This is a genomic window from Streptomyces sp. NPDC054834 (assembly GCF_053611185.1).
In genome coordinates, this window is record NZ_JBSGZV010000046.1 from 1 (window position 1) to 56,646 (window position 56,646).

At 70.0% G+C, this 56,646-nt stretch carries 49 protein-coding genes and 2 pseudogenes (1 of these 51 only partly in view); 34 read left to right on the forward strand and 17 right to left on the reverse strand.

What is annotated here, in order from left to right; all coding sequences use genetic code 11:
• Positions 1–488 precede the first annotated feature (488 nt).
• The 6 genes from ACWGJM_RS39215 (at position 489) to ACWGJM_RS39240 (ending at position 6,973) form a co-directional block, all read left to right on the forward strand.
• On the forward strand, positions 489–2,147 hold the full coding sequence (locus tag ACWGJM_RS39215; RefSeq protein WP_453416525.1) for a peptide ABC transporter substrate-binding protein: 1,659 nt from the start codon (positions 489–491) through the stop codon (positions 2,145–2,147).
• Positions 2,148–2,346: 199 nt separating this feature from the next.
• A complete protein-coding gene (locus ACWGJM_RS39220; protein WP_453416526.1) occupies positions 2,347–3,273 on the forward strand; it encodes an ABC transporter permease in 927 nt (308 codons plus the stop codon).
• Between the two features lie 33 nt (positions 3,274–3,306).
• Positions 3,307–4,230: an ABC transporter permease gene (locus tag ACWGJM_RS39225; protein ID WP_453416527.1), complete on the forward strand. Its 924-nt coding sequence runs from the start codon at positions 3,307–3,309 to the stop codon at positions 4,228–4,230.
• A gap of 48 nt (positions 4,231–4,278) precedes the next feature.
• Complete coding sequence (locus ACWGJM_RS39230) at positions 4,279–5,325, forward strand: ABC transporter ATP-binding protein (protein WP_453416528.1); 1,047 nt, start codon at positions 4,279–4,281, stop codon at positions 5,323–5,325.
• On the forward strand, positions 5,318–6,463 hold the full coding sequence (locus tag ACWGJM_RS39235; protein ID WP_453416529.1) for an ABC transporter ATP-binding protein: 1,146 nt from the start codon (positions 5,318–5,320) through the stop codon (positions 6,461–6,463). Before ACWGJM_RS39230 ends, ACWGJM_RS39235 begins: the two co-directional genes overlap by 8 nt.
• Positions 6,464–6,550: 87 nt before the next feature.
• Positions 6,551–6,973 carry a VOC family protein gene (locus tag ACWGJM_RS39240; protein WP_453416530.1) on the forward strand — a complete coding sequence of 141 codons (423 nt, stop codon included), beginning with the start codon at positions 6,551–6,553 and terminating at the stop codon, positions 6,971–6,973.
• Between the two features lie 384 nt (positions 6,974–7,357).
• Here ACWGJM_RS39240 and ACWGJM_RS39245 read toward each other — a convergent pair whose 3' ends face one another.
• From ACWGJM_RS39245 to ACWGJM_RS39265, 5 genes are read right to left on the reverse strand one after another with little or no spacing between them, the layout of a single operon-like run.
• The gene (locus tag ACWGJM_RS39245; protein WP_453416531.1) at positions 7,358–8,353 is read right to left on the reverse strand and encodes an ABC transporter ATP-binding protein; all 996 of its coding nucleotides are present in this window, start codon (positions 8,351–8,353) and stop codon (positions 7,358–7,360) included.
• Complete coding sequence (locus ACWGJM_RS39250; RefSeq protein ID WP_453416532.1) at positions 8,350–9,318, reverse strand: ABC transporter ATP-binding protein; 969 nt, start codon at positions 9,316–9,318, stop codon at positions 8,350–8,352. Before ACWGJM_RS39250 ends, ACWGJM_RS39245 begins: the two co-directional genes overlap by 4 nt.
• Positions 9,315–10,238 carry an ABC transporter permease gene (locus tag ACWGJM_RS39255; protein ID WP_453416533.1) on the reverse strand — a complete coding sequence of 308 codons (924 nt, stop codon included), beginning with the start codon at positions 10,236–10,238 and terminating at the stop codon, positions 9,315–9,317. The genes ACWGJM_RS39250 and ACWGJM_RS39255 overlap by 4 nt, the downstream gene beginning before the upstream one ends.
• Positions 10,235–11,227: an ABC transporter permease gene (locus ACWGJM_RS39260; RefSeq protein WP_453416534.1), complete on the reverse strand. Its 993-nt coding sequence runs from the start codon at positions 11,225–11,227 to the stop codon at positions 10,235–10,237. The genes ACWGJM_RS39255 and ACWGJM_RS39260 overlap by 4 nt, the downstream gene beginning before the upstream one ends.
• Positions 11,228–11,239: 12 nt before the next feature.
• Positions 11,240–13,114, reverse strand: coding sequence for an ABC transporter substrate-binding protein (locus ACWGJM_RS39265; protein WP_453416535.1), 1,875 nt, complete (start codon positions 13,112–13,114; stop codon positions 11,240–11,242).
• Between the two features lie 628 nt (positions 13,115–13,742).
• Between ACWGJM_RS39265 and ACWGJM_RS39270 the strand changes: the two genes are divergently transcribed.
• The 5 genes from ACWGJM_RS39270 (at position 13,743) to ACWGJM_RS39290 (ending at position 19,453) form a co-directional block, all read left to right on the forward strand.
• On the forward strand, positions 13,743–15,368 hold the full coding sequence (locus ACWGJM_RS39270) for a peptide ABC transporter substrate-binding protein (RefSeq protein ID WP_453416536.1): 1,626 nt from the start codon (positions 13,743–13,745) through the stop codon (positions 15,366–15,368).
• Between the two features lie 6 nt (positions 15,369–15,374).
• Complete coding sequence (locus ACWGJM_RS39275; RefSeq protein WP_453416537.1) at positions 15,375–16,298, forward strand: ABC transporter permease; 924 nt, start codon at positions 15,375–15,377, stop codon at positions 16,296–16,298.
• The gene (locus tag ACWGJM_RS39280) at positions 16,291–17,271 is read left to right on the forward strand and encodes an ABC transporter permease (RefSeq protein ID WP_453416538.1); all 981 of its coding nucleotides are present in this window, start codon (positions 16,291–16,293) and stop codon (positions 17,269–17,271) included. The genes ACWGJM_RS39275 and ACWGJM_RS39280 overlap by 8 nt, the downstream gene beginning before the upstream one ends.
• Positions 17,272–17,421: 150 nt before the next feature.
• Positions 17,422–18,408 carry an ABC transporter ATP-binding protein gene (locus ACWGJM_RS39285; protein WP_453416539.1) on the forward strand — a complete coding sequence of 329 codons (987 nt, stop codon included), beginning with the start codon at positions 17,422–17,424 and terminating at the stop codon, positions 18,406–18,408.
• Positions 18,389–19,453 carry an ABC transporter ATP-binding protein gene (locus ACWGJM_RS39290; RefSeq protein WP_453416540.1) on the forward strand — a complete coding sequence of 355 codons (1,065 nt, stop codon included), beginning with the start codon at positions 18,389–18,391 and terminating at the stop codon, positions 19,451–19,453. The genes ACWGJM_RS39285 and ACWGJM_RS39290 overlap by 20 nt, the downstream gene beginning before the upstream one ends.
• 128 nt (positions 19,454–19,581) lie before the next feature.
• Here ACWGJM_RS39290 and ACWGJM_RS39295 read toward each other — a convergent pair whose 3' ends face one another.
• The gene (locus tag ACWGJM_RS39295; RefSeq protein WP_453416541.1) at positions 19,582–21,717 is read right to left on the reverse strand and encodes a prolyl oligopeptidase family serine peptidase; all 2,136 of its coding nucleotides are present in this window, start codon (positions 21,715–21,717) and stop codon (positions 19,582–19,584) included.
• A 192-nt stretch (positions 21,718–21,909) separates the two neighbouring features.
• On the opposite strand from ACWGJM_RS39295, the gene ACWGJM_RS39300 reads away from it, so the two are divergent.
• From ACWGJM_RS39300 to ACWGJM_RS39315, 4 genes are all read left to right on the forward strand, one after another.
• Positions 21,910–22,104 (forward strand): hypothetical protein, encoded by a 195-nt coding sequence (locus tag ACWGJM_RS39300; RefSeq protein WP_132853188.1) that lies wholly within the window; start codon positions 21,910–21,912, stop codon positions 22,102–22,104.
• A 142-nt stretch (positions 22,105–22,246) separates the two neighbouring features.
• A complete protein-coding gene (locus tag ACWGJM_RS39305; protein WP_453416542.1) occupies positions 22,247–25,831 on the forward strand; it encodes a type I restriction endonuclease subunit R in 3,585 nt (1,194 codons plus the stop codon).
• 2 nt (positions 25,832–25,833) lie between these two features.
• Positions 25,834–27,291, forward strand: a complete 1,458-nt coding sequence (locus tag ACWGJM_RS39310) for a restriction endonuclease subunit S (protein WP_453416586.1) — start codon at positions 25,834–25,836, stop codon at positions 27,289–27,291.
• Positions 27,288–28,871, forward strand: coding sequence for a type I restriction-modification system subunit M (locus tag ACWGJM_RS39315; protein WP_453416543.1), 1,584 nt, complete (start codon positions 27,288–27,290; stop codon positions 28,869–28,871). The genes ACWGJM_RS39310 and ACWGJM_RS39315 overlap by 4 nt, the downstream gene beginning before the upstream one ends.
• A gap of 8 nt (positions 28,872–28,879) precedes the next feature.
• Here ACWGJM_RS39315 and ACWGJM_RS39320 read toward each other — a convergent pair whose 3' ends face one another.
• Complete coding sequence (locus tag ACWGJM_RS39320; RefSeq protein ID WP_453416544.1) at positions 28,880–29,089, reverse strand: DUF397 domain-containing protein; 210 nt, start codon at positions 29,087–29,089, stop codon at positions 28,880–28,882.
• Complete coding sequence (locus ACWGJM_RS39325) at positions 29,086–29,964, reverse strand: helix-turn-helix domain-containing protein (protein WP_453416545.1); 879 nt, start codon at positions 29,962–29,964, stop codon at positions 29,086–29,088. Before ACWGJM_RS39325 ends, ACWGJM_RS39320 begins: the two co-directional genes overlap by 4 nt.
• Positions 29,965–30,321: 357 nt before the next feature.
• Between ACWGJM_RS39325 and ACWGJM_RS39330 the strand changes: the two genes are divergently transcribed.
• On the forward strand, positions 30,322–33,879 hold the full coding sequence (locus ACWGJM_RS39330; RefSeq protein ID WP_453416546.1) for an nSTAND1 domain-containing NTPase: 3,558 nt from the start codon (positions 30,322–30,324) through the stop codon (positions 33,877–33,879).
• 8 nt (positions 33,880–33,887) lie between these two features.
• Here the strand turns inward: ACWGJM_RS39330 and ACWGJM_RS39335 are convergent, their stop codons facing one another.
• Positions 33,888–34,187: an NIPSNAP family protein gene (locus tag ACWGJM_RS39335; protein ID WP_453416547.1), complete on the reverse strand. Its 300-nt coding sequence runs from the start codon at positions 34,185–34,187 to the stop codon at positions 33,888–33,890.
• 173 nt (positions 34,188–34,360) lie between these two features.
• On the opposite strand from ACWGJM_RS39335, the pseudogene ACWGJM_RS39340 reads away from it, so the two are divergent.
• The 11 genes and pseudogenes from ACWGJM_RS39340 to ACWGJM_RS39390 all read left to right on the forward strand — a co-directional run bounded on the left by ACWGJM_RS39340 (position 34,361) and on the right by ACWGJM_RS39390 (position 44,773).
• Positions 34,361–34,703, forward strand: a pseudogene (locus ACWGJM_RS39340) (ATP-binding protein).
• 220 nt (positions 34,704–34,923) lie between these two features.
• The gene (locus ACWGJM_RS39345) at positions 34,924–35,832 is read left to right on the forward strand and encodes a helix-turn-helix domain-containing protein (RefSeq protein WP_453416548.1); all 909 of its coding nucleotides are present in this window, start codon (positions 34,924–34,926) and stop codon (positions 35,830–35,832) included.
• A gap of 52 nt (positions 35,833–35,884) precedes the next feature.
• The gene (locus ACWGJM_RS39350; protein ID WP_453416549.1) at positions 35,885–36,505 is read left to right on the forward strand and encodes a Uma2 family endonuclease; all 621 of its coding nucleotides are present in this window, start codon (positions 35,885–35,887) and stop codon (positions 36,503–36,505) included.
• Between the two features lie 142 nt (positions 36,506–36,647).
• A complete protein-coding gene (locus tag ACWGJM_RS39355; RefSeq protein ID WP_453416550.1) occupies positions 36,648–37,310 on the forward strand; it encodes a hypothetical protein in 663 nt (220 codons plus the stop codon).
• A gap of 52 nt (positions 37,311–37,362) precedes the next feature.
• Positions 37,363–38,220, forward strand: a complete 858-nt coding sequence (mshB, locus tag ACWGJM_RS39360) for an N-acetyl-1-D-myo-inositol-2-amino-2-deoxy-alpha-D-glucopyranoside deacetylase (protein WP_453416551.1) — start codon at positions 37,363–37,365, stop codon at positions 38,218–38,220.
• Positions 38,217–38,633, forward strand: a complete 417-nt coding sequence (locus ACWGJM_RS39365; protein WP_453416552.1) for a DUF6113 family protein — start codon at positions 38,217–38,219, stop codon at positions 38,631–38,633. Before mshB ends, ACWGJM_RS39365 begins: the two co-directional genes overlap by 4 nt.
• A gap of 158 nt (positions 38,634–38,791) precedes the next feature.
• The gene (locus tag ACWGJM_RS39370) at positions 38,792–41,143 is read left to right on the forward strand and encodes a hypothetical protein (protein ID WP_453416553.1); all 2,352 of its coding nucleotides are present in this window, start codon (positions 38,792–38,794) and stop codon (positions 41,141–41,143) included.
• A 144-nt stretch (positions 41,144–41,287) separates the two neighbouring features.
• The gene (locus ACWGJM_RS39375; RefSeq protein WP_453416554.1) at positions 41,288–42,223 is read left to right on the forward strand and encodes an ABC transporter ATP-binding protein; all 936 of its coding nucleotides are present in this window, start codon (positions 41,288–41,290) and stop codon (positions 42,221–42,223) included.
• Positions 42,220–42,960 (forward strand): ABC transporter permease, encoded by a 741-nt coding sequence (locus tag ACWGJM_RS39380; RefSeq protein ID WP_453416555.1) that lies wholly within the window; start codon positions 42,220–42,222, stop codon positions 42,958–42,960. Before ACWGJM_RS39375 ends, ACWGJM_RS39380 begins: the two co-directional genes overlap by 4 nt.
• A gap of 5 nt (positions 42,961–42,965) precedes the next feature.
• A complete protein-coding gene (locus ACWGJM_RS39385) occupies positions 42,966–44,162 on the forward strand; it encodes a sensor histidine kinase (RefSeq protein ID WP_453416587.1) in 1,197 nt (398 codons plus the stop codon).
• Entirely contained in the window at positions 44,159–44,773 is a 615-nt protein-coding gene (locus ACWGJM_RS39390; protein WP_453416556.1) for a response regulator, read from the forward strand. Before ACWGJM_RS39385 ends, ACWGJM_RS39390 begins: the two co-directional genes overlap by 4 nt.
• 9 nt (positions 44,774–44,782) lie before the next feature.
• Here ACWGJM_RS39390 and ACWGJM_RS39395 read toward each other — a convergent pair.
• From ACWGJM_RS39395 to ACWGJM_RS39405, 3 genes and pseudogenes are all read right to left on the reverse strand, one after another.
• Positions 44,783–44,965 (reverse strand): annotated as a pseudogene (locus ACWGJM_RS39395) (tetratricopeptide repeat protein); the annotation flags it as partial.
• 50 nt (positions 44,966–45,015) lie between these two features.
• Positions 45,016–45,867 (reverse strand): transglutaminase-like domain-containing protein, encoded by an 852-nt coding sequence (locus ACWGJM_RS39400; protein ID WP_453416557.1) that lies wholly within the window; start codon positions 45,865–45,867, stop codon positions 45,016–45,018.
• Between the two features lie 17 nt (positions 45,868–45,884).
• Positions 45,885–46,982, reverse strand: coding sequence for a GNAT family N-acetyltransferase (locus ACWGJM_RS39405; RefSeq protein WP_453416558.1), 1,098 nt, complete (start codon positions 46,980–46,982; stop codon positions 45,885–45,887).
• 140 nt (positions 46,983–47,122) lie between these two features.
• On the opposite strand from ACWGJM_RS39405, the gene fdxA reads away from it, so the two are divergent.
• Positions 47,123–47,443, forward strand: coding sequence for a ferredoxin (gene fdxA, locus ACWGJM_RS39410; protein ID WP_018561461.1), 321 nt, complete (start codon positions 47,123–47,125; stop codon positions 47,441–47,443).
• Positions 47,444–47,563: 120 nt separating this feature from the next.
• Positions 47,564–48,661 carry a bifunctional succinyldiaminopimelate transaminase/glutamate-prephenate aminotransferase gene (locus ACWGJM_RS39415; protein ID WP_453416559.1) on the forward strand — a complete coding sequence of 366 codons (1,098 nt, stop codon included), beginning with the start codon at positions 47,564–47,566 and terminating at the stop codon, positions 48,659–48,661.
• Between the two features lie 94 nt (positions 48,662–48,755).
• On the opposite strand, the gene ACWGJM_RS39420 is transcribed toward ACWGJM_RS39415, so the two are convergent.
• Both ACWGJM_RS39420 and ACWGJM_RS39425 read right to left on the reverse strand, forming a co-directional pair.
• Complete coding sequence (locus ACWGJM_RS39420; protein WP_453416560.1) at positions 48,756–49,283, reverse strand: ATP-binding protein; 528 nt, start codon at positions 49,281–49,283, stop codon at positions 48,756–48,758.
• Positions 49,284–49,569: 286 nt separating this feature from the next.
• Entirely contained in the window at positions 49,570–50,571 is a 1,002-nt protein-coding gene (locus ACWGJM_RS39425; protein WP_453416561.1) for a heavy metal transporter, read from the reverse strand.
• A 70-nt stretch (positions 50,572–50,641) separates the two neighbouring features.
• On the opposite strand from ACWGJM_RS39425, the gene dapE reads away from it, so the two are divergent.
• Together dapE and ACWGJM_RS39435 are read left to right on the forward strand one after the other, a co-directional pair.
• Positions 50,642–51,721 carry a succinyl-diaminopimelate desuccinylase gene (gene dapE, locus ACWGJM_RS39430; RefSeq protein ID WP_453416562.1) on the forward strand — a complete coding sequence of 360 codons (1,080 nt, stop codon included), beginning with the start codon at positions 50,642–50,644 and terminating at the stop codon, positions 51,719–51,721.
• A 104-nt stretch (positions 51,722–51,825) separates the two neighbouring features.
• On the forward strand, positions 51,826–52,584 hold the full coding sequence (locus tag ACWGJM_RS39435; RefSeq protein WP_453416563.1) for an LOG family protein: 759 nt from the start codon (positions 51,826–51,828) through the stop codon (positions 52,582–52,584).
• Positions 52,585–52,939: 355 nt separating this feature from the next.
• On the opposite strand, the gene folP is transcribed toward ACWGJM_RS39435, so the two are convergent.
• Complete coding sequence (gene folP, locus ACWGJM_RS39440; RefSeq protein WP_453416564.1) at positions 52,940–53,800, reverse strand: dihydropteroate synthase; 861 nt, start codon at positions 53,798–53,800, stop codon at positions 52,940–52,942.
• A 140-nt stretch (positions 53,801–53,940) separates the two neighbouring features.
• On the opposite strand from folP, the gene ACWGJM_RS39445 reads away from it, so the two are divergent.
• Positions 53,941–54,291: a DivIVA domain-containing protein gene (locus ACWGJM_RS39445; protein ID WP_453416565.1), complete on the forward strand. Its 351-nt coding sequence runs from the start codon at positions 53,941–53,943 to the stop codon at positions 54,289–54,291.
• Positions 54,288–54,872, forward strand: coding sequence for a DNA-3-methyladenine glycosylase I (locus ACWGJM_RS39450; protein ID WP_453416566.1), 585 nt, complete (start codon positions 54,288–54,290; stop codon positions 54,870–54,872). Before ACWGJM_RS39445 ends, ACWGJM_RS39450 begins: the two co-directional genes overlap by 4 nt.
• Before the next feature lie 46 nt (positions 54,873–54,918).
• Here ACWGJM_RS39450 and chcB read toward each other — a convergent pair whose 3' ends face one another.
• Complete coding sequence (gene chcB / locus ACWGJM_RS39455; RefSeq protein WP_453416567.1) at positions 54,919–55,722, reverse strand: 2-cyclohexenylcarbonyl CoA isomerase; 804 nt, start codon at positions 55,720–55,722, stop codon at positions 54,919–54,921.
• Between the two features lie 374 nt (positions 55,723–56,096).
• Between chcB and ACWGJM_RS39460 the strand changes: the two genes are divergently transcribed.
• Positions 56,097–56,264 carry a DUF3117 domain-containing protein gene (locus tag ACWGJM_RS39460; RefSeq protein ID WP_018544333.1) on the forward strand — a complete coding sequence of 56 codons (168 nt, stop codon included), beginning with the start codon at positions 56,097–56,099 and terminating at the stop codon, positions 56,262–56,264.
• A gap of 171 nt (positions 56,265–56,435) precedes the next feature.
• Here ACWGJM_RS39460 and ACWGJM_RS39465 read toward each other — a convergent pair whose 3' ends face one another.
• Positions 56,436–56,646, reverse strand: the end of a protein-coding gene (locus ACWGJM_RS39465; RefSeq protein ID WP_453416588.1) for an O-methyltransferase. It continues 422 nt past the right edge of the window; 211 of the gene's 633 nt are visible here — the last part of the coding sequence; its start codon lies beyond the right edge, outside the window — the gene reads right to left on this strand; it ends in the stop codon at positions 56,436–56,438.

The following is a 56,646-nucleotide window of genomic DNA, read 5'->3' on the forward strand; positions in this document are numbered from 1 at the left end:
AAGAGACAGCCCTATGACGGGGTGTCAGATCCCGCCAGGACTCCGCTTGGCTGTTTACCGTTGGTAAAGTGACCGGATTCTGCGGCATTCGGGCTCTCGCGCCGGTCTGTCCCGCGTCATGGCGTCGACACAGCTTGGTCCGCCTGGCCGCGCAACAGGTTTTCCAGCCCCTCCGTCCGGTATGCGGACATCGATGCCCGATAGTTGTGTAACAAGTCCGTTTCGCAGGGATCTTTCGGCAAACCCTTTGTCCGGATTTTGGAAGATGTACGCGCCAGGTGTGATCGAACCGAGACCTTGAAGGTGTGGTTCGGTCCCTGGGGCATGGCAGATAGTTAGGCGCGTAGAGCTCGGATCGACGCGTCACGCGCTGGAGGCGGCGCCGACTCACGAGCGCGGGGGCACTTGACCATTTCAGGCACCGGTAACGGTGATGTGTCTTGTGCTCCCTGATGCGGTGAATCATTGGACTCATGAGGAGGAGCCCCATGCGTGGTGCCAAGAGCGCCAAGTGGGTTGCGGGTGCGATCGTCATAGCTCTGGCTGCGACGGCCTGCGGGAGCAGTGACGACAACGGGGGCAGCAGCGGCGGCGGCAAGGGCTCCGGCAAGAACGGTGGCACCTGGCGGATGGGTATCACCGAGCCGGTGGCCATCGACCCGTACAACGCGCAGGAGTCCGAGGGCACCCTCGTCACGGACAACCTCTTCACGGGTCTGTACGACCCGACCCCCGACGGCCACATCAAGCCGGAGCTTGCCACCTCCAAGAAGGTCAGCGCCGACGGCAAGACCTGGACCTTCACCATCAAGAAGGGCACCAAGTTCACCAACGGCGAGGACGTGAACGCCGAGGCGTTCATCCGTGGCTGGAGCCGTGTCGCGGTGAAGTCGGCCGCCTCCGACGTGGCCTACCACATGGCCGGCATCGCGGGCTTCGACGAGGCGCAGGCGGGCAAGGCCAAGACCCTGTCCGGCCTCTCCGCCCCGGACCCCTACACCCTCCAGGTGAAGCTGTCGAAGCCGGACTACGAGTTCGACATCAAGACCACGCACACGGTCTTCAGCCCGGTGCCCAAGGTCGCCGGCGACGCCCACAACAAGGCGTACAACGAGGCTCCCATCGGCAACGGCCCGTTCAAGATGCAGGGCAAGTGGGAGCACAACAAGTCGGTCACGCTCGTCCGTAACGACGACTACGGCCTGACCAAGGCCCACCTGGACAAGGTGGAGATCCACATCCTCAACGCCAACAACGGCGTGACCCTCGAGTACCAGGGCTTCGAGTCGGGGCAGTTCGACTGGGCGCGCATGCCCACCCCGCAGCTGCCCGCCGCCAAGGCCAAGTACAGCGCCCAGAACGAGTGGCTGCAGTACGAGGCCTCTGGCATGAACTACCTGATGCCCGTCACGGACAACAAGCCGCTGAACAGCGTCAAGGCCCGTCAGGCGATCTCCTACGCGATCGACCGGGACGCCATCATCAAGGGCGTCTTCCAGGGCATGATGACGAAGTCCGCGACGATCCTGCCGCCCTCCTTCACGGACGTGTACCAGAAGGACCTGTGCGCCTCCTGCGTCAAGCAGGACAAGGCCAAGGCCAAGCAGCTCGCCAAGGAAGCCGGCCTGAAGCCGGGGACGACGATCCAGCTGGGCTACAACACCGGTTCCGGCCACGAGGAGTGGATCCAGGCCGTCCAGCAGCAGCTGCAGGACGTGCTCGGGGTCAAGGTCCAGACGAACGGCAAGCCGTTCGCCGAGCTGCTCTCCGACGAGACGAAGCCGAACGCCACGGGGCTGTACCGCTACGCCTGGGGCGCGGACTACCCGACGCCGGACAACTTCCTGTTCCCGCTGCTGGACTCCGCGTCCATCAACAAGGACAGCTCCGGCAAGGTCACCGGTGACAACCGGGCCCGCTACAGCAGCAAGACGTTCGACAACCTGGTCGCCAAGGCCCGCGCCACCAAGGACCAGGCCGCCCGCAACGATCTGTACAAGCAGGCCGAGAAGGTCGCGCTGGACGACCAGGCGCTGATCCCGCTGTGGAACCGCACCCAGTTCCGTCTGGCCAACACCAAGAAGTTCGGCAACGTCCAGATGGACTTCCACGAGGACCCGAACCTCCAGGACATCAGCATGAAGTAACCGAATGCCGCTGACGGCGGCGTTCGGTGATGGGGGTCGTGGGGGGGGGGGGGGGGCGGGGGGGCGCCCCCCCCCCCACGGCCCCCGACGACCGTCGGGAGGGTGCGATCCGCCCTCCCGGCCCCCACCCCCACAACCCCCGTTCATGGGGCTGGGAAGCCGCTGGGGAAGCGGCGGCAAAGGCGCAGAGAGGCATGTCATGGGAAGGTATGTGGTCCGCAGGCTGGGCCAGTTGGTCGTCGTCACGCTCGGCGCGACGTTGATCCTGTTCGCCTGCCTGTTCGTTCTGCCGGGCGACCCGGTGGGGCAGATCGCGGGTAGCGACAAGGCGCGCGACCCCGCCGTGGTCGCGCAACTGCACAAGCAGTACGGGCTGGACAAGCCCCTGGTGGTGCAGTACGGCAACTACGTGGGCAAGCTCGTCACCGGCGACCTCGGCACGGACTACACGCAGAGCCGCCCGGTCACCGAGATCCTCGGACCGAAGCTGCAGAACACTGCGAAGCTGGCGGTGTTCGCCATCGTGATCGACGTCATCCTCGGCATGGCCGTCGGCATCCTCGCGGCGATGAAGAGGTATTCGGTCTGGGACGTGTCGGCCACCTTCCTCACCACCATGGCCATCGGCGTTCCACCGATCGTGCTCGGCATGATCATCCAGAGCGTCTTCGTCGTGAAGCTGAACTGGTTCCCGCTGATCGCCGACGGAAGCTTCAAGTCGATGGTGCTGCCCGGTGTCACGCTGGCGATCATCGACGCGGCCCTGGTCGCCCAGCTGGCCCGCAGCAGCATGCTGGAAGTGCTGCGCGCCGACTACGTGAAGACCGCCGTAGCAAAGGGCCTTCCCAGCCGGACGGTGCTCCTCCGGCACATTCTGCGCAACTCCGTCATCCCGGTGATCACCTACATCGGCATCTCCTTCGGCAGCCTGCTCGGCGGTGCGATCATCACGGAGACGATCTTCAACTGGGACGGCATCGGACTGGCCCTGGTGCAGGCGATCCAGCAGAACAACAACCCCATCATCACGGGAGTGGTCACGATCAGCGTGGCGATCTTCGTCGTGCTGAACCTCGTTGTCGACCTGCTGTACGCCGCCCTCGACCCGCGCATCCGCCTCGCCTGACCGGCAGGGTCGTCCCCCTCTAGGAGTCACACCATGACCGAACTCGTCACGGGCACGGGAGAGCCGCTCCAGGCCGGCCCCGCCGCGGCACAGCAGGGCGCCGAACCCAGTGTCGCCCGGGTCAGCCAGTGGTCCGACATCCGGCACCGCTTCCTCGCTAACAAACTCGCCGTCGTCGGACTGGCGATCATCGTCCTGCTGATCCTCATCGCCGTGCTGGCCCCCGTGCTGGCGCCCTTCGACCCGCTGAAGCAGGACCTCAACGCGACACTGCAGTCGCCGGGTGGCAAGCATCTGCTCGGCACCGACGCCCTCGGCCGGGACCAGCTGTCCCGCCTCATTTACGGCAGCCGCATCGCGGTGATCGTGGGTCTCGCCTCGATCCTCCTCGCGGTCGCCATCGGCGTCGTCCTCGGCGCCCTGTCCGGCTACTTCGGCGGCTGGGTGGACACCGTGATCATGCGTATCGCGGACATCTTCTTCGCCTTCCCGCTGCTCATCGGTGCCATCGTCATCATCATGGTGATGGGCCGAGGCGTGATGCCAGTGGTCCTCTCGCTCGCCATCTTCTCCTGGGCCACCTTCGCCCGCCTGCTGCGCAGCCAGGTCCTCTCCGTGCGCGAGATGGACTACGTGCACGCGGCGAAGGCGCTGGGCGCGAGCCAGGGCCGGATCATCCGCAAGCACATCCTGCCCAACTCCATCACCGCGGTGATGGTGTACGGCACGAGCAACGTCGGTATCGCGATCGTCGCCGAGGCGTCGCTGTCGTACCTGGGCGTCGGCGTGGAGCCGCAGGTCGCGGAGTGGGGCAACATGATCTCCGCCGGCCGCAACTTCATGGGCGTCAAGGACTACATGTGGACCTACCCGAGCCTCGCCATCGTCGTCACCGCGCTGGGCTTCATCCTGTTCGGCAACGGTCTGCGCGACGCGCTCGACCCGAAGCTCCGGTGAGGCACCGCCGTGAGTCGATCCCCTCTCAAGCAACACGAAGGTGATGGCATGACCAGCCTGGAGATGGCGCCCGCGAACACCGGGCCGGACGGGACCGCGCCGCTGCTCGAAGTCCGTGACCTGCACGTGGAGTTCAAGGTCCGGGACGCGGTGACCAAGGCCGTCAACGGTGTCAATTACAGCGTCAACGCCGGTGAGACGCTCGCCGTGCTCGGTGAGTCGGGCTCCGGCAAGTCCGTCACCGCGCAGGCGGTCATGGGCATCCTGGACAGCCCGCCCGGACGGATCAGCAAGGGCCAGATCTTCTTCCAGGGCCAGGACATCCTCGCCCTGCCGGAGAGCGAGCGGCGCAGGCTGCGCGGCGCCAAGATGGCGATGATCTTCCAGGACGCCCTGTCCTCGCTCAACCCCGTGCTCTCGGTGGGCTACCAGCTCGGCGAGATGTTCCGGGTGCACCAGGGCATGTCCAAGAAGGACGCCAAGGCCAAGGCCATCGAGCTGATGGACCGGGTGCGCATCCCCGCCGCCAAGGAGCGCGTCGGCGACTACCCGCACCAGTTCTCCGGCGGTATGCGCCAGCGCATCATGATCGCCATGGCCCTGGCCCTGGAGCCGGACCTGATCATCGCGGACGAGCCGACCACGGCTCTGGACGTGACCGTCCAGGCCCAGGTGATGGACCTGCTCGCGGAGCTCCAGCGCGAGTACAACATGGGCCTGATCCTGATCACCCACGACCTCGGTGTGGTCGCCGATGTGGCGGACAAGATCGCCGTCATGTACGCCGGCCGTATCGTCGAGACCGCCCCGGTGCACGAGCTCTACAAGCGACCCGCGCACCCTTACACCAAGGGCCTGCTCGACTCGATCCCGCGTCTCGACCAGAAGGGGCAGGAGCTCTACGCGATCAAGGGGCTGCCGCCCAACCTGCAGCAGATTCCACCGGGTTGCGCCTTCAACCCCCGCTGCAACATGGCGCAGGACATCTGCCGCACCGACGTTCCGGCGCTCGTCCCGGTGACGGACGAGGACGGTACGGAACTCGTGGGCCGCGCTTCCGCGTGCCACTTCTGGAAGGAGACGATCCGTGGCTGAGCTCAAGAAGGACGACGGGGCCGACGTCACGCCCAACGTCTCCGACGTCGAGGTGGTGGACGCCGCGACCGAGGAGGAGGCGGTGGCCGCCGTCGAGGCGCCCGTCGCGCAGGGCGAACCGATCCTTCAGGTGCGCAACCTGGTCAAGCACTTCCCGCTGACCCAGGGCATCCTGTTCAAGCGTCAGATCGGCGCCGTCCAGGCCGTCGACGGTGTCTCCTTCGACCTGCACCAGGGCGAGACCCTGGGCATCGTGGGCGAGTCCGGCTGCGGCAAGTCGACGGTGGCCAAGCTCCTGATGAACCTGGAGCAGGTGACCTCCGGCGAGATCTTCTACAAGGGCCAGGACATCACCAAGCTGTCCGGCCGTGCGCTGAAGGCGGTGCGCCGGAACATCCAGATGGTGTTCCAGGACCCGTACACCTCCCTCAACCCCCGTATGACGGTGGGCGACATCATCGGTGAGCCCTTCGACATCCACCCCGAGGTGGCTCCGAAGGGCGACCGGCGCCGCAAGGTGCAGGAGCTGCTGGACGTAGTCGGTCTCAACCCCGAGTACATCAACCGCTACCCGCACCAGTTCTCCGGCGGTCAGCGCCAGCGCATCGGCATCGCCCGCGGCCTCGCGCTCAACCCGGAGATCATCATCTGCGACGAGCCGGTGTCCGCGCTGGACGTGTCGGTCCAGGCACAGGTCATCAACCTGATGGAGCGACTCCAGGACGAGTTCAACCTGTCCTACATCTTCATCGCGCACGACCTGTCGATCGTCCGGCACATCTCCGACCGGGTGGGCGTGATGTACCTGGGCAAGATGGCCGAGATCGGCACCGACGAGCAGATCTACGAGCACCCGACGCACCCCTACACCCAGGCGCTGCTGTCGGCGGTCCCGGTGCCGGACCCGGAGGCCCGCGAGAACCGCGAGCGGATCATCCTCACCGGCGACGTGCCGTCCCCGGCCAACCCGCCCTCGGGCTGCCGCTTCCGCACCCGCTGCTGGAAGGCGCAGGACAAGTGCGCCAAGGAGATCCCGCTGCTGGCGATCCCCGAGCCGTTCGCGGGCGCGGACACACCGGCGGCCCACGAGTCGGCCTGCCACTTCGCCGAGGAGAAGGACGTCGTCAACGCGGCGTGACACCGATCGGCCGATGAACGCGGGGCGCCCCGGCGAGTACTGCCACTCGCCGGGGCGCCCCTTCGGATCGACAAACACCGGGGCGAGATGATCCACCACGTCGAGCTGTGGGTTCCCGACCTCGCGCGCGCGGAGCGCGAATGGGGCTGGCTCCTTGCCCGGCTCGGTTACCACCCGTACCAGGAATGGCAGCACGGTCGCAGCTGGCGTCAGGGGCCGGCGTATCTCGTCGTCGAGCAGTCACCGGCGATGAGCGGCACCCGCCACGACCGGATGCGCCCGGGACTCAATCACCTCGCGTTCCACGCCGGCAGCCGCGGCGACGTCGACGCGCTGGCGGCGGAGGGGCCCGCCCACGGGTGGACGCCGCTCTTCGCCGAGCGGTACCCCCATGCCGGCGGCCCTGAGCACTACGCGGCCTACCTGGCGAACACGGACGGGTTCGAGGCCGAACTGGTGGCCGCCGACACGCCTCCGGCCGCCGACACGCCCCGGGGCGCTGTCACGTAGTGGCCTGCGGACACGCCTCCGGCTGCCGAGACACCCCTGGTCGTCGACCTGCTTCCGGCCGTCGACATACCCCGGCCGCTGTCACGTAGTGGCCTGCGGACACGCCTCCGGCTGCCGAGACACCCCTGGTCGTCGACCTGCTTCCGGCCGTCGACACACCCCGGCCGCTGTCACGTAGTGGCCTGCGGACACGCCTCCGGCTGCCGAGACACCCCTGGTCGTCGACCTGCTCCCGGCCGTCGACATACCCCGGCCGCTGTCACGTAGCGGTCCGCGGACATGCCTCCGGCCGCCACGCGCCCACAGCCGCCAGCGCGCCCCCGGCCGCCGGCACGCCGCCGCACACCGACACGTAGCGGCCCGCGGACGCGCCCCCGCCCGCCATCACGTGGCGGCCCGCGTCCGCGCCCAATGGCAGGCCGTCTGCGCCTCCCCGCCCCCGCCCAGCACCTCCGGGTCCCGGGTACGGCACGCCTCCGCGACACCCGCCCGGTCCGCCTCACCGGCCGCCAGGACCTGGCAGCGGACGTGGAAACGGCAGCCCGAGGGGATACGGGACGGGTCGGGAGGCTCGCCGGTCAGGACCACCGGGTCGACCCGGGACTCAGGAAGGACCGACAGCAGCGCCTGGGTGTACGGATGCCGGGGCGCCGTCAGTACCTGCTCGACACCGCCCGTCTCCACGATGCGTCCCAGATACATCACCGCGACCCGGTCGGCGATGTTCCACGCCAGTCCGAGGTCGTGCGTCACCACCAGGGCGGACAGGCCCAGTTCGGCGCGCAGGCGCAGCAGCAGGGCGAGCACCTCACCGCGGACCGAGGCGTCCAGCGAGGCCACCGGCTCGTCGGCGACCAGGAGTTCGGGCTCCAGCACGAGAGCGCCGGCGATCACCACGCGCTGGCGCTGGCCCCCGGACAGCTCGTGCGGGTAACGCAGGAAGAAACGCTCGGGCGGACGCAGACCGCAGCGGGACAGGGCCTCGGCCACGGCCGCCCGCTCGTCCCCGGCGTGGCCGTGGATCCGCAGCCCCTCGGCCACCGCGTCGTACACCGTGTGCCGCGGGTTCAGCGAGCCGCTCGGGTCCTGGAGTACCAGTTGTACGCGCTTGCGGTACGCCTTCAAGGCCCGCGAGGAGTACTCCAGAGGCTTCCCGCGGAAGCTGATGCTCCCGCGCGCCGGTGGTACGAGCCCGAGCAGGGAGCGCGCCAGCGTCGTCTTGCCGCAGCCCGACTCGCCGACCAGCGCCACGATCTCCCCGGCGCCGATGTCCAGTTCGACGCCGTCCACGACCCGGGCCGGCCGGGCGCCGTGTCGTCCGGGGAAGGTCACGTGCAGACCCTGTGCGCTCAGTAGGGGGCCGGATACGGGCGTCGTCATGAGGTCTCCCTCGTTTCCTGCGCCGCGTGAACACAGGCGGCCCGGTGCCCCGGCCCCGCGTCCCGCAGCGCCTGGTCCTGCGTGGCACAGTCGTCCAGGGCCACCGGGCAGCGCGGATGGAAGGCGCAGCCGGACGGCACGGCCGACGGGTCGGGCGGGTCACCGGCCAGCCCGCGCGGGGCGAACCGGGAGGCCGGCTCGCCGATGCGCGGGAACGCCGCCGACAGCGCCTTGCCGTAGGGATGCCGGGCGTCCTCGTAGATCCGCCGGGCCGGGCCCTCCTCCACCACCCGGCCGGCGTACATCACCGCCAGCCGGTCGCAGGTGTCGGCGAGCACCGCCAGATCATGGCTGACCATCATCAGTGCCAGGTCCTGCTCGGCGACGAGCTGCTGGATCAGCCGCAGGATCTGCGCCTGGATCATCACGTCCAGCGCCGTCGTCGGCTCGTCGGCGATGACCAGCCGCGGGTCGCAGGCCAGCGCCATCGCGATCATGACGCGCTGCCGCTGGCCACCGGACAGCTCGTGCGGATACGCCGCCGCCCGCGCCACCGGAAGCCCCACGCTCTCCAGGAGTTCACTCGTCCTCCGCCGGGCCGCGGCCGCGGTCGCCCCCTGGTGCAGCAGGACCGGCTCGGCGATCTGGTCGCCGACGCGGTGCACCGGGTTGAGCGAGTGCATCGCCCCCTGGAAGACGATCGAGGCTCCCGCCCAGCGGACCGCCCGGACCCGGCCCCACCGCATCGCCAGGACGTCCTCGCCCTCCAGCAGGACCTCCCCGGTCACCCGGGTCCCGGCGGGCAGCAGTCTGAGCAGCGCGAGCGCCAGTGTGGACTTGCCGCAGCCGGATTCGCCGGCGATGCCGAGCTTGTGACCGGCGGCGAGGGACAGATCCACGCCCCGCACCGCGGCCGCTCCGCCCGGATACGTCACTTCGAGGTTCCGCACCTCCAGCAGAGTCAACGGGCCGGCCCCAGACGTGGGTTGAGTACGGCCTCCACCGCGCGCCCGCACAGGGTGAACGCCAGGGCGACACCCGTGACCGCGATGCCGGGCGGCACCAGATACCACCAGTCGCCCGAACTGACGGCGCCCGCCTCGCGCGCGTCCTGGAGCAGCCCGCCCCACGAGACCACCGACGGATCGCCGAGGCCGAGGAAGGCCAGGGTCGCCTCGGCCAGGACGGAGGAGGAGACCATCAGGGTGGTCTGCGCGAGGACCAGCGGCATCACGTTCGGCAGCACGTGCCGGGTCATGACGTGCCAGTGGCTGCCGCCGAGCGCGTGCGCGCGTTCGATGTACGGCCGGGACTCCACCGCCAGGGTCTGCGCGCGCACCAGCCGGGCCGTGGTGGGCCACGTGGTCACGCCGATCGCCAGGATGATCGTGCCGAGGGAGCGGGACAGCACGGTGGCGAGCGCGATCGCGAGCACCAGCGTCGGCATCACCAGGAACCAGTCCGTGATCCGCATCAGCACGGTGGCACAGGCACCGCGGAAGTGCCCGGCCGTGATCCCGACCACGGCGCCGATCGCCACCGACAGGACGGCGGCGAGCAGCCCGACCAGCAGCGACACCCGTGACCCCCACACCACCAGACCGAGCAGGTCGCGACCGAACCGGTCGGTGCCCAGGGGGAACCCACCGCTCGGACTCTCCATGGGCCGTCCCGACGCCCCCGTGACGCTCGTCACGTCCGAGCCGACCGTCAGCGGCGCGGTCAGCGCGACGAGGGCGAACAGGACGAGTGCGGCCAGGCCCACCAGCCCGGTGCGGTGGGTGCGGTACAGGGAGCAGAACCGGGCGGCCGAGCGACGGCGGCGCTGCCAGGCGAGGGTTCGCGGACCGGCCCGCGAAACCGGGGGAGTGGTTTCGGTCGTCATCGGACCACCCTGGGGTCGAGCAGCGGATAGAGGACGTCGGCGAGGGTGTTCGTGATGATCACCGCTGAGGCGAAGACCAGGAACAGGCCCTGGACCAGGGGCAGATCGGGCACGCTCAGTGCCTGGTAGAAGAGACCGCCGAGGCCGGGCCAGGAGAAGACGGTCTCGACCAGGATCACACCGGCGACGGTCCGGCCGAGGTTGACGAAGACCAGCGTCACGGTCGGCAGCAGCGCGTTCGGCACGGCATGCCGGCGCCGGACCAGGTCGTCGCGGAGCCCCTTGGCGCGCGCGGTCGTCAGATAGTCGCTGCCCATCTCGTCCAGCAGCGCCGAGCGGGTGACCAGCAGGGTCTGCCCGTACTCGACCGCGACCAGGGTGACCACCGGCAGGACGAGGTGGTGGGCGACATCGAGGACGTACGCGAACCCCTCCTTGCCGCCCGATTCCATGCCGCCGGTCGGGAAGAGGCCGGGGATCGGGCCGACCCCCACCGAGAACACGATGATGAGGACCAGACCCAGCCAGAACGACGGCACGGAGTACAGGGTCAGCGCCAGGCCGGTGTTCACCCGGTCGCCGAGACGGCCGTTGCGCCAGGCCGAGCGGGTGCCGAGGAGGAAACCGAGCGCGGTGTACAGGACGAACGCGGTGCCGGTGAGCAGCAGGGTGTTCGGCAGCGCCTCGGTGATCTTGTCGACGACGGGTGCCCGGAACTGGTACGACGTGCCGAGATCGCCGCTGAGCGCACCGCGGCAGTAGTGCGTGAACTGCTCCCACAGCGGCAGGTCGAGCCCGAACTCCTTGCGGTAGGCGGCCAGCTGTTGCGCCGACACCGGGCGGCCGCCCGTCATGGTCTTGACCGGGTCACCCGGGATGAGCCGGAACAGGAAGAATCCGGTCACGAGGACGGCGAGCAGGGAGACGGCCGCACCGCCCACCCGGCCGGCCCCGTACCGCAGATACCCGGTGGTGCTCGTTCCGCTCATCCGGCTCATCGGCTACTCGCGGTCCTCTGCGGTGGCGCGGCGCCGTCTCGCGAGGAGCAGCCCGGCGCCGCCGAGGACCACCACGCCCACGACGGCCCCGATGACGACGCCTGTCGAGCCGCCGCCGTCCGAGGACCCGTCGGAGGCCGCCGGCACCGCGGACCACCAGCTCCAGTAACCGTCCTGGCCGTAGATGTTGCCCGCCTTCTCGGGCATCGTGGTGATCGACTTGATCTGGTCGGTGCGGTAGGCCTCGACCGCGTTCGGATACGCCAGGACGTTCATGTACCCGAGGTCGTAGAGCCGCGACTCCATCCCCTTGACGATGTCCGCCCTCTTGGCGGGGTCGTACTCGGCGAGCTGACGCGCGTACAGCCCGTCGTAGGTCTTGTCGCAGATGAAGTTGTCCGTCGCGCCGGTGTCCTTCGGCGTCGAGGGCAGGGCCGCGCAGGTGTGGATGGACAGGACGTAGTCCGGATCGGGGTTGACGGACCAGCCGTCGAAGGCGAGGTCGTACTTGCCGGCGAGCCATGGGTCGGTGACGTTGTCCAGGCAGTCGAGTGTCACGCCGATGCCGAGTTTGCCCCACCACTCCTTGAGGTACTGGCCGACCGCCTTGTCGTTGGGGTCGGTGGCGTGGCACAGGAGGCGGTAGTTCAGCGGCTTGCCGTTCTTGCCGGTCCGGTTGCCGTCGGCGTTCTTCCGGTAGCCCGCCTCGTCGAGGAGCCGGGCCGCCTTCGCCGGGTCGTAGGCGAGCTCCTGGCTCGCCGACGGCTTCCAGAAGTACGCCGAGAAGCGCGGCGGGATGTAGCCCTGGCCCTCGACCGCGTGGCCCTGGAACACCTTGTCGACGATGGCTTCGCGGTCGACGGCCATGAACAGGGCGTGCCGTACCCGCTCGTCCAGCAGGGACGGGTCGCCGTCGCCGAACTTCCGGCCGTTCTTCGCCCGTGCGCCCGGGTTGGTGGCGAGGGCGTAGAAGCGGCGACCGGGGGCGTCGTTGACGTGGATGTTCTTCTCGCCCTTGAGGGAGGCCGCCTGAGCCGGTGTCAGGGAGGGGGAGCCCGCGACGAAGGAGACCTCGCCCTTGCGCAGGGCGGCCACCGCCGCGTCCTGGTCCTTGTAGTACTTGACCTCCAGCTCGTCGAACTTCGGAGCTCCGCGCCAGTAGCTCTTGTTGGCCTTCAGCCGGACGTAGCTGTCGGGCTTGTAGTCGGTGAGGACGAAGGGCCCGTCGCCGACGACGGGGAAGCTCTTGTCGTTGTTGAACTTCGAGAAGTCCCCGACCTTCTCCCAGATGTGCTTGGGCACGATGGGCACGTCCAGGGCCGTCATCGTGGCCTGCGGTTTCTTCAGTTCGACGACGAGCCGGGTCGGGCTGGGAGCCGTCACCTTGCGGAAGTTGGTGACGAAGCTGCCGTTCGCGGTGGCGGCCCCCTCGTCGGTCATCATCTTGTTGAACGTCCAGGCCGCGTCCTCGGCGGTGACCTTCTGCCCGTCCGACCACTTCGCGTCGGAACGGATCGTGTACGTCCAGGTCAGCTTGTCGGCCGACGGCGACCACTTCGTCGCCAGGCCCGGGACCGCGTGGGCGTCACCGGGGTCGTAGGCGGTGAGGTACTCGTACGTCAGCCTGAGGACGCTCGTACTGAGCAGACGCACCGCCAGGAAGGGGCTCAGCGAGTCGACGCTCTGCGCCACGGCGATGGTGAGGACCTTGGTGCCCTGGGCGGCCTGCGCCCGCTGCGGAGCCGGGTTGAGCGGAGTCGTGAGCGTTGCCGTGGTGGCCAGGGCGAGGGCGCCGCCGGCGGCGGCGAGACGGGTGAGACGCAGTCGCGGGGTTCTCGGGTGCGGACGGGTTCTGCCGGGCCGGTCTGGAGTACTCATCGATCGTGACCTCGCGTCATCACTCGCGCGGAAACGGCTTGTAGGCCTTCGGGGGGCCGGGAGTTGCCTGGTGACACCGGTTGGGTGAAGAGAGTGTCTATCAGCGGCGGTCTGTGTGCGTCAACGGCACATGAAGCCGGTGTGGCCTGCGAAAACGTCGATTTGAGGTGCCGTCAGTTCAAACATTGGTCCAGACCGGTGAAGGGGGTCTGGTGGAGCGCTGGCGGTGGTCGGTGAGCGGATCCGGTCACCGTTGTGATCTCGGGACCGCGGAGCGTCGACGGTCCCCGGTCCCGGTCGCCGGACCGCTCCAGCACGCCGAGTCCCGCCTCACGCGGACGGCGTGACAGGGTGTCGGGCGGCGTGAATCGCGGGGTGGAGCGCCTGAGCCGGCGTGCGCGGGCGGTCGATTCCGCGTCTTGAACACGGCCGGCCTGTACGAGCGTCGCCGCGGCCGGATCCAGCCCCGTGAGCCGGGCGCGTCGCCCCTCGTTCGGGTGCACTCTCTCGCGTACGGGCCGCCCGGGTGTGCATTATGCGATTTTTGTGGCGATATTGACCCATAAGGTATCGGAGGTCAGACGCTGGCGCCGCAGCGCAGGCATGCGCATTCCTGAGGAGGCACTGCATGCGTGGAACCACGTACGCCCGACGGCTCGCCTGCGCGACGGCGGTGGCGCTCGCCGCGACGGCCTGCGGCGGCGGGAGAACGGGCAGCGGGGCCGGCGGCTCGGTGCTCTCCTCCTCCTGGGGTGATCCGCAGAACCCGCTGGAGCCGGCGAACACCAACGAGGTGCAGGGCGGCAAGGTCCTCGACATGATCTTCCGGGGTCTGAAGAAGTACGACCCGAGGACCGGCGCGGCCCAGAACATGCTCGCCGAGAAGATCGACACCCCGGACTCCCAGAACTTCACGATCACCATCAAGGACGGCTGGACCTTCTCCAACGGGGAAAAGGTGACCGCCAAGTCCTTCGTCGACGCCTGGAACTACGGCGCGAGCCTGAAGAACCACCAGCGGAACGCGTACTTCTACCGCTACATCCAGGGCTACGACAAGATCCACCCGGACAGCGGCTCACAGAGCGCCGGCACGCTCTCCGGCCTGAAGGTCGTCGACGACCGCACCTTCACCGTCAAGCTGGCCCAGAAGTTCTCGAGCTTCCCCGACACCCTGGGCTACCCGGCGTTCGCCCCGCTGCCCCAGGGGTTCTTCTCCGACCACGCGGCCTGGCTGAAGAAGCCGGTGGGCAACGGGCCGTACGCCGTCGACTCGTACACCAGGGGCTCGCAGATGGCCCTGCGGAAGTGGGCCGGCTACCCCGGCGCGGACAAGGCACAGAACGACGGCGTGACCCTCAAGGTCTACACCGACAACGACACCGCCTACACCGACCTGCTGGCCGGCAACCTCGACCTGGTCGACGACGTCCCCGCCTCCCAGCTCAGGAACGTCAGGAGCGACCTGGGCGACCGCTACATCAACGCCCCGGCCGGCATCATCCAGACCCTCGCCTTCCCCTACTACGACAAGGACTGGGACAAGAGCGGCTCGGAGAAGGTCCGCAAGGGCCTGTCCATGGCGATCAACCGCAAGCAGATCACCGACACGATCTTCCTGAAGACCCGCATCCCGGCCACCGACTGGACCTCGCCGGTGCTCGGCGCGGACGGCGGCTTCAAGGACGGGCTGTGCGGGGACGCCTGCGACTACAACCCGGGCGAGGCCAAGAAGCTGGTACAGGAGGGCGGCGGGCTCCCGGGCGGGCAGGTCAAGATCACCTACAACGCCGACACCGGCTCGCACAGGATGTGGGTGGACGCCGTGTGCAACTCCATCAACAACGCGCTCGGCAACGACAAGGCCTGCGTCGGCAACCCGGTAGGCACCTTCGCCGACTTCCGCAACCGGATCACCCAGCACAAGATGTCCGGCCCGTTCCGCGCCGGCTGGCAGATGGACTACCCCCTCATCCAGAACTTCCTTCAGCCGCTCTACTACACCGGCGCCTCCTCCAACGACGGCCAGTGGTCCGACCAGGACTTCGACAAGCTCGTCGACCAGGCCAACGCCCAGACCGACACCGCCAAGGCGGTGCGCACCTTCCAGCAGGCCGAGGAGGTCGTCCGGGACCACATGGCCGCCATCCCGCTCTGGTACCAGAACGGCAGCGCGGGCTACTCCGAGCGGCTGTCCGACGTGGCGCTCAACCCCTTCAGCGTCCCCGTCTACAACGAGATCAAGGTCGGCTGATCCGCCATGGGGCGCTACGTCGTCAGGCGTCTGCTCCAGATGATCCCGGTGTTCTTCGGGGCCACGCTGCTGATCTTCCTGATGGTGAACGTGATGGGCGACCCCATCGCGGGACTGTGCGGCGAGCGGCAGTGCGACCCGGCGACGGCCGCGCAGCTGAAGCAGGAGTTCGGCCTCGACAAGCCGCTCTGGCAGCAATACCTGACCTACATGGGGAACGTCTTCACCGGCGACTTCGGGACGGCGTTCAACGGCCAGCCGGTCACCGAGCTGATGTCGACCGCGTTCCCCGTCACCGTCCGGCTGACCATCGTGGCGATCGTCATCGAGGTCGTCATCGGCATCACCCTGGGCGTGGTCACCGGGCTACGGCGCGGCCGGCCCGTCGACAGCGGGGTGCTGCTGGCGACCCTGGTGGTCATCTCCGTGCCCGTCTTCGTCACCGGCCTGCTGCTCCAGCTCCTGCTCGGCGTGGAGTGGGGCTGGATCAAACCGTCGGTGCCGCCGGAAGCCACCTTCGGCGAGCTGATCGTGCCCGGGCTGGTCCTGGCCGCCGTCTCGCTCGCCTACGTCACCCGGCTGACCCGCACCTCCATCGCCGAGAACAAGCGGTCCGACTACGTCCGCACGGCGATCGCCAAGGGGCTGCCCAGGCGCCGCGTGATCACCCGGCACCTGCTGCGCAACTCGCTCATCCCCGTGGTCACCTTCATCGGCACCGACATCGGCGCCCTGATGGGCGGCGCGATCGTCACCGAGCGGATCTTCAACATCCACGGCGTCGGCTACCAGCTCTACCAGGGCATCCTGCGCCAGAACACCCAGACGGTCGTCGGCTTCGTGACCGTCCTCGTGCTGGTCTTCCTGGTCGCCAACCTGCTCGTCGACCTCCTCTACGCCGTACTCGACCCGAGGATCCGCTATGCCTGAGCAGCCGTTCGAACCCGAGGGCGCCATCGCGGGCACGGGCATGGGCGGCGCGATGGACCTGGCGGCGAGCGAGGCGACGACGCTGGAGCGGACGCCGGGCGGTCCGGAGGGCACCGGCCCGCAGGGCAAGCCGCACTCTCTCTGGTCCGACGCCTGGCGGGACCTGCGCCGCAACCCCGTCTTCCTCGTCTCAGGGCTCGTCATCGTCTTCCTCGCCGTCATCTCCCTGTGGCCCTCGCTCATCGCCTCCGGCAGCCCGCTCCAGTGCGACCTCGCCAAGGCCCAGGAAGGCTCCCAGCCCGGCGCCCCCTTCGGCTACGACGGCCAGGGCTGCAACGTCTACACACGGACCGTCTACGGCGCCCGTACGTCCGTCACGGTCGGTGTCTGCGCCACGCTGGGGGTGGCCCTCCTCGGGTCCGTGCTGGGCGCGCTCGCGGGCTTCTTCGGCGGGGCGTGGGACTCGCTGCTCTCCCGCCTCACCGACATCTTCTTCGCCATCCCGGTCGTGCTCGGCGGCCTCGTCCTGCTCTCCGTGGTGACGAGCAACACGGTCTGGCCGGTCATCGGGTTCATGGTGCTGCTCGGCTGGCCGCAGATCTCCCGCATCGCCCGCGGTTCCGTCATCACCGCCAAGCAGAACGACTACGTCCAGGCCGCCCGCGCCCTCGGCGCCTCCGGCCCGCGCATCCTGCTCAGACACATCGCGCCCAACGCGGTCGCCCCGGTGATCGTCGTGGCCACCATCGCGCTCGGCACCTACATCGCGCTGGAGGCCACCCTGTCGTATCTGGGCGTCGGCCTGAAGCCGCCCAGTGTCTCCTGGGGCATCGACATCTCCGCCGCCTCCCCCTACATCCGCAACGCCCCCCACGCCCTCCTGTGGCCCTCCGGCGCCCTCGCGATCACAGTCCTGGCCTTCATCATGCTCGGCGACGCGGTACGCGACGCCCTCGACCCGAAACTGAGGTGAGCTGCTGTGCTGCTGGAAGTGCGGGACCCGTACGCGGGGTTCCGGAGCGTGCACGGGGGCGCCCGGTCCATCCCCGTACCGGCCTTCGTCCCGCTGGGCGACGCGACGAGCGATGCCGCTCCTGACCGTCCGAAGCCGAGGTGAGCTGCCGTGTTGCTGGAAGTGCGGGACCTGTACGTGGAGTTCCGGATGCGGGACGGGGTCGCCCGGGCCGTGAACGGGGTGAGTTACGGGGTGGACGCGGGGGAGACGCTCGCGGTGCTCGGGGAGTCCGGCTCGGGGAAGTCGGTCACCGCTCAGGCGGTCATGGGGATCCTCGACATGCCGCCGGGGCGGATCACCGGCGGGGAGATCCTCTTCCGGGGCCAGGACCTGCTGAAGCTGAAGGAGGAGGAGCGCAGGAAGGTCCGCGGCGCCGGGATGGCCATGATCTTCCAGGACGCGCTGTCCTCGCTGAACCCGGTGCTCTCCGTCGGCGACCAGCTCGGCGAGATGTTCGTGGTCCACCGGGGGATGTCGAAGAAGGACGCGCGGGTCAGGGCCGTCGAGCTCATGGACCGGGTACGCATCCCGGCCGCCGCCCAGCGCGTGCGCGACTACCCGCACCAGTTCTCCGGCGGCATGCGCCAGCGCATCATGATCGCCATGGCGATGGCCCTGGAGCCGGCGCTCATCATCGCCGACGAGCCCACCACCGCCCTAGACGTCACCGTCCAGGCCCAGGTGATGGACCTGCTCGCGGAGTTGCAGCGCGAGTACCACATGGGGCTGATCCTGATCACCCACGACCTGGGCGTCGTCGCGGACGTGGCGGACCGGATCGCCGTGATGTACGCGGGCCGGATCGTGGAGTCGGCGCCCGTCCACGACATCTACAAAGCCGCCGCTCACCCCTACACCCGCGGCCTGCTGGAATCCATCCCGCGCCTGGACCTCAAGGGCCAGGAGCTCTACGCCATCAAGGGCCTGCCGCCGAACCTCATGCACATCCCGCCCGGCTGCGCCTTCCACCCGCGCTGCCCGATGGCCCGAGACGTGTGCCGGACCGACGAGCCGCCGCTGTACGAGGTCGACGCGGACCGGGCGAGCGCCTGCCACTTCTGGAGGGAGTGCCTGCATGACAGCCTCGACGACTGAGCCGGTCCTGGAGGTCAGCGGGCTCGTCAAGCACTACCCGCTGACCCGGGGCATCCTGTTCAGGAAGCAGATCGGCGCGGTGAAGGCCGTCGACGGCGTCGACTTCCGCCTGGGCAGGGGCGAGACGCTTGGCATCGTCGGCGAGTCCGGCTGCGGCAAGTCCACGGTCGCCAAGATGCTGTGCAACCTCGAACGGCCGACGGCGGGTTCGATCCGCTTCAAGGGCGAGGAGATCACCCGGCTGTCCGGCCGCGCCCTGAAGGCCGTACGCCGCAACATCCAGATGGTCTTCCAGGACCCCTACACCTCCCTCAACCCCCGGATGACGGTCGGCGACATCATCGGGGAGCCGTACGAGATCCACCCCGAGGCGGCCCCGAAGGGCGACCGGCGCCGGAAGGTGCAGGAACTGCTCGACGTGGTCGGTCTCGACCCGGAGTACGTCAACCGCTACCCGCACCAGTTCTCCGGCGGCCAGCGCCAACGCATCGGCATCGCACGGGCGTTGGCCCTCCGTCCGGAGGTGATCGTCGCCGACGAACCGGTGTCGGCCCTGGACGTCTCGATCCAGGCCCAGGTGATCAACCTCCTGGACCGGCTCCAGTCGGAATTCGACCTCTCCTACGTCTTCATCGCGCACGACCTGTCGATCGTGCGGCACATCGCGGACCGGGTCGGGGTGATGTACCTCGGCCGGATCGTGGAGACCGGCACGGAGACGGAGATCTACGACCACCCCACGCACCCCTACACCCAGGCACTGCTGTCCGCCGTGCCCGTCCCCGACCCCGACGCCCGCGAACACCGCGAACGGATCATCCTCTCGGGTGACGTGCCGTCCCCCACGGACATCCCGTCCGGCTGCCGCTTCCGCACCCGCTGCTGGAAGGCCCGGGAGCGCTGCGCACTGGAGGTGCCGGCCCTCGCCGTCCCGGACGCGTTCCGCCTGGAGACCGGCCCGGCCGCGCACGACTCGGCGTGCCATTTCGCGGAGGAGAAGCAAGTCGTGCCGGTGGAGGAGCGCAATGGCAACGGGCCGGGGTGACAAGGAGCACCCCGGCCCGTTCACGGCACCCGCACGGCCGTACGCTGTTCAGCCTCGCGCGTCCGTATATCGGTACCGCTTCAGTGAAGTTGCCTCCGTGTTAACGAAGTTCGTGGTTGTTTGCGCTGCTATGCGTGTGGTTGTGCCAGCGCACGCCTGAGGAAGTCCACCTGGAGCAGCAGCAGGTTCTCCGCGACCTGTTCCTGCGGGGTCATGTGCGTGACGCCGGACAGCGGGAGCACCTCGTGCGGACGGCCGGCGGCGAGCAGGGCCGAGGACAGCCGCAGGGCGTGCGCGACCACCACGTTGTCGTCGGCCAGCCCGTGCACGATCATCAGCGGGCGGTGCGGGTCGGCGGGGGCGGACAGGCCCTCGTCGGTGACGAGGCCGCTCCTCTCGTACGCCGCCGGCTCCGTGGCCGGGTCGCCCAGGTACCGCTCGGTGTAGTGGGTGTCGTACAGCCGCCAGTCCGTCACCGGCGCGCCCGCGATGCCCGCGTGGAAGACGTCCGGGCGGCGCAGCACGGCGAGGGCGGCCAGGTAGCCGCCGTACGACCAGCCGCGGATCGCCACCCGGTTCAGATCGAGGGGGTACTCCCGCGCGAGGTCCTGGAGTGCCTCGATCTGGTCGTCCAGGGAGACGGTGAAGTCGCGGTGGACCGCCTTCTCCCAGGCGGGGGAGCGGCCGGGGGTGCCCCGGCCGTCGGCCACGACCACCGCGAAGCCCTGGTCGGCGAACCACTGCGAGGTGAGATGGGCATTGTGCGCGGCGGCCACGCGCTGGCCGTGCGGTCCGCCGTAAGGGTCGAGCAGTACCGGAAGGGGAGCGCCTCCGGCAGTGTCCCCGGGGTAGTCCGTAGGCATAAGCACGGCGCACGGAATTCGACGTGCGCCCCCCTCGGTGAGCGTCACGCGCGGGGACAAACCGGGATCTTCCGCGTACGACGTGACGGTCGCCGCTTGCTTTCCGTCACGCAGTACCCGGACACGGGCGCCCGGGCGGTCCAGCGTGGCCGAGACCAGCACGGTCACGCCCCCGGCACGCGCCGCCGAGTGCACGCCGGGCTCCTGCGACACGCGCTCCACGCCCAACTCGTTGACCCGGTAGACGTGCACCTCACCGATCTCCGGCGCCTCCGCCTCCTCGCCCGCCGAGGCCGAGACCAGCACGTCGTCGGCGGTCACGTCCAGCACCGCACGGATGTGCAACTGCGGCCCGGTCAGCGGCCGCTCGCCCACCGTCAGCACCCGGGCCCCGCCCTCGTCCGCGATCCGCACGAGCTGTCCGGAGGGGCTCCAGCACGGCACCCCGGGGAAAAGTTCAAGCCATGTTGGATCTTCATCGGCATGGACCATTCGCGTCGCCCCCGACTCCGGGTCCACGGCCAGGAACAGCTGGCTGCGCTGGTCCCGCGCCTGCACCAGGAGCAGCGGTGCCCCCGCGTCTGACCAGTGCACTCGCGCCAGATAGGGGTAGCGCGCCCGATCCCACACGACCTCCGTGCGCGTGCCGTCGAGGCCGATCACGAACAGCCGTACGTCCGCGTTTCCGGTCCCCGCCGCCGGGTACGCGACGTGGTTCGGCTCACGCTCCGGATGGGCCGGGTCGGCGATCCACCACCGCCCCACCGGCGTGTCGTCCGCGCGCGCCACGAGCAGCCGGTCCGACTGCGGGGACCACCAGAAGCCACGCGAACGAGCCATCTCCTCGGCCGCGATGAACTCGGCCAGCCCATAGGTGACGCCCTCCGACTCCGGCTCCGCCAGCGCCCGGTCGCCCTCACCCTCGGCGCCCACCACCCGCAGGGCGCCCCCGGCGACATACGCCACGTGCCGTCCGTCGGGCGCCGGCCGCGGATCGATCACCGGCCCCGGAGCCGGCAGTTCACGCGCGGTCCCGGCCCGCAGCTCCGCCGCGAAGAGCCGTCCTGACAAGGTGAAAGACGCCAACTCGACGGCCGCGTCGGTGGCGTAGCCGACGATGCCGGCACCGCCCTCGCGGCTGCGCTCACGGCGTGCTCGCTCCTCGGGCGAGAGCTGTTCCGAGGCGCCTTGCAGCAGAGCGCGCGGGTCGGCCGCCACGCGCTCCCCGCCGTCCGCCACGTCGATGACCCACAGGGAGTTCGCCCGGTCCGTACCGGAGGGCGAGCGCAGGAATGCGACACGCGAACCATCGGGCGCCACGGTGAACGAGCGCGGCGCGCCGAGGGTGAAACGCTGGGTGCGGGCGTGCCGTCGGGGGAAGGAGACAGGCTCGGTCGTCATGCCCTGACCATATTGGCCATGCGCCCCCTTGTGCGGCCGTGCGCCCAGCGATGCGCAAGGGCGGATAGTTATGATCACTACCGCCATGTGGGTATGAACCTGCTGGCTCGTGTATGGATTTGCTGGATCGATCTACAACCCCCATAGTCCGTCCCACCCCCCGTGTCCCTGGATCTTTGGAGGTGAGCCGCCGTGGCACTCTCGATTTCGGCGGTGGTGCTGCTGGCGATCATCGTCTTCCTGCTGGTCAAGAAATCAGGCCTGAAGGGCGGTCACGCGGTCGTCTGCATCCTCCTCGGCTTCTACCTCGCCTCCTCGACCGTCGCGCCTACGATCAGCGAGCTGACGACCAACGTCGCCAGCATGATCGGGAGCATCAAGTTCTGACGGGGCGGTGCTACGGGGCAGTCGGAAGGGCATGCCCTGCCCTTCGGGTGTCGCGTTCTGGTGCTTTCTGCGGCCCGGCTTCGTAAGCTTTACGATCCCAGGATCAGTGAGGCTCAGGGGGCGGCGCGTGGATGGTCAGGACGTGGACAGACGGCTCCGGGAGCTGGCCAAGGCATCGCCCAACTTCGGGCGTTTGTACGGCTATCAGCCGCTCCTCGCGATCTACGGGTCGCAGGCAGAGCTCACTGTGCTGACCAATCCGAACGCCGCCTACGTCAGTGCCGGCCAGTTCGGTGAGGTGCTGGCCGAGGAGTTCGTCACCCGTACGGGGACTCGCGTCGAGGGCACCAACCAGGTCGACCGCATCAACGCGCTGACCCGGGCCGGGGTTCTCGTCGGCTGGAGTCGTGACGCCTTCCACAAGCTGCGCCGGGGCCGCAACGACGCCGCGCACAACCACCTCTTCGACACGACGATGGCCCTTGAGGCCCTGAAGCTGTGCTGGCAGCTGGGCGACCTCTTCGACCGGGCCATGGGCGGCACGCGCGCGGTGACGGCGTTCGTACCTCCCACGCTGCCGGCCGAGGCGACGGCGATCGACCCCGAGGAGATCGCACAGCTACGGGAGGCGCTGGAGGGGCATCGGCGCACGTTGGCCGAGTCCCGCGTCAAGCTGTCGGAGACCAGCGACAGGCTGGAGGCGGAGCGCCGGGCCCGTGCCGAGGCCGAGGCACTCATCGCCAATGCCGAACAGGCCAAGGCCACGTACGCGGCGCAGATCGAGGAGCTGCGGGCGCAGGTCACCGAGTTGCGGGCGGCACACCAGCAGCAGTACGACCGCGAGCGGCTGCAACCTCGCAAGGTCGCCTCCGCCGCGCGTGACGCCATCGTGGAGCGGGCTCAGCGCCCGGCGCCGCTCAACGAGGTGCAGGCGCGGGCGAAGATCGACGCGATGCTCGCCAACGCGGGCTGGGTGATCCAGGACAAGGCGGATGCCGACCCGCTGGATGGGCGCAGCAGGGGCGTCGCCATCCGCGAGTTCACCGTGGCGACCGGCCGCGCCGACTATGTCCTCTACGTGGACGGAAAGATCGTCGGCGTCATCGAAGCCAAGCGCGAGGGCACACCGCTGGCCGGTGCCCTGGCCCAGAACGAGCGGTACGCGGCAGGTGTGCTCAAGGAGCACGCGATGGCTGTGTGGCGCCGCGAGGAGCCTTTCGCGTTCCGCTACGCGACTACTGGTACGGAGACGTACTTCCTCAACCGGATCGACCCCGAGGCCCGCTCGCGTGAGGTCTTCGCCTTCCACCGCCCCGAGACACTCGCGGCATGGATGCGGTACGCCGACGAGCACCCGGACGCGCCCACGTTCCGGGCGGCGCTGCGCACGAGCATGCCGCTGCTGGAGACGCACGGCCTGCGCATGGCCCAGGTGGAGGCGATCACGGGCCTGGAGGACTCTCTGGCCGCCGACAAGCCGCGTGCCCTGATCCAGATGGCCACGGGCGCCGGCAAGACCTTCACGGCCGTCACGGAGACCTACCGGCTGCTCCGCCACGCGGGCGCTCGCCGGGTTCTCTTCCTCGTCGACCGCAACAACCTCGGCCGCCAGGCCCGCGCGGAGTTCGACAAGTACCGGACGCCGGACGAGAACCGGAAGCTGACCGACCTCTACAACGTGGACATGCTGGGCCGGAGCGGGCTTCAGGAGACCTCCTCGGTCGTGATCTCGACGATCCAGCGGATGTACGCGCTGCTCAAGGGCGAGCCGCTGACGGACGAGCCGGAGGCCGAGGACCGCGAGGACGAGAACGCCTCGCCGCTGGATGAGAGCTACGCGACGGACGAGCCGATCAGCGTCGACTACAACCCGGACGTACCGGTCGAGTCGTTCGACGTGATCATCGTGGACGAGTGCCACCGCTCGATCTACGGACTGTGGCGCGGCGTCCTGGATTACTTCGACGCCCACCTCGTGGGCCTCACCGCCACGCCCACCCGCCAGGCCAAGGGCTTCTTCGACCACAACGAGGTCTCGAAGTACACCTACGAACAGGCCGTCGCCGACGGAGTCAACGTCGACTTCGACATCGTGCGCCTCAACACCGACCTTCGTGAGAACGGCGGCGCGAAGATCGAGGCGGGTACGACGGTCCGCATCCGCGACCGGCAGACGCGCGCCCAACGGTACGAGGAGCTGGACGAGGACTTCACCTACACCACCGCGCACCTCGGCCGTACGGTGATCACCGAGGACGAGATCCGGGCTGTGCTGACGACGTACAAGAACCACTGGCAGCGGTGGTTTCCCGGCCGGGCCGACCTCCCCAAGACCCTGATCTTCGCGGGCCCCAGGGACGACCACGCCGACGAGGTGGTCAAGCAGGTGAAGGAGGTCTTCGGCCGGGGCGAGGAGTTCGCCAAGAAGATCACGTACAAATCGCGGGAGAACGGTGACGACCCCGAATCGCTCATCAACGACCTGCGAAACTCGCCTCGGCTGAGGGTCGCGGTGACCGTCGACATGATCGCCACGGGCACGGACGTGCGGCCCCTGGAATGCGTGATCTTTCTGCGGTCGGTGAAGAGCCCGGTGCTCTTCGAGCAGATGAAGGGGCGGGGAGCCCGTTCCGTGGACGCGGACGAGCTGAAGGCGGTCACTCCGGAGGCGGCACCCGACCTGAAGAAGGACCACTTCGTCCTCATCGACGCGGTCGGCGTCACCGACTCCCCGCTGGTGGACGCCCGGCCGCTGATCCCTGCCGGGGAGCAGCGGGGCGTCCCGCTGGCGAAGCTGTTGGACAAGGCGGGCACGCGGTCGCTGACGGCGGACGAGGCGGAGGTCCTGGCGCGCCGCCTGGCCCGCATCGACCGCCAGCTGGGTGACGAGGAGAGGGGTCTGCTCGCCCAGACCTCCGGAGGCGTCACCCTGGCCGACCTGGCCCGCCGCATCACGGACGCGGTGGATGTCGACACGCAGGACGAGGCCCGTCATGAGGGCGGTCCCGACCTGGCCCGAAAGCGGGTCCACGACGCTGTGGCGCCCCTCACCTCCAACCCGGAGCTGCGCAAGCTGATTCTGGAGATCCGGCACCAGCAGGATCTGACCTACGACGAGACGACCGAGGTCCTGGTCACCGAGCTGCGCGAGATACCCCGGGAGGAGCGTGCTCGCAAGGAACTCGCCGAGTGGAACACCCTGCTCACCAAGGAGCAGCGGGACGAGAACGCGGCGATCCGGGTCGCCCTGGGCAGCGGGGCGCGTGTCGCTCCGCGCGAGGCACGGGTCGCGCTGAGGGAACTCGCGGCCAAGGTCCGGGCGACCAACCGTGCCTGGACGACGACGGTCCTCTGGGACCACTACGAGCAGCTCGGCAGGGCAGTGGCCAGTCCCGGCAAGGAAGCCGGCCTGGGCGACCTCGTACGGCTCATCCGCTACGAGCTCGGTGCGGACGACGAGCTTCGCCCGTACCGTACGGTGGTCGAGGAGCGCTTCGAGGGCTGGCTGCTGCGGCAGCGGCAGGCGGGCGTGGAGTTCACGGACGACCAGCTGTGGTGGCTGGAGCGGATAAGGAACGCCATCGCCACCGACATCGGCATCGAGCCGGGAGACTTCGGACACGCACCTTTCTCCGAGCGCGGCGGAGGCCGTGGCTTCATGCGGGCGTTCGGGGACAAGGACAGGGCGCTGGAACTGTTGGATGAGCTGAATCAGGAACTGGCTTGAGCGTGAGCGTGGATGGGGAGAGGGAGCTGCCGGCGGGGTGGGCTTGGGCCACGCTGGGGGACCTGCTTCACCGTATCGAGGCGGGTAAATCGTTCACGTGTGAACCGCGTCCGGCTCAACCAGATGAGTGGGGCGTCATCAAAGTCAGCGCCATGACCTGGGGAAAATTCGATGCTGACGAGAACAAGGCCGTTCCGAAGGGGCGGGAATTCGACCCCGCTTACGAGATCCACCCGGGTGACGTGCTGGTCAGTCGAGCCAATACGAAGGCGTACGTCGGGGCCCCGGTTCTCGTGGGTGCGTGTCGCCCCAGGCTGCTTCTGTCGGACAAGAGCCTGCGGCTTGTGCCCTCTGAGAGCGTGAGTAAGCGCTGGCTCGTTCACTTCTTGCGATCGCCCGAGGCCCGGGTGTACGTGGAGGCCAAGGCGAGCGGTACCAAGGATGCGATGCGTAACCTCTCGCAGGAGGCGTTGCGTGGGATGTCGGTCCCTTTGCCGCCGCTCGCGGAGCAGCACCGCATCGTTGAGGCTCTCGAAGAGCAACTGTCCCGGCTCGATGCAGGTACCGCGACACTCCACCTCACTCGCAGGCGGTTGGACGGTCTGCGTAAGACCGTCCTGGTTTCGTCTGTGCCGGACGAGTTGCCCGCCTCGTGGAAGATGACGACCGTGGAGGGGGCGGGCACGATCGAATTGGGGCGTGCACGGCATCCCGATTGGCATCACGGTCCTGACATGCGTCCCTACCTGCGTGTCGCCAATGTCTTCGAAGATCGGATCGACACCGCAGACGTCATGGAGATGGACTTCTCGGGAGTCTGGGGGAAGTACCGGTTGGAGCCCGGTGACGTTCTCCTCAACGAAGGGCAGAGCCCGCATCTCGTGGGGCGGCCGGCCCTCTACCGTGGAGTTCCCGAGGATGTCGCCTTCACTAATAGCCTGCTGCGGTTCAAGGCAGCCGACGGCGTCCTCCCGGAATGGGCCCTGCTCGTATTTCGTCGGCACCTGCACGCGAAGCGCTTCATGCGCGAAGTGCGCATTACGACCAACATCGCCCACCTGTCTGCCAAGCGCCTCAAGAAGGTTGAATTCCCTGTCCCGCCCCTGGACGTACAGAAGCGGCTCGTTCAGCGTTCTGAGGAACTGCTGAGCGGAATCGCTGCCATGGAAAAACAGGTGATCCAGGGAATGAGGCGCGCTGGCGCGCTCCGGGCGGCCCTGCTCAGGCGGGCCTTCGAAGGGGAGCTGGTCGCACAGCAGCCCGATGACGAGTCCGCTGCCACTCTCTTGGCTCGTATCGTTGCTCAGCGCGCTGCGGAGCCCAAGCCCAAGCGCGCCCGCAAGGCCACGGCCAAGAAGCCGGCCAAGGCCCCCGCCCCGCGGGCCGCCGAGGCAAGCGGCCCCGCCCCTGAGCCGACCCCCGCCCCCGCCCTCGCCGTACAGCAGGAGTTCGACCTGTGACCGCCCCCGCAGACGCCCAGCCGCCCGCCGAGAAGGCCAAGGTCGCCGCGCAGACCAACACCCTGGTCTCCAAGCTCTGGAACTACTGCAACGTCCTGCGTGACAACGGGATGTCCACCATCGAGTACGTCGAGCAGCTCTCGTACCTGCTCTTCCTCAAGATGGTCGACGAGATCGAGAACGACCCCTGGGACGGGCACGACATGAGTGCCATCGTCCCCGCCAAGTACAACTGGCAGTCACTCGTCGGCAAGCGCGGTCCCGAGCTGGAGAAGCACTACCGAGAGATCCTGGAGCATCTCGGCCGCGAGCCTGAGACCACGATCGGCACGATCTTCGCCGACGCCCAGAACCGGATCACCAAGCCCGCCCTCCTCGAAAAGCTCGTCGTCGAGCTGATCGGCCGGGAGGAGTGGACGGTCACCGGAACAGACCTCAAGGGCGACGCCTACGAAGGTCTGCTCGCCAAGGGCGCCTCGGACACCAAGACCGGCGCCGGCCAGTACTTCACGCCCCGCCCGCTCATCGACGCCATGGTCGATGTCATGCGGCCCGGCCCGGATGACACCATCACCGACCCGGCCTGCGGTACCGGCGGCTTCCTCATCGCCGCCCACGCCTACATCCGCGAGCACCACATGAAGACCATGTCGCTGGACGAGCGCATGGCCTACGACAGCGGCCGCAAGATCTGGGGCAACGAACTCGTCACCGGCACCGCCCGCCTCGCCGCGATGAACATGCTGCTCCACGGCATCGGCAAAAGCGACGGCCCCAGCCTCATCGACGTCGGCGACGCCCTCGCCGACAAGCCCAGCGGCAGGCACGCCACGCTGGTCCTCGCCAACCCTCCCTTCGGCCGCAAGTCCGCGATCTCCGTGATCGGTCAGGACGGCGAGGTCGAGAAGGAGGACATTCAGTACGACCGCGACGACTTCACCGCGACCACGACCAACAAGCAGCTCAACTTCCTTCAGCACATCATGTCGCTCACGGCTGTCGGGGGTCGTGCTGCCGTCGTCCTGCCCGACAACGTCCTCTTCGAGGGCGGAGCAGGTGAGAAGGTCCGCCGCAAGCTCCTGGACGAGTTCGATCTGCACACCATCCTGCGGTTGCCCACCGGCATCTTCTACGCGGGCGGGGTCAAGGCGAACGTTCTCTTCTTCGAGAAGAACTCCCCGCGCGCCGACGGCAAGCCGCAGACCACGGAAACGTGGGTCTACGACTTCCGTACGGGCCAGCACTTCACACTGAAGCAGCGCCCGCTCACCCGCGCCCACCTGGACGACTTCGTGAAGGCCTACCGTCCGGGTGAGTCCCTGTCGTTCCGTGTTGAGTCCCAGGACGAGAACGGGCCGTTCAAGAAGTTCAGCTACGAGGAGCTCATCGCCCGCGACAAGGTCAACCTCGACATCACGTGGATGAAGGATCCGGCCCTTGACGACGCCGACAGCGGTCTGCCGCCCGAGGTGATCGCCGAGGAGATCGTCCGCGACCTCCAGGCCGCCCTGAACGAGTTCACGGCCATCGCCCGCTCCCTGGGTGGCGAGGTGGACGTGCCGGAGGCTGAGGTCGAGTAACGGGCCGGTCAGCCTTCGGACGCGTACGGCACGAAGTCCGCCCAAGCCTCTGGCGAGAGCTGGAGGCGCGGGCCGACGGTGTGCTTGGAGTCGCGTACGTGGACGATGCCGGTGGTCATTGCGACCTCAACGCATTCGTTGCTGTTGCTGCTGTCGCTGTAGCTGCTTTTGAACCACCGCAGCCCTGGGCCGTCCTCCGCGCAGGTCTTCCGGATCATGTCTCCCCCAGCAGTTGCTCGATGAAGGCCAGCGACTCCTCCGGCGAGAGAGCCTGAGCCCGGATGATGCCACACCGCAGTTCCATGATCCGAAGATGCTTCAACTCGGAGACCGGCCGACTGCCGAAGTCTCCTTCGGCGCGGCCGACTGACGTGCCGTCAGCGAACTTCAGCACTTGGATCTCTCCTCCCATGCCAGCATGGACCGCGCGGTCGATCGGCATCACCTGGATCTCCACGTTCCTCATCTGACCGAGTTCCAGGAGATGTTCCAACTGGCGGCGCAACACCATTTTGCCCCCGAGTGGACGCCTGAGCGTCGCCTCTTCCTGGACGAAGCACAGGTCGGGAGCAGGTTCACGCTCGAAGATCGATTTCCGGGCCATACGTGCACCGACCAGCCGCTCCACCTCGTCCTGCGGGTGAGCCGGCCGTCGCATCTCGAACAATGCGCGCATGTACTCCGCAGTCTGCAACAAGCCGTGAAGATTGTGGGTGCCGTAAGCGGTCAGCTCGGCCGCTTTGGCCTCCATTCGTGCAAGGTCCCGAACAGTCTTGGGATAGCGGACCTTCTTCACGTCCTCCTTCATCGCCGAGAGCAACCCACCCGCCGCGAGCACCTCGTCCGCCTTGTCCAGATACTCGGGCCGCGGGATCCGCTTCCCGCCCTCGATCTTGTAGACAAGGTCCTCCCCGTACCCCACCGCCGTCCCGAACTCGGCGGCCCGCATCCCCGCCGCCTCCCGCCGCAGCTTCAACTGCCGGCCCACCGTGGCGACTACGGCCACACCCCAGTCATCGTCAGGGTCCACCTCCCAACCAGGCTCGTCGACCTCGTCCGTGCTGAGCCGTCCCGCGTCACTGTCCACGCTCACTCCGCGCCCTCCCTCCATGCGACCTGACAACGACGCGCTAGCCCTGTGCAGCATTCCGACCGGCCCGGACAGCGCTGGACAAAGCCCGAAAGTCACGATTAGTAATCGCATCGTCACCATTACGGTAAGTGGGTCCCGGCACTCCGCATGACGCGATCCGCGAAACCGGCACCTCTGAACGTTCCGTTGCACCCCGCTCCGTCCTGCCTGGCCGAAACCCGCACACACCGTTGAACGCTCTCGCCAGGCCTCAGAAGATGGTCATGAGCGGATGACGCGATGCCGGTCTTTCGTGGCCGGTGGAACGGGGGTTGAGCGGGTGCTGGCAGGTGGCGACGCGGTCACGAGTGGTGCCCGATGAGGAACCGTATGCAGGTCGCGCTCCAGATCATGCTGGCGCTGGTCGCCTGCTTACTGGGGATCGCCACCAACTACGCGACCAACACGGACAAGGCCCCCTGGGCGCTGGAGGCGATCAAGCGGTTCTCCGTTCCAGCCATCGGCGTGCTGATCGTGGCACTAGTGGTCGGGCAGGTCGTCGTCTACCGGCTGGAGAATCCCGCCCCGCCCCAGACCGAGTGGCCGCGTGACCGGGTCCCGTACCCGGGCCTCGACGCGTTCGGCGAGGACGAGGCACCCGTCTACTTCGGCCGGAAAGCACAGGCCGCCGAACTGACACGCAGGCTGCACACCACCGCTAACCGCCCCGCGGAACGCTTCCTGCTGCTGGTCGGAGCGTCAGGGAGCGGGAAATCCTCGCTGGTCAGAGCCGGAGTGATGCCCCGACTTCGGGAACGCCGCTGGACCGTCGTACCGGCCTTCGCCCCTGGCCCAAACCCGCTGGGCGCCCTCGCGGGTGCGCTGGCGGCCGCCGCCGGCGGGCAGGAAACGGCGAGCGTCGTACTGCGCAGGCTGCGCCAGGGGCCGGACGCGCTGCGCGCCGAGCTGTCGCGGCTGCGTGCTGGCCGGTTCCGGCGGATGCTCCTCGTGGTCGACCAGTTCGAGGAGGTCGTCACCCTGGCGGGGGAGCGTGAACGCGCCCAGTTCCTCGATGCGCTGCGCATCTGCGTGGAACAGGATTCGGCGGTCCGCGTGCTGGTCACCCTCCGGGTGGACCTGCTCGGCCGACTGCTCGGCACCGGACACGCGGAGCTCCTCCAGCACCCGGTAGCCATCGGCACATTGGGCAGGACACAGCTCGCCGAAGTCGTGGAGAGACCCGGGGCCCTCGTCGGTCTCAGCTTCGAACCCGGGGTCGTCGACACCATCGTGAGCGAGACCGGTACGGACGACGCCCTGCCGCTGCTCGCCTACCTCCTTCAGGAGTTGTACTTCGCCTCCGGCCCTGGCGGGACAGTTACCGAGGAGCTGTACCGGCGGCTCGGAGGAGTCCCTGGCGCGCTGGCGCGCCAGGCGGACAACACCGTGGCGGGGCTCGGTGCGGCCGTGGGCATCGACTTCGTCCTCCGGGTCCTGCTCAGGTTCGTCACCGTCGAGGGCCAGGACGTGGCTCGCCGACATGTACCGCTGTCCGAACTCGACGAACCGGCACGTCATGTCGTCGATGCCTTCATCGAGGCGCGGCTGCTGCGCACCGATGTCGCGGGCGGCGGCTCCTCCGCAACCAGCAGCGAGCCCTTCGCGCAGGTGACGCACGAGGCCCTGTTCCGTCAGTGGGCACCGCTGAGACAGGAGGTCGAGGCGTGGGCGGAACGTCTTCGCGAGCGCGCCGAACTGGACCGATGGGCGGCCGACTGGGAGCGGGCCGGACGCAGCGACGACTATCTGCTCACCGGGGAACGCCTCGCGGCGGCCCGGCGCTGGCTCGAAGCACTGGAGGAATCCGGGCAGGCGTCCGCGCCCGCCCGTGCGCTCGTCGAGTCCTCACAGCGCCGAGACCTGACCTTCCTGGGCCAGGTCTCCGACAGTATCGGCCGTCAGGTCCTCCTGAGCGCGGAGAGCGAACCGGAGCGCTCCCTGCTGCTCTCGCTCGCCGCGCTCGGCGAGTGCACGCCCACACCATCGGCCAGGCGCGGGCTGATGGCGGCGCTGGCGGCGAGTCACCTCCGCGCACGGCTCGACGGACACACCGACACCGTCCGGCACATCGCATGGTCCCCCGACGGGCGCATGCTGGCCACGGCGTCCCGGGACGGCACGGCTCGCATTCATGACGCGCCGTCCGGACGCAATCTGCTGGTGCTGCCCTGTGACGGTGTCATGGTCGAGTCCGTCGCCTGGTCGCCGGACTCGGCGAGGGTGGCAGCCGCCGGCCGGGACCGTGTCGTACGGATCTGGGATGCCGACTCGGGGGAGCCGGTCCGGCTGCTCACCGGCGCCGGAGACCTCAACAGGCAGGTGGCCTGGTCGCCGGACGGCCGGCATGTCGCGGCGAGCTCCAAGGACCGGACCGTACGTGTCTGGGAGGCCGATACCGGGCGGCTCGTGCACGAGCTGCACGGGCACGGCGAGGACGTGTGGGGAGTGGCCTGGTCGCCGGACGGCGATCGCCTCGCTTCCGCCGCGCACGACCAGACCACGATCGTGTGGGACCTGGCGACCGGGACGGCGGCCACCACTCTCGTTGGACACTCGGACTTCGTGGAGGGCATCGCCTGGTCACCGGACGGGCGACACATCGCCACCGGCTCCGGGGACCACACCGCCCGCATCTGGGACGCTGGGACCGGCGACCTGCGTCTGTTGCTGCGAGGACACACCGACTACGTGTGGAACCTGGCCTGGTCGCCGGACGGGCGGATGCTGGCCAGCGCCTCCTCCGACCGCACTGTGCGCATCGTCGGTACCGAGGACGCCAAGGTCGTGGCCGTGCTGCGCGGCCACGCCGACACCGTGTGGGGCGTGACCTGGTCACCTTGCGGGACCATGCTCGCCACCAGCTCCACCGACGGCACCGGCATGGTGTGGGACCTGCGCCCGCGGGGCGCCGAGGCCGTACTGGCCGACGGACACCGCGCTGGGGTGAACCAGGCCGCGTGGTCCGGCGACGGCAGCCGTTTCGCCACGGGCTCGGACGACGGGACCGTACGGGTGTGGGACGCGGTCACCGGCGTACCAGCCGGACCAGTGATGGAGCTGGAGGACCGGGTCTGGGCCGTCGCCTGGGCTCCGCAGGGGGAGCGGCTCGCGATCAGCACCAACGACGGCCTGTTCCGGATCACCGACGGACGTGGCGGCACGCTGTTCGAACGACACGGCGAGGTCGTCGAGGGGTGCGCCTGGTCCCCGGACGGCGGCCGGATCGCCACCGGTGGCCACGACGGCGCCGTGCGTGTCCTGTCCGCGCCGGACGGTACCGAGCTGCTGAAACTGACGGAACACCAGGACTGGGTGGGGCGGGTGGCGTGGTCGCCGAGCGGACGGCTGCTCGCCAGCTGCTCCGACGACCGCACGTGCCGGCTGTGGGACATAGGGGAAGGGCAGCAGTTCACGGTGCTGCGTGGCCACGAAAACTACGTGGAGGACGCGGCCTGGTCCCCGGACGAGACGAGGATCGCCACTGCTTCGGGCGACTGGACGGCTGCCGTGTGGGACGCCGTCACCGGTCGGCGCATCGAGGTGCTGAAGGGGCACGAGGGGCGGCTTCGCGCCGTCGCCTGGTCACCCGACGGCCGGCACATCGCCACGGGCGCAGACGACCGCACCGTACGGGTATGGTCCGCCACCACCCTTGAGGAGATCGCCGTCGTCGGTGTGCACCAGGACAAGGTGACCTCCGTGGCCTGGTCCCCGGACGGCACACTGCTGCTCACGGCATCGGCCGACGGGACGGCGCGTCTGTGGCAGGCGGAGCCGGACTACGACCGGCTGGAGGCGATTGCCCGAGGACGCGTCTTCCGCACCCTCACCCAAGAGGAAAGGCGTCAGCATCTGCTGCCGCTCGACCCCGCGTGAGCGTGCGATCAGTAGACACCGTCGACCGTGCGGTCGTCGGTGTGGACGAGGTAGTCGTCCGGGTCCAGGCCCATGGCCTTGCGCTCGGGCGACGACCAGTACAGCGCGTTGCGCTCGGCAAAGGTCTCAGGGCCCTCGTACGAGATCAGCCAGATGAACTTGTTGCGCTCCCGGTCCACCCAGGCCCCGCCGATGGTGAACCCCAACTCCAGGCGCAATGGGACGATTTCCTGCCGCCACCGCTCGACCCACTCGTCGAGCAGGCCGTCCCGGACGGTGTAGGTGCGCAACTGTGTGGTCTTCGGCATGCCAGACATCCTCTCCGAGCTGGAGGTCTCTGCCACCATGAGTCGGCGTGGAGGCCGACAAGATTCCGTCACCTCCCGACAGCCCGGACAGCACCGGACATCTCCGGGACAGTCACTGTACCCAAGGGCGTCGTCTCTTTTCACGGTGCGCGCACGCGGCCACTCTCAGTGACGTGATCCACGAAACCGCCGTCCCCGAGGTTCAGCCCGACCACCCCGTCCGCAACTTCAGTGTGCGACTCTCTCCTACGCCACGCGGAGCCCGTCTCGGCCGCCTGTTCGCCGCCGAACTGCACCCTGCGCATCGAGGTGACCGACACCAGCGGGGAACACCTGCCGCACCCGCAGGACCCCGCTGTAGACGCCGAGTCCGGCCGGGGCCTCTTCCTTGTCGAGGCGCTCGCCGACCGCTGGGGAGTAGCCCCGGGACGGCGTCCGCGCAAGACCGTCTGGGCCGAACTGCGCTTTCCCGCACCGGAACCCGCCCCCACGGGCTCCGGTGGTGTCGGCGACTGAGAAGCAAAGAACCGTGGGGGAAAGGACCCCGCCAAACCCCACCCGTCCCGCCCGCGGCACGCCCTCACCCGCGCGAGTGAACATCAGCAACTCGGCTGGATTTGTGACCCCTTGCGTGTCCTACGCTCAGCGCAACACAACCGCAGACATGCGACGGCCCCCGCCGGGACGGCAATCCCAGTGCGAGGGCCTGACCACCGAGGAAGAGAAGGCCTTCCCGATGGATACGCAGCACCCTAGCGTGCCCCCGCACGCCCAGTCCCGCACCGCGGGCAACAAGCACCCGAACCGGGGCCACCACACCGGCGGGCTCCTGCACGAGCACACCCGTCACACCACCCGCTTCACGGTGATCGGCAACCACCTGGTCCAGCACTCCGACCTCTCGCTCCTCGCGATCGGCCTGGGCTGTCACATCCAGTCGCTGCCGAAGGGCGCCCGCGTGGACATCAAGAGCCTCGCCGCCCGCTTCCCCGAGGGAACGACGCGGATCGCCGCCGCGCTGCGTGAACTGGAGGCCCACGGCTACCTGCGCCGCGAACGCCACCGCGTCCCCGACGGCCGGATCGTCACCCGCACGGTCTCCTGCAACCAGCCCACGGCCTCCCGCAACCAGCCGGCGGCCCGGCGCCACGCCGACAAGCCGGGTTACCCCGACAGGGCCGCCACCCGAACGACGGCACCGCCCGCCAGGCACGCCCCCGCTCGCACCCGCAAGCCCCTCCCCGCCGTGCCGCAGCCCGCCTGCACCGCCCCGTCCCTCCTCCAGGCGGCCACCGACATCCTCGCCGACCTGCGGCGTCACGACTCCCGGCTGCTCCTCTCCGCCCGCGACGCAGACCATCTGGCCCCCGGCGTCGCCGCCTGGCTGGAGCGCGACGTCAGCCCCACCGCCGTACGACGGGCGCTGACCGCCGACCTGCCGCCCGAGGGGCCGCACCGGCCCGCCGCCCTGCTGGCCCACCGCCTCCGCGAGCAGTTGCCGCCCCCGCCTCCGTTCCGCGAACCGGCCGCTCCACCGCCCGTACGGCACCCGTTGCAGACATGCGACGGCTGTGACCGCCCCTTCCGCGCACCCGAACCCGGCCGCTGCCGTGACTGCCGCTGCGACACCGAGGAGGCCGCCTAGCATGAGAGCGACGATCCTTGCCCCTGGGCACAGACGACGAGGAGCGAGCGCCATGACCATCGCACAGGGCAACGCGCGGCAGGGTGCTTCCCACGCCTATCACGCCATGCGGGACTTCGTTCAGTCCGTGGAGGACACCCTCCCCGGCAAGTTCGAGATCACCAAGGAAGGACTCGTCCACGACATGATGTCGCCCGTGAAGCAGCACGAGCTGACCGCGCTGCATCTCCGGAAGCGCCTGGAGAAGGTCATGCCGGAAGAGCTCGTCGCCCACACGGGGGAGCCCGATGTGGAGGACGAGCCCGAAGCCATCCTGCGGCACCCTGACGTGATGGTCATCGCCATGGCCGATATGGAGGGTGGCGGTTCCTTCGACCCCCGCACCCTGATCGCCGCCATTGAGATCGTCTCCCGTTCCAACCCGGACAACGACTGGGTGGGAAAGGTCCGCGACTACCCCCTGATGGGCATTCCGGTCTACGCGGTCTTCGACCCCCGTACGGGAAGCGGCGCCGTCTTCACGGACATCCATCCCGCCCCGGGCGGTCCCCGCTATGCCACCCGCAAGGACTTCTTCTACGGCGAGGACGTCACGATCGGCGACTGGACCATTTCGACGGACGGCCTGCCGCGCTACCAGGACGAGGGTGCCGAGGGCAGGCCCCTGTCCTGACACTGAAGGGCGTCTTCCGGATACGGACGGGCCGCTTTCGGTCACCTTGATCCGAGGCGTCACCGCTTGGCTTGACTGACACCCCTACGGCTCGGGAATCGTTCTCGTAAAGATCGCGGCGAAGAGTCAGTACGGGGTACACATGGCCATTTCCAGACCGCAGACCCGGCAGTTCGAGGCGTTCATGACGAACCTCTCCTATGCCCGGCGCATGGTCAAAGCGGGCGCGATGCTCACGCCCTTCCGCTCGCCCACTATCGACATCGACGACTTCTACCGAGCCGCCTGGGTGCAGGCCGTCGCCGCCATCGACCACTGGCTGCACGAGGAGGTCCTGCGCCGGGTCGCCGAGCTGGCCGCCAAGGACAGTCCCGAGATGCCGTACCAGCTGCGCGTTTACGAGCTGCCGCTGCACAGGGTCGAGGCGGTGCGCCGCGGCGAGGTCACCCTGTCGGAAGCTGTCGTCGAGCACTTGCGCGAGAAACTCTCGGGGCAGGCGCTCCAGCACCCGGGAAAAATCTCCGAAGTACTCAAGCTCGTGACGGAGAAGAAGGTCTGGTACGAGGCGGCGGGCTGCGTCAACAAGGAATTCTTCCAGGGCCGCACCACGCTCAACGAGAAGAAGCTCCGCAGTCGCTATCTGGAGATCACTCAACGACGTAACAAGATCGCGCACGACGCCGACCTGATCGACGGCGATCTCAAGCAGCGCCGTCCCATCGACGAGGCCGAGGTGACCGACGCGATCGACTGGATCGAGCGGATCGCGCTCGCCATCGCGCACGTGCTCGACGGAGAAGGGTGACAAGCGACGAGGCACGGCCGGGAGGGAGGGCGGAGCCTCGTAGGCTGGGCCCATGACGGAACCACCCGCGCGGCGTCTGCTGCTGGTGCACGCGCACCCGGACGACGAGTCGATCAACAACGGCGCGACCATGGCCGCGTACGCGGCCCGGGGTGCCCGGGTGACGCTGGTCACCTGCACCCTCGGGGAGCGCGGTGAGGTCATTCCGCCTGGGCTGCGGCATCTGACCGGTGCCGCCCTGGGTGAGTACCGGCTGCGGGAGCTGGCGGCCGCGACGGGGGAACTGGGCGTCGCGGATTTCCGGCTGCTCGGCGGCGCTGGGCGCTACTCGGACTCCGGCATGATGGGCATCCCGGACAATGAGGATCCTGCCTGCTTCTGGCAGGCCGATCTCGACGAGGCCGCCGGGCACCTCGTCCAGGTGATCCTCGAGGTCCGCCCCCAGGTGCTCGTCACCTACGACGAGAACGGGGGATACGGCCACCCTGATCATATCCAGGCCCATCGCGTCGCCATGAGAGCCGTGGAGCTGGCCGCCGAGGCGGGCTGGCGGGTCCCCAAGGTCTACTGGAACCGGGTGCCGCGTTCCGTCGCCGAGGCCGCCTTCGGCAGGCTGGCCGATGACCTGCCCGGCCTGCCCTTCGCCAAGGCCGCCGCCGTGGACGACGTGCCGGGCGTGGTCGACGAGGAGCGGATCACCACCATGGTCGACGGCAGCGCCCACGCCGCCGCCAAGGCCGCCGCGATGCGCGCGCACGCCACCCAGATCGAGGTCGCCGAGCCTTACTTCGCGCTCTCCAACGAGCTGGCGCAGCCCCTGTTCACCACGGAGTACTACGAGTTGGTGAGTGGTGAGCGGCCCGCCGTGCGGGAGACCGATCTGTTCGCCGGGATCGAGGAGGCGTCATGAGCGGGGCAGGCCGGGGCTCGATGCTCGCGCAGCCGTTGCGGCGTCCCTCAGGTGGGCGGATCGCCGCCCTTCTGGGGCTGTTCGTGCTCGGCGTGGTGGTCGCCATGGCCGGAGCCCTGGTGCAGGCCGGCTGGTTCCCGGGGGGACTGCTGCTCGCCCTGGCGGGCGCGGCCGGGCTGTTCCTCGGCGGGGCGTACGCGATGGGCAGTCGCGCCGGGGCGGTCGCGCCGGTGGCCGGCTGGATCGTCACCGTCATCTTCCTCACCGCCAGCCGTCCCGAAGGGGATTTCCTGTTCGGTGCGGGCGGCGGCTCCTATCTGTTCCTGCTCGGCGGCATGGCCCTCGCTGTGATCTGCGCCACCCTTGGGCCCGGGCGGCAACCTGGGGCCGGTGCCGCCCGACTTGGCAAGTGACGTACCACTTCGCCATGCGGCGTGCGTGCGAGTCCGGTGTGGGTTTCCCCAGCGGTCGTGGGATAAGCGCCAGAAGTGGCCAGTATGGTGGTGCGCGCCGCCGAGTCGCCCGAGAGAGGTCGTAACGCGGGCGGCGGAGCCAACCGGGAGAACCTGCCTTGAGTCGTGAAACTGACACTCCGTCCTCCGGGCCCAACGGGCGCGGCGGAGCCGCATACCCTTCGGGCACGCCGCCGTACGGAACCCCCATGGTTTCCGACGACGGTACGGACGCGGACCGTTCGGCCGCGCAGCCGGAGGAACGCAAGACCGAGACCACGCTGACCACGCGCATCCGGATCAACATCCCCGGATCGCGGCCCATCCCGCCGGTCGTGATGCGCACGCCCGTCGCGGCGGACACCGAGAGCGCGGCCGACGACGCGGGCACGGACCCGCAACCCGCGGCCCCCACCGCGACGTCCACGGGCACCGTGGAGCCGCCCGCCGAGCCCGCCGCGCCGGGTGACGAGAAGACCAGCGACTGGTTCGCTCCCCGCAAGTCCGGCGCGCCCAAGGGCGGTCCGGGCGGCGGCGGCACGAACGGCGCCGGTCTGCCCGGCGGTTCCGCCGCGGGCGCCGCTACGGCGCCGGGCGCGGGTGCCGCGGGCGGTACGCGTCCGAACGGTTCCGGGGCTTCGGGCGCCGCGCGTCCGGGCGGCTCCGGTTCCCCGGGCGGTACGCGTCCGGGCGCGGGGCGTCCCGGTGGCGTGGTCGGCTCGATGAGCGTGCCGGGCGCGTCCCGGCCCGGCGGGACGAACGGCGCGGGGTTCTCCGGCGCCACCGGCGGTCCCGTGGCCCCCGGGCACGGCGGCGGCACCGGCTCCTTCGACGTCACCGAGGCGCTGGCCGCGGGCCCGCTGGGCAACGGCAAGGGCAACGTCCCCCGTCCCGGCTCGGGTGGCGGCGGTGAGCCGAGCCGCGACGATCTGCCGTACTTCGCGGACAACGGCCGCGGTGGTCCGAAGGGCCAGGGCGGCCCGGCCGGGCCAGGTGGTCCCAGCAACTTCAACGGTCCGGGCGGCCGTGGTGGCGCCGGGGGGCCGCAGGGCCCCGCGGGCCCCACCGGCGGCCCGGTCACCGGGGACAGCCCGCTGGCCCCGCCCGTCGGCGGCACCCCGGGTGCTTCAGGTGGTCCGGGTGGCCTGGGCGACATCGGCCTGGACCCCGGCATGGCGTTCGACGCCCCAGGCGGTTTCGGCGGCCCTGGTGCCACCAGCGCCCCTGGTGCCCCCGGCGCGGGCACCGGCCCGGTCGCGGGCCGCGGACCCGGCGGCGGCATGAGCGACGACACCGCGATCCTCACCCCGCAGAAGCCCGCCCCCGAGGGCACCCCCGGCTACGGCTCCCCGGCGGACAACGTCTCCGGCCACACCGTCACCAGCGGCATTCCGGTCGTCCCGCCGGGCGCCACGTCCCCGTTCGGGCCGGGCACGCCCGCCGGCGGGCCGCTGCCGCACACGCCCCCCAAGCTGCCCGAGCCGGTCTCGCAGAACGTGTCGGAGACCAAGTCCAAGAAGGCCAAGAAGAAGGGCCGCAGCAAGCTGGTGCTGCTCGGCGGCGGCGTGGTCGTGGTCGCCGGTGTCGCCTACGGCGCCGGGCTGCTGATGAACCACTCCGACGTGCCCAAGGGCACCACCGTGCTCGGCGTCGACATCGGCGGCGGCACCCGGGACGAAGCCGTCAAGAAGCTCGACGACGCCTTCGGCGAGCGGGTGAACAAGCCGCTGAAGCTGTCGGTGGGCGGCAGGACGGTCTCCCTCACGCCGGACCAGGCGGGCCTCCAGTTCGACTTCCAGTCCACGGTCGGCGCGGCGGCGAAGAGCGACTACAACCCGGTCTCCGTGATCGGTTCGCTCTTCGGGCAGAAGCGGGTCGTCGAGCCCGCGATGCCGGTCGACGAGGAGAAGCTCCAGGCGGCCCTGAAGGGCGTCGGCGGCGGCTCCGGCTCGGTCACCGAGGGCACGATCGAGTTCAAGTCCGGCAAGGCCGTCGCGGTCTACGGCAAGGCCGGCAAGGCCGTCGACGCCGCCCGGTCCACGGAGGCCGTCAAGGAGGCGTACCGCGCGGAGGTGGAGACCGGCACCGTGACTCCGGTGACCGTGCCGACCACCACCCGACAGCCGACGGTCTCCAACGCCGAGGTCGACCGCGAGATGAAGAAGTTCGCGGAGCCGGCGATGTCCGCCAACGCCACGGTGCAGACGGACGCCGCGCACTCGGTCGTGCTCAGCCCGCAGAACTCGCTGTGGAAGTTCCTCCGGGTGAAGGCCGTCGACGGCAAGCTGGTCGACGCCCCGGACAAGGCCGCCCTGAAGGCGCTGTACGGCCACGCCTTCGACAACGTGCTGATCACCCGGGCCAACGGCAAGAAGACCCCCCTCACGGTCGACGAGGTCTACATCAACCTGCGCACCGCGCTGATGAGCAAGACCAACCGGATCGCGGTCATCGACACGAACCCGAGCTGAGCGGGCCCGACGAAAGAGGGGGCGCCCGGAGAGCACCGGGCGCCCCCTCTTGTCATGTCACGCCCTCCGCATGACATCTGTCATCCGGCACTCAGGACCGCCGACACTGACGACGGCCCGGGCCCTGAAGCCAGCATGTACGTCATGACAACGACAGCGGCGACCACCACCACCCCGGTGGTCGGGTTCGATCAGGTGAGCAAGACGTACGGGAGCACACGGGCCGTGGACGGGCTCTCGCTCCAGCTGCACCCGGGGGAGACCGTGGCCCTGCTGGGCCCGAACGGTGCCGGCAAGTCCACCACCCTCGACCTGCTGCTCGGCCTCAAGCAGGCCGACCGCGGCACGGTCAGCGTCTTCGGCACCAGCCCGCGCGAGGCGATCGTCGCCGGCCGGGTGGGCGCCATGCTCCAGAGCGGCGGACTGATGGACGAGGTCACCGTCGCCGAGCTGGTCAAGCTCGCCTGCGATCTGCACCCGAAGCCGTACAAGGCCGCCGACGTGCTCGCCCGCGCGGGCATCTCCCAGATCGCCGACCGCAAGGTCAACAAGCTCTCCGGCGGCCAGGCCCAGCGCGTCCGCTTCGCCCTCGCCACGGCCGGCGACAGCGACCTGATCGTCCTGGACGAGCCGACCACCGGCATGGACGTCTCCGCCCGCCAGGCCTTCTGGGCCACCATGCGCGAGCAGGCCGACCAGGGGCGGACCGTGCTGTTCGCCACGCACTACCTCGAAGAGGCCGACGCCATCGCCGACCGGGTGCTCGTCCTGCACCGGGGCCGGCTGCTGGCCGACGGCACCGCCGCCGAGATCAAGGCCAAGGCCGGCGCTCGCCGCGTCTCCTTCGACCTGGAGGGCGAGATCGACGAGACCGCCCTGCGCGGCCTGCCGTTCCTCGCCACGATCGGCATATCGGGCCCGACGATCCGCATCCAGTCCACCGACGCCGACGCCACCGTGCACGCCCTGTACGGCCTCGGTGTCTACCCCCGCAACCTCGAGGTCGCCGGGCTCGGACTCGAGCAGGCCTTCGTCGCCATCACGGAGGCCGAGGAGGCCAAGGAGGTCACGCAGTCGTGAACAGTCTCATCAAGCTCGAACTCGCGCGCTCCCTGCGCAACCGTAAGTTCCTGTTCTTCTCGGTGATCTACCCGTCGGTCATCTTCCTGCTCGCCTCGAACCAGAGCGGCACCAACGGCAAGGTCGACGGCACCGGTCTGACCGTCGCGGCGTACGTCATGGTCTCCATGGCCTCCTTCGGCGCCCTGACCGCCGTTCTGATGGGCAACAGCGAGCGCATCGCCAAGGAACGGGAGAACGGCTGGGTACGGCAGCTGCGGCTCACCACGCTTCCCGGGCGGGGATACGTACTCGCCAAGACCGCCAGCGCCGCCGTCGTCAGCCTGCCGTCCATCGTGGTCGTCTTCCTGGTCGCCGCCGCCGTGAAGGACGTACGCCTGGACGCCTGGCAGTGGCTCGCCCTCACCGGCGCGATCTGGGCCGGCAGCCTGGTCTTCGCCGCGCTCGGCGTCGCCATCGGCTACCTCGCCTCCGGGGACGCGGTGCGCCCGCTCACCATGATCATCTACTTCGGTCTGTCGATACTCGGCGGCCTGTGGTTCCCGTCCTCCACCTTCCCGACCTGGCTCCAGGACATCGCCAAGTGGCTCCCCACGCACGCGTACGCTGCTCTCGGACGGGCGATCGAGCAGAGCCAGGCCCCGCACGCCCAGGACATCGCCATCCTCGCCGTGTTCTTCGTCCTCTTCGCGGGCAGCGCGGCCTGGCTGTACCGGAAGGACACGCTGAAGGCGTGAGCGCCATGACGGAAGACGTGGGGGCCGCCGACGAGGCCCGGGCGGAGCGGCTGATGCGCATAGGTGAGTCGCCCCGCAACACGAGCGAGGCCGTGCGCAAACTGGTGTGGATCCTGCCCTGGCTGATCTTCCTCGGCTCCCCGGTGAGCGACCTGACCGGCGGCCACCACACCACCGGCGCCACCGTGGCCGGCTGGGCGGGGTTCATCTCCTTCACCGGGATCTATCTGGCCGTGGTCTTCCGCAACATGGGGCGTCCCTTCCGCGGCCCGGTCGTCGGGGCCCTGGTGGCCGTGCTCTTCACGCTGGCCGTCGTCCTGTCCCTCACGCTGGGTGACTCCTGGCTCGGTCTGTTCGTGTACGTCTCGGTCACCTGCGGGGCGACCCTCCCGCTGCGCGTGGCGAACTGGACGATCCCGACGACCACCGCCGCGCTGATCCTGGTCGGGCTGCGCGTCGGTCAGGAGACCGCCTGGGGGCTGTTCATCATCGTGCTGCTCGTCGGCTACTCCATGAGCGGTGTGCGCCAACTCGTCCACACGACCGTGGAGCTGCGCAAGGCCCGCGCCACCGTCGCCCAGCTCGCCGCCAACGAGGAACGGCTCCGCCTCGCCCGTGACCTGCACGACCTGCTCGGCCACTCGCTCTCCCTGATCACGCTCAAGAGCGAGCTGGCGGGCCGCATGCTCCCCGACCACCCCGACAAGGCGGCCCAGCAGGTCGCCGACATCGAACAGGTCAGCCGTCAGGCCCTGGTCGACGTCCGCGAGGCGGTCACCGGCTACCGCCGCCCCCGCCTGGCCGCCGAACTCGCCGGCGCCCAGGTCGCCCTGACCGCCGCCGGAGTCGTCGCCGAGGTGCCCGCCGAGCCCGACCTCGCCGGCATCCCCGAGGAGACCGAGGCCGCCCTCGCCTGGGCGCTGCGCGAGGCGGTCACCAACGTCGTGCGGCACAGCGGCGCCGGCCGCTGCACGGTGGAGGTGCTGCGCCGCCAGACCCTGGACGGCCCCGTCCTCGAACTCGCCGTCGAGGACGACGGATCGGGTGGCTCCGGCAAGCAGCCCGGTAATGGTCTGACCGGTCTGACCGAACGTATGGAGAAGGCCGGCGGCACCCTCGAGGCGGGCCGGGCCAGGCACGGCTTCCGGCTGGTCGCCCGCGTGCCCACGGCCACCGCGGCCGACGTAGTATCCGGGGCATGAGCAGCACGATCAAGGTCCTCCTCGCCGAGGACCAGTCGATGGTCCGGGAGGCGCTGGCCGCCCTGCTCGGCCTCGAGGACGACATCGACGTCGTCGTCCAGGTGTCACGCGGGGACGAGGTGCTGGCCGCCGCCCGCGAGCACGGTGTGGACGTCGCCCTGCTCGACATAGAGATGCCGGGCTGCACCGGCATCGAGGCCGCCGCGCAGGTCCACAAGGAGCTGCCCGCGGTCAAGCTGGTCGTGCTCACCACCTTCGGCCGCCCCGGCTATCTGCGCAGCGCCATGGAGGCGGGCGCCGACGCCTTCCTCGTCAAGGACGCCCCCGCGGCCCAACTCGCCGAAGCGGTACGCAAGGTGCTGGCCGGTGAGCGCGTCATCGATCCCATACTCGCCGCGGCGGCCCTGGCCGAGGGCGCCAACCCCCTCACCGACCGCGAACGCGACGTCCTCCGCGCCGCCGCTGACGGCTCCACCAACGCCGAACTGGCAGCCACCCTGCACCTGTCCCAGGGGACGGTACGCAACTACCTCTCGACGGCGATCCAGAAGCTCGCGGTCAGGAACAGGGCGGAGGCGGTACGGATCGCGAGGGAGAAGGGCTGGCTGTAGCGCCCCGGCTCAGTTGAGCATGGCGCGTGCCGCATGGGCCTGTCGCCGTGCCCGCTCCGCGGTCGTCCCGTCGACCACCTCCACCAGCTCGGCGTACGCGTCGAGTTCGGACGCGCCTGCGGCGAAGTCGCCGCGCTGCACGAGCAGCTGCGCCCGTTCATAGCGCAGCCGGGCCGGATGGTGCGGCATCATTGACGTCCAGCGGATCGGCCGGCTCCCGGCGGAGCCCCCGTCGCCCCGGCTCAGTTGAGCATGGCGCGTGCCGCATGGGCCTGTCGCCGTACCCGCTCCGCGGTCGTCCCGTCGACCACCTCCACCAGCTCGGCGTACGCGTCGAGTTCGGACGCGCCTGCGGCGAAGTCGCCGCGCTGCACGAGCAGCTGCGCCCGTTCATAGCGCAGCCGGGCCGGATGGTGCGGCATCAGCAGGGACAGCTCCACGCCCCACAGCGCCACGTCGGACCGCTCCGGCCGGGCCGCGGCCCACGCCCGGACGTTGTTCAGGATCCGCACCATGACGTCCAGCGGATCGGCCGGCTCCAGCATCTCCGGGACCGGCGGAGCCCCCGTCGCCCCGACGACGAGCAACTCCGCGTCCGTCCCCGTCAGCACCCGTCCCCCCTCGAACGGATCGGCGAGCACCTGTTCCGCCGCCGCCCCGAACCCCACCACGAAGTGTCCGGGCAGCGCGACCCCGTACACCGGCGCGCCGGCCCGCCGGGCGACCTCCATCCACACCACCGACAGCAGGATCGGCAGCCCGCGTCGCTGCCGGAGCACCTCGTGCAGCAGCGACGACTCCAGTCGCTGGTAGTCCGCGGCGCAGCCCCGGAACCCGTACCGGTCGCCGAGCAGCTCGTACAGCGCCGTCGCCCACGCGTGCGGTCCCCCGGGCCGGAACGGCAGCTCTCCCGCGAGCCGGTCCAGCTCCATCTGCGCCGCGTCCATGCCGGCCTCGTCCAGGGAGCCGTCCGCCTGCGCGGCGAGCAGCAGACACAGCGCCGACAGGTCGGGCCGCTCGGACCGAGCCTCCTCGGCGAACCGCTGCCGCAGCTCGGCGGAGCGTTCCGGGGGTGGGGGGCAAGGGGGACGCATGATCGGCACCTGCCCCTTCAGGCGGACCCGTGCCGCCGGGCGTCGGAGACATCCGGCGCCCGGTAGTGGTGGTAGGCGTGGTGCGCCGAGAAGCCCATCCCGGCGTACAGCGCCCGCGCCGCCTCGTTGTCCGCCTCGACCTGGAGCCAGGCCGCCGAGGCGCCCTCGTCCAGGGCCCGGCGGGCGAGGGCGGCCATCACGACGGTGGCCAGCCCGCGGCGCCGCTCGGCCGGGTCGACCTCGACGGCGGCGAACCCGGCCCACCGCCCGTCCACGACACACCGGCCGATGGCGAGCGGCTCGCCGCCCCCCTCCCGGGGGACGGTCGCGAACCACACCGACGGTCCTCCCCCACTCCCGGCTTCTCCCCCACTCTCGGCTTCGCTCGAGCGGGGGGACCCCCATGCGCGGGGGGACCCCCCTCCCAGCACCTTCAGGGCCACCTCACTCACCCCTTTGCGCTGATACCGCGCCAGCCACGCCTCGTCCGCCGTCCGGGCCACCAGCACCCCGGTGCCCTCGGCCCGGTCGGCCACCGGCGCCAGCGCGCCGATCCACAGCTCGGCGGTCACCTCGCGCACCCAGCCGCGCCGCTCCAGCTCCGCGCAGAGCAGCTCCTGCGTGCCCTCGGCGCCGGTCGCGGTCTGGACGTACGCGGGGAGTCCGCGCTCGCCGTACCAGCGTCGTACGGCCGCGAGGGCTTCGTCGAGAGGCAGACCGGGATCGCCGAGCGGCAGCACACTGTTCGCCCTTCGGGTGAACCCGCCCGCGGCCCGCAGTTCCCACTCGCCGAGCCGCTCGCTCTCCACCGGCCGCCACGCCCGGGACGCGACGTGCGCGAGCTCCGCGTAGGAGGCGGCGGGGCCGCGCCGACGCGCCGGCGCGGCCGGCACCACCTTGCCCGCCACCAGCGCGGATTCCGGGATCCGGACACTCCGTCCGTCCCGCTGTGTGATCAGCAGCACGCCGTTGTCCCATGATGTGAGAACACCCACCGTGTCGGTGAACTTCTCTCCCGGGGCTTCAGCCTCACTCAAGCGTCGCACCGAGACCCGTTTACCCACGTCAGCAGCGGTGATGCGGACTTCGAAGCGCCCGGCGGCCGAGATTTCCACAGGTCAGTTCACCCCTCCTGTTCGGATCATGCCCAAGAACGGAGATACTAGGGGCGGGCATCGACGACGCCGCGCTCCCGCGCGCCAGGCGGCGGAGCCTGAGGAGGCCCGCCAGCGCCCTATCGAGGAGGAACGACAGCGTGACCTACGTCATCGCGCAGCCTTGTGTCGACGTCAAGGACAAGGCGTGCATCGAGGAGTGCCCGGTCGACTGCATCTACGAGGGCCAGCGGTCCTTGTACATCCACCCGGACGAATGCGTCGACTGTGGTGCCTGTGAGCCGGTCTGCCCGGTTGAGGCGATCTTCTACGAGGACGACACTCCGGAGGAGTGGAAGGACTACTACAAGGCGAACGTCGAGTTCTTCGACGAGCTCGGCTCCCCGGGCGGTGCCAGCAAGCTGGGTCTGATCGAGCGGGATCACCCCTTCATCGCCGCGCTGCCGCCGCAGGGCGAGTGACCCCGTAAGCGGTCCAGCGGCGCGCATCCGCGCCGCCTCGGTCCCGTACGGCCTGATCGCCCGATCACGGCCGCACGGGACCGAGGCGTTTGCCGTACCGACGAAAGAGAGCAAGATCCCGTGTCCGCAGTCTCCGACCGCCTCCCGACCTTCCCCTGGGACAAGCTGGAGCCCTACAAGAAGACGGCCGCCGCGCACCCCGACGGCATCGTGGACCTGTCCGTGGGCACCCCGGTCGACCCGGTCCCCGAGATCGTCCAGAAGGCCCTGATCGCCGCGGCCGACTCCCCGGGCTATCCGACGGTCTGGGGCACCCCGGCGCTGCGCGACGCCATCACGGGATGGCTGGAGCGCCGCCTCGGCGCCCGTGAGGTCACCCACCGCCACGTCCTGCCGGTCGTCGGCTCCAAGGAGCTGGTGGCCTGGCTCCCCACCCAGCTGGGCCTCGGCCCCGGCGACAGGGTCGCCTTCCCCCGTCTGGCCTATCCGACCTACGAGGTCGGCGCCCGGCTCGCCCGGGCGGAGTACGAGGCCTACGACGACCCGACCGAGCTGGACCCCGAGGGCCTGAAGCTCCTCTGGCTGAACTCGCCCTCCAACCCCACCGGCAAGGTGCTGGCCAAGGACGAGCTGACCCGGATCGTCGCCTGGGCCCGTGAGCACGGCGTGCTGCTGGTCTCCGACGAGTGCTACCTCGAGCTGGGCTGGGAGGCCGACCCGGTCTCGGTGCTGCACCCGGAGGTGAACGGCGGCTCGTACGACGGCATCGTGGCCGTCCACTCGCTCTCCAAGCGCTCCAACCTGGCCGGCTACCGCGCGGCCTTCATGGCCGGCGACCCGGCCGTCCTGGGCCCCCTCCTGGAGATCCGCAAGCACGGCGGCATGATGACCTCCGCGCCCACCCAGGCGGCGGTCGTGGCCGCCCTGGGCGACGACACCCATGTGCACGAGCAGCGCGAGCGTTACGCCGCCCGCCGCTCCGCCCTCCGTGACGCCCTCCTCGCCCACGGCTTCCGCATCGAGCACAGCGAGGCCAGCCTCTACCTGTGGGCCACCCGCGACGAGTCCTGCTGGTCGACGGTCGCCCACCTGGCCGAGCGCGGCATCCTCGTCGCGCCGGGCGACTTCTACGGTCCGGCGGGCGAGAAGTTCGTCCGCGTCGCGCTCACGGCGACGGACGAGCGCGTGGCGGCGGCGGTACGAAGGCTGGCCGAGTAGCCGCCGCGGTCGCTGCCGACGTACGCACGCGAAGGCGACGGGGTCCCAGGACGCTCCCTGGGACCCCGCCGCCGCAGTCGAGCCGCGGCCGAGCTCAGCCGCCCAGCCCCACACCCTGGGCGGCCGGCAGCGAAGACGTCGGCAGCCCGCCCTTGCCCGGCAGTCCCCCCTTGGTCGGCAGCCCGCCCTTGCCCGGCAGTCCCCCCTTGGCCGGCAGTCCGCCCTTGGTGAGAGCATCCGTGGGCAGTCCGCCCTTGGTGGCCGATGCGGCGGTGTCACCCAGGACCCCCCCGGCGGCTCCCGCCACGTCCCCGGCGGTCTTCTGCGCGGCCGGCGTCGCCTGCTTCAGAGCCTTGCCACCGGTCTTGCCCGCGGCCGGCACCGCCTTCTTGACCGCCTGGCTGCCGGACTCACCCGCGACCCCGGTGACGTGCTGCGTGGTGCTGTCGACCGCGTTGCCGGTGCTGGCCCCGTCCAAAGCGGTCAGCCCGCCGAGGTCCGGCGTGGTGGCGGGCAGGTTCGCGGCCGCGCCGGCAGAGCCGGCCGCACCGACCCCGGCGGCCGCTCCCGCTGCGACAAGCAGCGCGGCACGGGCGATCCGGCGGGTCAGGGGGAGGGACATGGTGCTCCTTCGACGGAGGGAACGATGAACTGATCGTCCGGACTCGGACGCAGTGACTACCGCTCGAGTGCCCCGAAAGTTGCGGAGGCCGAAGGTAAAGAATTGGCAACGCATCGCATTATCTACTGTGGGTAAAAAGGGGCAAAGAGTTCCCGTCCAGGCGTCCGCAGAATCCTTACGGCCCTGATTTCGCAAGGGGTCGAGCGCCCCCGAGGATGGCCGCGAAAACCTGCGCACCCCGCCGCCGGGACCCGCCCCGCGTAACCCCGGCGAGTGAGCGCCCGTACTACTGCCCGGTCACGATCCGCACGGCGTTCGCGGACGCCTCGGCCCCGTTGGTGCCCGTCGACGCGGTGCTGCGCCACCGGCTGTCCGTGCTCCCGGCGGCCCACTGCCGCCCGGCGTACGACACCTGTTCGATGTGCAGGGCGGAGGAGTTGGCCACCGCCCAGTGCGCCAGCTGCCAGCCGCGCTCCGCTTCGGTCCGCTTCGTCCGCGGCTTCGTCCGTGTGCCGCCCGTCGGCGCGTCGTCGGCGGGCACCGGCACGGTCACGGTCCGCCCGTGCGCCTCGGCGGTCACGCTCGGGGACGGCGCCGCCGGCTCCTTGCCGCTCACCTCGGCACCGGCCTCCTCGAAGGCGTCGCGCCCGAAGTCCCGTACCAGCGCGGCCCGTACCGCGTCCGGGCCGGTGGCCGCGATCTGGGTCTCCGGCCGCCCGTCACAGGTCAGCGTGGCCGCCGCCGCCCCGGTCAGGGCGGCGGCGAGCAGGGTGGCGTCCGGCTCGTGCTTGGCGTACGCCTCCGGGAAGCCGCTGCGCTGCACGCGCTGCGCGGCCACGGTGAGCGGCAGCTTCGTGTAGCCGGGGACCTTGGCCAGGTGCTCGTAGAAGATGCCCGCCGCGTACGTCGGGTCCATGATCTGCTTCGCGGTGCCCCAGCCCTGTGAGGGCCGCTGCTGGAACAGGCCCAGCGAATCCCGGTCGCCGTGCTCGATGTTGCGCAGCCCCGACTCCTGGAGCGCGGTCGCCAGCGCGATGGTCACCGCCCGCTCGGGCATGTCGCGCCCGGTGCCGACGGCGGCGATCGTCGCCGCGTTCACCGCCTGTTCGGGCGTGAAGTCGTACGACGCCCCGTCCTCCTCGGACGAGACGACCTTGCAGCCCGGGCCGCTGCCTGCGGTGATGTACTGCACCACGAGGTAGCCCGTGACGGCCAGCAGTACCAAGAAGGCCGCCCCGAAACGGAAGAGGCGGCCGCGACGTTTGGGAGTGGGGGACGGCTCTGACACGCGCTAGAGGGTACTGGAGCCCGCCGCGGTCCCCACCCCGGGTGCCGGATGGCAGGTTAGGGTCGACGACATGGCCGACAGCACCCTTGACCTGACTCTGGACGCCGCCGAGCTCACCGCGCGGCTGGTCGACTTCCCCTCGGAGAGCGGCACCGAGAAGCCGCTCGCGGACGCGATCGAGGCCGCGCTGCGGGCCCTGCCGCATCTGACGGTCGACCGGTACGGCAACAACGTGATCGCCCGTACGGACCTGGGCCGGCCGGAGCGGGTGATCCTGGCGGGCCACATCGACACGGTCCCGATCGCCGACAACGTGCCCTCCCGTCTGGACGACGACGGTGTCCTGTGGGGCTGCGGCACCTGCGACATGAAGTCGGGCGTCGCGGTCCAGCTCCGCATCGCGGCGACGGTCCCGGCTCCCAACCGCGACCTCACCTTCGTCTTCTACGACAACGAGGAGGTCACCGCCGAGCTGAACGGCCTCAAGCATGTGTCGGAGGCGCACCCGGAGTGGCTCGCGGGCGACTTCGCGGTGCTGCTGGAGCCGTCGGACGGACAGGTCGAGGGCGGCTGCCAGGGCACCCTGCGGGTCCTGCTCAGGACCAAGGGGGAGCGGGCCCACTCCGCGCGCGGCTGGATGGGCTCCAACGCGATCCACGCGGCGGCCCCCATCCTGGCCCGCCTGGCCTCCTACGAGCCGCGCTACCCGGTCATCGACGGCCTGGAGTACCGCGAGGGCCTGAACGCGGTGGGCATCGGCGGCGGTGTGGCGGGCAACGTCATCCCCGACGAATGCGTGGTCACGGTCAACTTCCGCTTCGCGCCCGACCGTACGGAGGAGGAGGCCGTCGCGCACGTCCGCGAGGTCTTCGCCGACTGCGGTGTCGAGGAGTTCGTGGTGGACGACCTCAGCGGCGGGGCGCTGCCGGGACTGTCCCATCCGGCGGCGGTGGAGTTCATCGAGGCGGTGGGCGGCACCCCGCAGCCCAAGTACGGCTGGACGGACGTCTCCCGCTTCTCGGCCCTGGGTGTCCCCGCGGTCAACTACGGGCCCGGCAACCCGCATTTGGCGCACAAGCGGGACGAAAGGGTCGAAACAGCCAAGATTCTTTCGGCCGAGGAGCGCCTGCGGGGCTGGCTCACCCGGTGACGGCCCGCGACGGCGCTACGTGGCGGACATGCTCACGTCCCCCGTCCATAACCCCCGGCGATCTACGCTGAGGCGGAACGACCCGGCAAGCGGAGGGAGCGCACATGGCTACCGGCAACCCCGAGGGCAAGAAGCAGCCACCGGAGGAGCAGCGGCTGGGGCCGGTCCTGAGGCGGCGCGGACAGGTGACCGCGAGCACGACGGATCAGCGGCTGCTGGACGAGCGCGCCCCCAGCGACTGGGTGCACACCGACCCGTGGCGGGTCCTGCGCATCCAGTCGGAGTTCATCGAGGGCTTCGGCACCCTCGCCGAACTCCCGCCCGCCATCAGCGTGTTCGGCTCGGCGCGGACGCCCGTCGACTCACCGGCGTACGACGCCGGCGTACGCCTCGGCCGCGGCCTGGTCCAGGCGGGCTGGGCGGTCATCACGGGTGGCGGCCCGGGAGCCATGGAGGCGGCCAACAAGGGAGCCAGCGAGGCGGGTGGCACCTCGGTCGGCCTCGGCATCGAGCTGCCCTTCGAGCAGGGCCTCAACCCCTACGTCGACATCGGGCTCAACTTCCGGTACTTCTTCGTCCGCAAGATGATGTTCGTCAAGTACGCCCAGGGCTTCGTGGTCCTCCCCGGCGGCCTCGGCACCCTCGACGAACTCTTCGAGGCCCTCACCCTCGTCCAGACCCAGAAGGTCACCCGCTTCCCCATCGTCCTGTTCGGCAGCGAGTACTGGGGCGGTCTCGTCTCCTGGCTCAGGGACACCGTCGTGGCCCAGGGCAAGGCAGCGGAGAAGGACCTGCTCCTCTTCCACGTCACGGACGAGGTGGACGAGGCGGTAGCCCTGGTGTCGAAGGAGGCGGGCCGCTAGCGCGGGCTGCTCGCGCGGGTCCGGGGCCGCTCCACCCCCAGAGCCCCGGGCCTATGCCCACCCACCACCCGTGCGGGTGGGCTGGGAGGCGCGGTTCCCCTCGCCCGTCGCGGCCGACTGGGGGCGTGGCCACACTCTCTCAGCCCGTCCGGCGTTTGAGGACGAGGCCGTTCAGGCCGATGGGGTCCGGGGCGGAGCCCCGGCGGGGTGCAGGGGCGGAGCCCCGCGGGGGTTCAGGGGGGGAGCCCCCTGGCGGGGTCGAAGGGGCGGAGCCCCTGGGGACGGGAATGGGCAGGGGCGGCGGGGGCGAGGAAACGCTGGGCCGGCCCCCCCGGCCTGGACCGGCGAGAAACGGCTAGGCCAGACCCCGCCGGGCCACCGCCGGAGGGCGGTGGCCCGCGATGGACGCCACCATGTCGAGCACCTGCCGTGTCTCCGCCACCTCATGCACCCGGTACACCTGCGCCCCCAGCCACGCCGAGACGGCAGTGGTGGCCAGCGTCCCCACCACCCGCTCCTTGACCGGCCGGTCCAGCGTCTCCCCGACGAAGTCCTTGTTCGACAGCGAGACCAGCACGGGCCACCCCGTGTCGACCATCTCCCCGAGCCGCCGCGTCGCCTCCAGGCTGTGCCGGGTGTTCTTCCCGAAGTCGTGCCCGGGGTCGATCAGCACCGACTCCCGCGGCACCCCGAGCGCGACCGCCCGCTCGGCCAAGCCCACCGTCACCCCCAGAATGTCCGCCATGACGTCGTCGTACGTCACCCGATGCGGCCGGGTACGCGGCTCGGCACCCCCCGCATGCGTACACACCAGCCCCACCCCGTACCGCGCCGCGACCTCCGCCAGCCCCGGGTCCACCCCGCCCCACGCGTCGTTCAGCAGATCCGCCCCGGCCTCGCAGACCGCCTCCCCGACCTCGGCCCGCCAGGTGTCCACACTGATGATCACGTCCGGGAAGCGTCGCCGTACCTCCGCCACGAAGCCGACCGTCCGCCGCGCCTCCTCCCGCGCCGACACCTCCTCGCCGGGCCCGGCCTTCACCCCGCCGATGTCGATGATGGCGGCTCCCTCGGCCACCGCCTGCTCCACGCGCGCGAGGGCCGGCTCGTCCCGGAACGTGGCCCCCTGGTCGTAGAAGGAGTCCGGGGTCCGGTTCACGATCGCCATGACCACCGGCTCGTGCGGCCCGAATTCCCGCCTGCCCAGCCTGAGCATCCCCTGTGACCTCTCCTAGTACATACCGGTCAACGGCCGCCTGCGACCCTAACCGTCAGCGTCCCATGGCACGATCGGACCCAGACACTTCAGCAGTCGGTGTTCGACACCGAGCACACCGAGCGTGGGGACCCTCAGCGATGGTTATGTTCTTGTTCCTGGTCGTCGCGCTCGCCGTCGTGGTCGCCGCGGTGACGCTCGCCGTGGTGGGCGGCGGCGAGAGCGGTCCGCTGCCCGAGGCCGCGCCGGAACGCCTGGACGACCGGTTGCCGCCGGACCGCCCGGTCGGCCGCGCGGACGTGGAGAACCTCCGCTTCCCGCTCGCCCCCCGCGGCTACCGCATGGCCGACGTGGACGACGCGCTCGGCCGCCTCGGCGCCGAACTCGCCGAGCGGGACTCCCGTATCGCCGACCTGGAGTCCGCGCTGGCCGGCGCCCGGGCCGCGGCCCACGCCCCGGCCGACAGGCCCGCCCAGGAGGGGCAGCAGTGAGCGACGGCACCGCCCTCGCCGGCCCGGACGGCGTGCTGCGCTGCCCCTGGGCCCTGTCCGCCGCCGAGTACGTGACGTACCACGACGAGGAGTGGGGCCGCCCGGTCCACGGCGACGACGCCCTCTACGAGCGCCTCAGCCTGGAGGCCTTCCAGTCGGGCCTGTCGTGGATCACGATCCTGCGCCGCCGACCCGGCTTCCGTGCCGCGTTCGCCGACTTCAAGATCGCCGCGGTGGCCGCCTTCACCGACGAGGACCGCGAACGCCTCCTCGCCGACGCCGGCATCATCCGCAACCGCGCCAAGATCGACGCGACGCTCGCCAACGCGCGCGTGCTCGCCGACTGGTCCCCGGGCGAGCTGGACGAGCTGATCTGGTCCCACGCACCGGACCCGGCCGGCCGCCCCGTACCGAAGACCCTGTCCGACGTCCCGCCGGTCACCCCGGAGTCGACGGCCCTGTCCAAGGCGCTGAGGAAGCGGGGCCTGCGCTTCGTCGGCCCGACGACGGCGTACGCCCTGATGCAGGCGTGCGGCCTGGTGGACGACCACCTTCAGGCGTGCGTGGCGAGACGGGCCTGAGCGGCCGGACGACCCCGGGGGACCGCACCGCCCAGGCCTCCGGACCTCACCGCCCCAGGTACTTCGGCCTCTCCTTGTTCACGAAGGCCTGTACCGCGATCGCGTGGTCCTCGGACCGACCGGCCCGCGTCTGGAGCTCGTCCTCCTTCTCGAGGGTCTCCTCGAGGGAGTGGGTGAGCCCGTACGCCACGGCTTCCTTGAGCGCCGCGTACGCCACGGTCGGCCCCTCGGCCAGCGCCCGCGCCACCTTCTCCGCCTCGGCCCGCAGCTCACCGGCGGGCACGAGACGGTTGGCGATCCCCAGCTCGTACGCCTCCTGCGCGGTGATGCTGCGCGGGAAGAGCAGCAGGTCGGCCGCCCGGCCCGGGCCGACGACCCGCGGCAGCGTCCAGGAGATGCCGGAGTCGGCGGTCAGCGCCACGCCCGCGAAGGACGTGTTGAAGGCCGCCGTGTCCGCGACCAGCCGGTAGTCGGCCGCGAGCGCGAAGCCGAAGCCCGCCCCCGCCGCGACGCCGTTGACCGCCGCGACCACCGGCTTGGGAGCGTCGGCCAGGGCCCGCACGATCGGGTTGTAGTGCTCCCGTACGGTGCTCATCGTGTGCCCCGACCCGGTCTCCCGGTCGGCGGCCAGCAGCCCGATGTGCTCCTTGAGGTCCTGTCCCACGCAGAACGCCCGGTCCCCGGCCGCGGTCAGCAGCACCGCCCGTACGGCGTCGTCGGAGGCCGCCGCCTGTGCCGCGTCCCGGAGGGCGACCTTGGTCGCGATGTTCAGCGCGTTCATCGCCTCCGGGCGGTTCAGCGTGATCGTCGCGAGCCCGTCGCTGACCTCGTAGAGCACGGTGTCGGCCATGGCGTATCCCCTTCGGTGTCACGGCTGGACGTACCGCTCGGTACGTCCTGTGTCTGAAGGACAGCATGGCCGAGATCATCGTCGGCGTACCGGACCGGACGTGTGACCTGCGTCAAAGAAAGCCGTTCCGGATCCGGCGGGCGGAATGACCGTGGGGGTGCGCAGTATCGCAGTCACATCCCCGAATTGAGTGGTTTTGCTCGCGCGCGTTGCCCAAGCGATGCCTACTGATGTTGGTCATCGGGTCGTGAGATGCGGGATAATGGCTTGGAAGCAATGTGTTCGACGCCGGTGTCGCGTGTCCTGCCGGACCGCGCGTGCCCTCCCAGGGCCGTCGGCTGACGATGAGCTGGGTTTCAGGAAGGGGAACGAGCATGGCGGCCATGAAGCCGCGGACGGGTGACGGCCCGCTCGAGGTGACCAAGGAGGGGCGGGGCATCGTCATGCGAGTTCCGCTCGAAGGCGGCGGTCGGCTCGTCGTCGAGCTGACTCCCGACGAGGCCGAGGCGCTCGGCGACGCCCTCAAGAAGGTCGTCGTCTGACGCGCGAGCGACCCTGTTCTTCCGGCTGCCCCGACACCGCCCCGGTGCCGGGGCAGCCGTGTTCCCCGGATCTACCCCGACCCTCGCGTACCCGCCCGCACGGCGTTCACGCCCCCGGGCGGCCCGAGGGACCGCACACCCCGCACCCGCTGCGCGCCGCGCTCACCTCGCTCACCGCTTGACCGCGCACAGCAGCCCGTCGCCCACCGGCAGCAGGGACGGCACCAGTTCCTGGCTCTCCCGGACCGTGCGCAGCAGCTCCCGCAGTCGCAGCACCTCGGTGGGCTGCGGTCCCGAGTCCACCGTCCGGCCGTTGCCGAAGACGCCCTCGAAGACCACCACGCCGCCCGGACGCAGCAGGCGCAACGATTCAGCGAGGTAG

What these genes read in the sequence shown, in the direction of transcription:
- ACWGJM_RS39215 (WP_453416525.1), top strand. Translation starts at nt 489, where the DNA reads ATGCGTGGTGCCAAGAGCGCCAAGTGGGTTGCGGGTGCGATCGTCATA.
- ACWGJM_RS39220 (WP_453416526.1), top strand. Translation starts at nt 2,347, where the DNA reads ATGGGAAGGTATGTGGTCCGCAGGCTGGGCCAGTTGGTCGTCGTCACG.
- ACWGJM_RS39225 (WP_453416527.1), top strand. Translation starts at nt 3,307, where the DNA reads ATGACCGAACTCGTCACGGGCACGGGAGAGCCGCTCCAGGCCGGCCCC.
- ACWGJM_RS39230 (WP_453416528.1), top strand. Translation starts at nt 4,279, where the DNA reads ATGACCAGCCTGGAGATGGCGCCCGCGAACACCGGGCCGGACGGGACC.
- ACWGJM_RS39240 (WP_453416530.1), top strand. Translation starts at nt 6,551, where the DNA reads ATGATCCACCACGTCGAGCTGTGGGTTCCCGACCTCGCGCGCGCGGAG.
- ACWGJM_RS39245 (WP_453416531.1), bottom strand. Translation starts at nt 8,353, where the DNA reads ATGACGACGCCCGTATCCGGCCCCCTACTGAGCGCACAGGGTCTGCAC.
- ACWGJM_RS39255 (WP_453416533.1), bottom strand. Translation starts at nt 10,238, where the DNA reads ATGACGACCGAAACCACTCCCCCGGTTTCGCGGGCCGGTCCGCGAACC.
- ACWGJM_RS39260 (WP_453416534.1), bottom strand. Translation starts at nt 11,227, where the DNA reads ATGAGCGGAACGAGCACCACCGGGTATCTGCGGTACGGGGCCGGCCGG.
- ACWGJM_RS39265 (WP_453416535.1), bottom strand. Translation starts at nt 13,114, where the DNA reads ATGAGTACTCCAGACCGGCCCGGCAGAACCCGTCCGCACCCGAGAACC.
- ACWGJM_RS39270 (WP_453416536.1), top strand. Translation starts at nt 13,743, where the DNA reads ATGCGTGGAACCACGTACGCCCGACGGCTCGCCTGCGCGACGGCGGTG.
- ACWGJM_RS39275 (WP_453416537.1), top strand. Translation starts at nt 15,375, where the DNA reads ATGGGGCGCTACGTCGTCAGGCGTCTGCTCCAGATGATCCCGGTGTTC.
- ACWGJM_RS39280 (WP_453416538.1), top strand. Translation starts at nt 16,291, where the DNA reads ATGCCTGAGCAGCCGTTCGAACCCGAGGGCGCCATCGCGGGCACGGGC.
- ACWGJM_RS39290 (WP_453416540.1), top strand. Translation starts at nt 18,389, where the DNA reads ATGACAGCCTCGACGACTGAGCCGGTCCTGGAGGTCAGCGGGCTCGTC.
- ACWGJM_RS39295 (WP_453416541.1), bottom strand. Translation starts at nt 21,717, where the DNA reads ATGACGACCGAGCCTGTCTCCTTCCCCCGACGGCACGCCCGCACCCAG.
- ACWGJM_RS39320 (WP_453416544.1), bottom strand. Translation starts at nt 29,089, where the DNA reads ATGATCCGGAAGACCTGCGCGGAGGACGGCCCAGGGCTGCGGTGGTTC.
- ACWGJM_RS39330 (WP_453416546.1), top strand. Translation starts at nt 30,322, where the DNA reads ATGAGGAACCGTATGCAGGTCGCGCTCCAGATCATGCTGGCGCTGGTC.
- ACWGJM_RS39335 (WP_453416547.1), bottom strand. Translation starts at nt 34,187, where the DNA reads ATGCCGAAGACCACACAGTTGCGCACCTACACCGTCCGGGACGGCCTG.
- ACWGJM_RS39345 (WP_453416548.1), top strand. Translation starts at nt 34,924, where the DNA reads ATGGATACGCAGCACCCTAGCGTGCCCCCGCACGCCCAGTCCCGCACC.
- ACWGJM_RS39350 (WP_453416549.1), top strand. Translation starts at nt 35,885, where the DNA reads ATGACCATCGCACAGGGCAACGCGCGGCAGGGTGCTTCCCACGCCTAT.
- ACWGJM_RS39355 (WP_453416550.1), top strand. Translation starts at nt 36,648, where the DNA reads ATGGCCATTTCCAGACCGCAGACCCGGCAGTTCGAGGCGTTCATGACG.
- mshB (WP_453416551.1), top strand. Translation starts at nt 37,363, where the DNA reads ATGACGGAACCACCCGCGCGGCGTCTGCTGCTGGTGCACGCGCACCCG.
- ACWGJM_RS39365 (WP_453416552.1), top strand. Translation starts at nt 38,217, where the DNA reads ATGAGCGGGGCAGGCCGGGGCTCGATGCTCGCGCAGCCGTTGCGGCGT.
- ACWGJM_RS39375 (WP_453416554.1), top strand. Translation starts at nt 41,288, where the DNA reads ATGACAACGACAGCGGCGACCACCACCACCCCGGTGGTCGGGTTCGAT.
- ACWGJM_RS39385 (WP_453416587.1), top strand. Translation starts at nt 42,966, where the DNA reads ATGACGGAAGACGTGGGGGCCGCCGACGAGGCCCGGGCGGAGCGGCTG.
- ACWGJM_RS39390 (WP_453416556.1), top strand. Translation starts at nt 44,159, where the DNA reads ATGAGCAGCACGATCAAGGTCCTCCTCGCCGAGGACCAGTCGATGGTC.
- ACWGJM_RS39400 (WP_453416557.1), bottom strand. Translation starts at nt 45,867, where the DNA reads ATGCGTCCCCCTTGCCCCCCACCCCCGGAACGCTCCGCCGAGCTGCGG.
- ACWGJM_RS39420 (WP_453416560.1), bottom strand. Translation starts at nt 49,283, where the DNA reads ATGTCCCTCCCCCTGACCCGCCGGATCGCCCGTGCCGCGCTGCTTGTC.
- dapE (WP_453416562.1), top strand. Translation starts at nt 50,642, where the DNA reads ATGGCCGACAGCACCCTTGACCTGACTCTGGACGCCGCCGAGCTCACC.
- ACWGJM_RS39435 (WP_453416563.1), top strand. Translation starts at nt 51,826, where the DNA reads ATGGCTACCGGCAACCCCGAGGGCAAGAAGCAGCCACCGGAGGAGCAG.
- folP (WP_453416564.1), bottom strand. Translation starts at nt 53,800, where the DNA reads ATGCTCAGGCTGGGCAGGCGGGAATTCGGGCCGCACGAGCCGGTGGTC.
- ACWGJM_RS39445 (WP_453416565.1), top strand. Translation starts at nt 53,941, where the DNA reads ATGGTTATGTTCTTGTTCCTGGTCGTCGCGCTCGCCGTCGTGGTCGCC.
- chcB (WP_453416567.1), bottom strand. Translation starts at nt 55,722, where the DNA reads ATGGCCGACACCGTGCTCTACGAGGTCAGCGACGGGCTCGCGACGATC.
- ACWGJM_RS39460 (WP_018544333.1), top strand. Translation starts at nt 56,097, where the DNA reads ATGGCGGCCATGAAGCCGCGGACGGGTGACGGCCCGCTCGAGGTGACC.